The sequence below is a fragment of the Paenibacillus sp. FSL R5-0912 genome (genome assembly GCF_000758605.1).
GTDB lineage: Bacteria > Bacillota > Bacilli > Paenibacillales > Paenibacillaceae > Paenibacillus_AQ.
Window position 1 is genome coordinate 2,652,891 of record NZ_CP009282.1, and the last position, 57,671, is coordinate 2,710,561.

The window sequence follows — 57,671 nt, forward strand, 5'->3', positions numbered from 1 at the left end:
TCGCTTCTGTCCTTGCGGCCGGAGGGATACTGGAAATTGTAGCTGAGCGTAGCCAAACGGAGCATCTCCAGGGCCAGCTCATCAACCTTGTCCCACTTGTGCAGTGAATAATAGACATGCATCAGGTGTTTCAGCCCATCCAGCTGATCTGCTACCTCTAACCGCTCAATATTGCATTCAAAAAGTAGAGCCGCCTGCAAATTGAGGACTTGGCTGTCACCAATGGAAATGCGGAATAAGCGGTATTGGCATATAGCAAGCCTTTCGGAATGCTGATACTTCTCACTTGCACTTACATTCTTGTACAGCACCGCTGCTGCCTGCCATTGGCCCTCCTGAAACAAGCCCTCGGCCACTTCAAACAGCATGGGTGCATAGATTAAATTGTCGAGCAGATTCCTAACCACAAGTTCAATACAGTCAAGCCGCCCTAGCTCTGCTGAACTCAGAATGAACGGGCGCAGACGCCGCCAGGTTGGTGCTGAATGATAGAAGCATTCGTCCACATACAAACTATAGAAATGGTCCACCGGTACTCCCATTCCCCGGGTTATCAATTCCAAATGACTCATGGCAATCGGCTGCTGGCCGTTAAGTAAACGGCTGAGCGTTCCCGAATTAATGCCGGTCTGTATGGAGAATTGATTAATGGACATATGCTGTGCAGAGAGATAAGCCTCTAAATGACTGCGAATCGTGGCTGCAGGCTCCAAAGAAACACCACCAATCTAATACCATAATTTAGGTTCTTCATGTTATAAGTGTATAATATGCGCCATTATACCACCGGTCAAGAGCGTGATTGGTAGAAACAGTGAACAACAGGAAAAAGCATCCCCGATGTAACAGGAACGCTCTTCCGGATTTTTGCAGATTGTGATATGAGACGCTTAGCTTCTGAAACTGGACTAGGCAGTGAAAATACCCGCCCCTCCCTGGCTCTTCCTTCTCTCGATCACCTCTTCGTAATCCTTGATCAATCCATCGAAAATATGCTCCCAGGAACGTCCGAGCGCGAGGCGCCGCCCTTCCCGGCCCATAGACGCACGCAAGGCATGCTGGGCGGCTAGGGTACTAATTCCGCGTGCTAGCGCTGCCGGATTACGGGGTTCGAACGAATTCCCGGTGACACCGGGAACAATCAGATCCTTGGTGCCGCCAGCATCTGCCGCGATGACCGGCAGCCCCGAAGCCATGGCTTCAAGCACTACATTGCCGAAGGTTTCCGTGCAGGAAGGGAAGACAAACAGGTCGGCTGAAGCGTACAGCTCCGCCAGCTCTCCGCCATGCTTCGCACCGGTAAAGGTTACGTTGTCCGGTGCCTGTGATTTTAGCTCAGAGAGGAGAGGCCCGTCTCCGACAATCAGCAGCTGCACACCGGAGCGTACGGATTCCGGCAGAAGCTGCATGGCGAGCAGCAGGGTGGTGATATCCTTTTCCGGGGCAATCCGTCCAACATAGAGCATAACCAGCGGCGCGCGCATACCATATCGCTCCCGCAACTCTTCACTTCGTTTCTCAGGAGAATAGAGAGTGCAGTCGACGCCTCTGGACCACAGGCGCAGTCTCATGAAGCCCTCTGCGCGCAGCGAGGTTAATGTCTCCTGGGAAGGGGCCAGCACAGCATCGCAGGAACGGTGAAACCATTTCATATATTTCCAGTAGAGCGGGACAATTCTTCTCATTTTGTAATATTCCAGGTAACGGTCGAAGTGGGTATGGTAGGAGGCAACATGAGGGAGCTGCTGCTTGCGGGCATAGCGGAGGCCGGATAAGCCGATGTTGAACGGGGTGGCCAGATGGATCAGATCAGGGGCGAAGGCCGATAGCTCACTTTGAATAGAGGACATGCCCGGCAAGGCCAGTCTGCACTCGGGATACAGAAAAAAAGGGATGCTGGCGATGGGGCGGACGGGATCGGGGTAGCTGCTCTCCGGTGCGGACTTAGGGGTAAACAACAGATGCTTAATTCCCCTGCGGTGCAAATGACCGGTTAACCGGCTAAGCGTGCGGGCAACACCATTGGTCTGCGGAAGAAACGTGTCCGTGAATAGAGCCAGACGCATCGGAATCCCTCCCTGTATTCTTGTTGCCTTGATCTTAGCAGGTGAATATTTCATGGAGATCAACCGCAGGTTAAACATCTGGTACAGAGGAAGATCAGGGAGTTTCGAATCCGCTTTTTTTTCAAGAAGGGGTGGAGCGGGTATACATAGGTATCAGGAATGAAGGAGGTAAGAGGATATGAATAAAGATCTGCCGCCAGAGGTTCCACCGGAAGTTGTACCTGAAGTGAAGCCGGACATGATCCCTGAACCGGGACCGGTTGTGATTCCCCCGGAGGTTCCTCCGCAGGAGCAGCCGGAAATCATTCCCCAGACCCCGCCGGAGATTATTCCGAGGGAGCCTTTGTAATGGTTGATATAAGCCGGGTAAATGGAACGGCATGGAGATAATAGGAAAGACAATGGGATAATAGGAACGACATCTGGATGATAGGAACAATATTGGGATGATAAGAACATTACCAGTGATTATAGGCACAGTAAGTGACGATAGGAATACTATAGGATGGATTTCGAGGAGCGTCCGGGAAACCGGGCGCTTTTTGGCTGCTTGGGAGATATACAGGTGGAATATTGTGAGAACTCGGTTTGGCTGCGCGGGAAGCGGGCGGGATGATGTTGTTCCAAAATAAACATTGTAAACATTCTATATATTTGCTTCGCGCCAATAATATGAGTTCCCCTTTCGCTGAAGTGGACTGAGATTCCGCTATTTCAGCTAAAACCCTCCATATGAAGAGTATGCGGACTGAGAATCCGCTATCTTGTTCAAATGGGGATGAAATGAGGAGTAGTCGGACAAATAAGCGATTCTGAGTCCGGTTGGGCGGGAAATCGGCTTGTTTTGTTTAAATAGCGGATTTTCAGTCCGCTTCATCAGCTGGCGGGCATGAAGTGACTGCGAAGCGCCGCCGGAGCGGCGAAGTTACGCGAAGCGCCGCCGGGAAGCGGCCAAGTTACTGCAAGGTGCGGCCAGAAGCGCCCAAGCTTTGGCCAAGCGCCCACCCGTTCCCACCGCCTCCCCCCCCCGGCAGCTCCATTGCCCCGGTTGAAGCGGCGGCAGAGCCGGGTGAGACGCTGACTGCGATCAGCTGCCAGGCAGGCTGGACCAGATGGGCTCTGCATATTGGTTCTGCAGGTTCATGCTGCATTCCTTGCCCGTATCGTACGAACGGTCGCCCAGCACGGATCTGAAAAGCCCGAACTTATGCTCTGCAGCCGCAGCGTCCGTACATTCCAGCCAATCAGCGAGCGCGGTGAGCACAGTCCGGCCTTCCTCCAGCGCCTGCTCCCACAGCTCCCAGACGGATTCCGTCCGGACCTCGGAATACAGTGCGGAATGCCGCCACTCGGCGTGTTGGTCATTCAGATAATCCAGCTCCTCTTCGTGGGCAGTCAGCTTCCGGGAGAACAGACGCCGGGTGCGGCCCCAGGCGAGGGCCTTCTTCCAGCCCTTCGGGTCATAAAGACATCTGTGAGCCAGCACCATATCCCGGTAGGAGCTCTGCCAGATGTCGGAGGGCAGCTTGCCCATGGCTTCCGGATAGTGCCGGAGTGCAGTGGTGTGAAGAATATGATGAACCGGCTCAGGTAGCCGGGGACCTGCGTCAATTCTTGTCCAGGCAGCATTCTGCCAGGTATTGATGCCCCGCAGCCGCTTCATGAACAAGGTATCCAAATCGATCTCGAACCGCTGGTGATCGCGGAATTTGTAGCCTGCCTTCCAATTAATGAATGGGTGCAGGTTCCGGTCCAGCAGATGATGAGTCAGGAAGCCAAGGAAATAGAGCCGGGCCTGGTCCGCCTCCGGCCCTTCGAGAGTCCGCGCAGCTTCCCAGCAATCAATAAGCACAGGCCCGCAGTGCTGCGTATGCATCAGATCCCCGAGATGAAGGGCCCCCGCATCCTTGCTCCAGGGCAGAAAACTATGATACAGCAGGAAATCAGGGCCCTGACATCCGAGATTATACAACTGTTCCTGCTGCTGCAGATGATGTAAGAACGGGAACCGGCTGCGGAATTCCCCGGCCAGCTGTTGCCCGTATTCGAGATGCATCCAGATATTAGGCATGATTAATCCTCCTACAGGTTTTGTGAGCACAGCTTAATACAGATCTGTACCTATTGTAACGCCTGCATGTTAAAACAAAATGAGAAATGTGTTAACCGTCTTGAAGTATGGCATTTTTGTACGTTAAGGTAGACATTATTACAGGCATAAGAGTATTCTTATATGGCTTTAATACAACCACAGCTATGAATTTACAACTGGCAAAAGGAGATCTGTGCGTATGAAGTCTCGTCCCTCTGACCGAATTAAAATGCCTCCGGGATTCTGGGCAGGCATAAATCACATAGGAATTGCCTCCCGCGACGTGGCCCGCCATGCACAGCTGCCTGTATCGATAATAACGGAATCCTCAGTCACCACTGCCCAATATTTCGCAATCTGGCAGGCGTATTCCGAGCTCACCGGGGACACTGCAGAGGGGATCATCAAGCTTGCAGCCGCCTTTGAAACCACACAGTATCCCCCAGCCGTCTTAGCGTTGTATCACGCCCGCGACTACCGCGATGCTCTGAAACGTATGGCCAGATACAAACAGCTGTGTCCTCCCGAAAGTCTGCGGATCAAGGAGGAGAACGGGCATTGTACAGTTGAACTGGAGTGGCTGAATACCGAAGCATCCGGTCCGCCGGTGCTGGCAGGGATCACTTTGGCCTTTCTTTTGGAGCTTGGGAGGAAGGGGACAGGCCGTCACTTGAAGGCACAGTCCGTCGAATTTACGCAGTCCATGGGCGATGCACGGGTCCTCGAAGCCTACTTCGGCTGTGCAATCCAGGCAGGCGGGCAATGTAACCGGCTGACGCTGCATCGAAGTGATCTAGATCTTCCCTTTGTATCGTATAACGAAGAGCTGCTGGAGATCCTGACGCCCGCTCTGGACCGGTCACTCGATGAACTGCATGACAACCGCTCTATTACCGGAAGGGTCAAAATGGTCATTAAACATAGCCTTGCAGGAGGATGCCCCGGCATTCAGGCCGCTGCGAAGGAGCTTAAGATGAGCGGCCGGACCCTGCAACGCCGGCTGACTGACGACAATACGACCTTCAAGCAGCTGTTGACAGAAGTCCGGCATGAGCAGGCCCTGGAGTACCTGGCAGACCCTTCGCTTGATATTAAAGAAGTGGCTTACCTGCTTGGCTACGAGGACCAGAACTCATTCTACCGTGCTTTCCGTCTGTGGGAGGGGGACACCCCTTCGAAGTGGCGTGCTGAGCATCTTCCGGATGCCGGCATATCGTGAGCAGTATGTTTTGGCGTGTTAAACAAGAAGTTTGGCACATGGGGCTAGTTACTGAATAATCCCGGCGGGGTACAATATTCACTATCCGGAACACAGGAATGTTCGAATAAGGAGAAGTGGATTATGGATATGGGATTAAACAACACAACAGCATTCGTTACAGGATCTACGAAAGGCATAGGGAAAGCTATTGCTATAGAGCTTGCCAAGGAAGGCGTTAACGTACTGGTCAATGGAAGGAATTACGAAGAGGCAGAGCGGACCGTCAGTGAATTGAAGATGAATTTCCCGGCCACCTCTCCTCAGAATGCCGCTGCGGATATAGTGGACGCTTCACAAAGGCAAGCTTTATTCGCAAAATTCCCCAGCGTTGATATTCTGATCAACAATATGGGCATTTATGAATTGATGCAGTATGAGGATGTTGACGATGACATATGGGAGAAGTATTTCCGTACGAATGTGCTTGCTGCAAACGGATTAACGAAATTATATATACCTGGAATGTTGAAAAAAGACTTCGGCCGTATCCTTTTCATCGCCAGTGAAGAAGCCGTCATGCCTTCAGGACAAATGCCTCAATATGCAATGACCAAATCTATGCTGCTGTCCTTGTCCAAGAGTCTGTCCAAACTTACAGCAGGAACTGAGGTTACGGTTAATACAATCATGCCTGGACCTACATTGTCTGAAAATGTGCAGCAAATCATTGACGGGATGTATCCTGAGGAGAAGCTAACGTTTGCAGAAAAAGAGAAGAAATTCATGGCTGCAAGTCTGCCGCAATCTGAATTACAGCGTTTCATCAAGCCTATGGAGATCGGCAGACTGGCTGCTTTTGTATGCAGTCCCCATGCGGCAGCATTTAAAGGCTCTCCAATCCGTATGGATGGTGGAATGGTGCCGGTTATTTACTGATGGAGGAGGATGTATGGATACACGGTTAATATTCAATGAGGATGCGGCGAATTATGATAAATGGAGGCCGTCCTATTGTGAGGAATTGTTCCAGGACATTATAGCGTATTCCCGGACCGGACAGGGCGGCAAGGCTATTGAAATCGGGATCGGAACGGGCCAGGCCACCCGGCCTTTTCTGGAAACGGGCTGCGAATTAGCGGCCATTGAACTTGGGGCAGACCTTGCGGAATACTCACAACTAAAGTTCCGGGAACACAAGAATTTCAGAGTGCACAATACGACTTTTGAAGAATTCACAGGTCCGGACGAGAGTGTAGACCTCATTTACTCCGCTACTGCATTTCATTGGATTCCAGAGCACATAGGTTATCCGAAGGCATTCAAATTGTTAAAAGCCGGCGGCACACTGGCCATATTCTGGAACCGGCCTTTTGCAGCACGGGAGGATGACGAATTACATCAGCATATTCAGCGTATTTACCAGCAGTACAGGCCCTCAAATACCAAATTAATCGAACATGATACGGAAAGATATAATGCCATCTCACAGAATCTGCATACCTACGGGTTCAGGGATATCCAGCTTAAGCTGTATCACCTAACCAGAAGCTTCTCCTCAGCGGATTACATTGCCTTACTCAATACATATTCAGACCATAGAAGTATGCCTTCTGCCATTAAAGCGCCGTTTGAGGAAGAGATCAGAGCGGCCATCAATAAGTTCGGCGATGTGATGACTATATATGATACGATCGACCTGCATTTGGGCAGAAAATGAAGGATTGCCGACTTCCGATTTCTGCTAGCTCGGCGGAATAGGTCATCTGTAATGACAAACAAACAGCGGCAGCTCAGGGACATTTAGGTCCTTGGCTGCCGCTGTTTGTTTGTATCAGAGGGGAGTTCAGTCCATACTGATCAAGTCGCGGAATACACCGGGAAAAGAATCAGGGACCGCAATCGCGCCGACACTCTTCTCATAGAAAGGCACTGCGTCCACGACCCAGCCGATAATGGCGTAGCCGTAGCCGTTCCGGTGCATCGCGGACAGGCATTCCAGCAGCAGTGCCTTCCCGATGCCGAGGCCCCGGTAATCCTCCAGTACGCCGGTCGGGCCGAAGAAGTTCTTCACAACAACATCGTGACAGGCAAAGCCGATTACTTCGCCCTGCTTCACAGCAATATAGCAATGGACGGGCAGATGCGCGAAGGCCGTCTCGCATTCATTCCGCCAGCTATTCGTGAAATGGCGGCCGACGAAATCCACGATGGCCTGCTTATCCCCGGTCATCGCCCGTTTAATGGCAATTCCTTCTCCCCGCAGACGTTCCAGTAGTGCCTCATTGTCCGGCAGATCATATAGCTTAACAAGCATATCAGGCATCAGCTATCCCCCGCTTTCTGTTCAATCATCTCAAGATCTGTAATCATCCCGTGCAGGTCCGCTTCGAATAATTCCAGCCGGTAGAACCGGGAGCGGATGAACAGCTCCGCCATCTGCGGCGGAAGCAGCTCTGCAAGCACGCTCTGCATCCGCTGCCTGGCTCTGAGTAAATCACCATATCCGCTCCTGTATTTATCCCGGAGGAAGGTGATCACTTCCTCGCTGCCCGGCGACATCGCTCCCCGGAAAAGGAACGTATGCAGCGGGGAGCGGCGCTGCGCCGGGATCTCATACTGGATCATGGCGTCGATCAGTTCGGCAGTGAGGCGGTTCTTCTTCACAGCCGGAAGCAGCTGCGGAATCAGGGAATAATAGTCGGGTACTGCGTAATCCGCCCATTCCTCGCCCATAAGCTGAGCCGTATCCATACCGTGGAACTGGTACAGGAAACGGGTCAGGAAGGAGGGGACATCCGCCTTGGCATTCCAGCTCTGCTCTGCGGCAAAAAACGCCGGATAACGCGAGGTCTCGAACAGGCCGTAAGGACTGCCCAGCGAGAACGGGCATCCCCAGTTCGTATGAATGATTCCGTCCAGCTGCTCCGATTGCGCCAGCTGAATCCAGTCTAGCACATTCTTGATCCGGTTATGAATCACCGGATAATTCTGGTCGCCGTTATCATCCCAGCAGCGTACAGAGGAGGCGCCGATGGTCTCAATGCCGGCGTCGCGCAGCTTGTGGAGAATGAGCCGGGCATCCGCCTTCATCCGGTGCCCGCCGTAGATCCAGACCACCACTACGACACGCTTGTCGAGTGCGGCGATCTCGTCCAGGGTGGCGTGCATGATCATATCATGCCAGATCATCGGTGTTTTGCCGAGGCTGAGCGTCTTCTCAGCCAGCTGATTGACAAAGCGGATGAAGGAGGCTTCCGGAGTAAGCCCGGAATTCCGGCAGTCTTCACAGGTGCCGAGTGTCCAGACCTCATCACAGCCCAGATGAAGATAATCGCTGTGCGGATGAAGCGCAGCCACTTCCTCCAGAATGCCGGCCATCATCTCGAAGGAGCCTGCCCGGTGAGGGCATAATTCCGAGACAGTCTCCGGGACTTCACGCAGACCGATGTAGACCGGATGCTTCAGAATATATTCCAGATGCCCGAAGGACTGCTGCTTCGGAATCACTGTGACGAAATGGTCATGTGCAGTCTGCAGTAACAGCCGGTGCTCTTCCTCCGTGAAGGCCAGCCCGGGATGGCGCAGGAAGCTCAGCTTCCGGAACGGCAGCTTGTCCTCATATTCGATGATCAGCGTATTGATCTTGTAGCTGGCCAGCTCTGCGATATACTCCAGCATATGCTCATAGGTCGGATAGACGGTGCGCAGATCCAGATAATCACTGCGCAGCCGCAGATCCGCCCAGTCGGCAACCGTCAGCGCAGGCACGGTACTGCCGCCGCTGCTATGGAGCATCTGTTCCAGTGTCTTAATCCCGTAGAAAAGTCCGGAAGCGCTAAGTGCGTATAGTTCAACCCGGCCTGTATCTGTAATCAATACGTAACCGTCATGCTTGCCCTCTACCCGCCGGGCCATGCGGGGATTGAAGGGGGTTCCTTCAGAGACTAGGGCGTATACACTGCTGCCGCCAGACTCCAGGTTCACCGTAACCCCTGCAAATATCCCTTGCGCTGCCGCCAATAACCGGACATCATTCCCGGGACTCCATAGCTGCACCGTCCAGCCGCGGATGCCGCTGACCGGTTCCGGTCCCCGGCTCTGCACCACCTGAGGCTGCGGAATCAGTGGAATGTTCATAGCCAGCGGACCCGGCCCTTGAAGCGCTCAATGAAGCGGTTATTCCATTCATCCCCGCCGGGAGCGTTGCCGCTGCGCCAGACCGGCACCTCAATCCCTTTTTCCCCGAGACAGGCCGCCGTGGTCATCATCAGTGAATTCAGCAGGAAAGCGTTGGCGAACGTTGAGGTCGAGCCCATCTTCGGTTCAATGCCGTCAATATGCAGGGCAGCATCCCCCGGCTTGACCTTGCTGTCCAGCACATAGTCGCACAGCTCATACAGGTTCTGCCCCGAAGGATGGCGGGCAATATGATTCTTGGGGGTAGCTTCGGCATGGCCGACAGAGGTGACAGCAATCGTTGTAACCCCCCGGCGCCGCGCCTCCAGGGCAGCATCGATACAAGCGGTGTTAATGCCGTAGGCATTGGCAAGGATCAGGATGTCACCTTCGCCCAGCCGGTTATCTTCTATAACAAGTGTTCCGTAGCCGGGAGTACGTTCAACGGCCATCGAGCGCAGAGCGCCGTTCGAGATCATCGTGCCTTCATCTAATATAGCGCTGATATGCATCAGGCCGCCTGCGCGGAAGAATACCTCGGTCGCATTCATGTTGGAATGTCCGCCCGGACCGTACAGATAGACCAGCTTATCCTCTGCAATATGATCCGCAAGCAGCTCCGCCACCTGCACCAGCTTGTCCCTTGGCTCACTCCGTATCTCATTCAGCAGCTCCACAATGCTTTCCATATAAGCGGACATAATATCTGACTTTGCGTTCACCTGCATTCCTCCTAAAAGTTTTGTAAGCATAAGCTTCCTGAGTCTCTTCGCAAAACTGGCTTCGGAAGCATACGCTTTAAGTTTTGTAAGCATAAGCTGTGCTTGCCTAGAAGATAACAAAGCGGGCAGGCGTAGTAAATCAACTATTTTGCGCAAATCCGCACCGTTTTTGACTGATTTGGCCAGCAGCAGGCCATGAGGTGTGCAAATCGCTGATTGGGACAACGGCAGGTAAAAATTTTTCTGAACGGGTCAGGATCGTGACTTATGTAAAATTATTCGCTTTTCTATAATGAGAGATAACATCACGCAAGAGGGGGACAGAGCCTTGAAGACGTCAGTTGCCTTGCCACAGTCCCGGGAGAATCCGGTCAACCGCCGAAACAAACGGAAATGGAAAGAAATAGGGATGGGTTATCTGTTCACAGGGCCCATGCTGCTTGGAGTTATTGTATTTACGCTGATCCCTATGATGTTCTCCTTCGTACTCAGCTTCACCAAGTGGTCGTTCGTCACCGGGTTTGACAAGATCCGCTGGAACGGACTGGACAATTTCCGCCAGCTGTTTCAGGATGAAGTGTTTCTGAAGTCACTGGGCAATAATTTCATTATGCTGCTGGCGGTACCGGTGGGAATGGCTATAGCGTTGATCCTGGGGGTGATTATTACGGGTCATGTCTACGCCCCGGGTGCGTTCAAGGTCATCTATTTCATGCCCCAGATTTCCAGTGTCGTCGCTGTCGCAGTAGTGTGGCAGGTTCTGTTCCATCCCTCCTACGGTCCGGTTAACGGCTTCCTGATGGCACTCGGAGTGGACAACCCGCCCAAATGGCTGGCCGATCCATCGTATGCGCTTCCATCGGTTATGCTGCTGATGATCTGGATAGACCTTGGGGTCTCGCTGATTATCTACATTGCCGGGATCAAGAATATTCCTGCCGATCTGTATGAAGCGGCGACGATCGACGGTGCCTCGAAGTTCGCCCAGTTCCGCTCCATTACTTTTCCGCTGCTGACGCCGACGACCTTTTTCCTGCTGGTAACCGGAATTATCGGCAATTTCAAATCCTTCGCGCTGGTTAAGGTGCTGACGGAGGGTGGTCCGGCCAACTCTACTTCGGTTGTGGTCTACGACATGTATCAGACCGCATTTGTGGATCTTCAGACGGGCTATGCTTCCTCCATGGTCATGATTCTGTTCGTTATCGTACTCGCCATCACCGGCTTGCAGTGGCTGGGACAGCGTTATTGGGTCAATTACTAGAAAGGGAGGGACCCCTGTGAAATTAAGAAATCTGGACTGGGGAAAAGCGGTCATCACTCTACTCATGGCGCTGCTGGGCATCGTGTTTCTGCTCCCTTTTATATGGATGCTGTCCGCTTCGCTCAAGCCTGAGGCCGATGTGTTCAAATATCCGATCGAATGGATTCCGCAAACCTTACGGGCATCGTTCAACTACCACTCTGTGTGGTTTGGCAAAGCGAACTTTACCCTGTATTATTGGAACTCCATCAAAGTCACAGCACTCACGACACTCCTGTCCGTAGCCGTCTCCAGTATGGCCGCTTACGGCTTCACCAAAATCCGCTTCCCGGGCAGAAACGCATTATTTGTGGTGGTGCTTGCCACTTACATGATCCCTGCGGAAGCCACGCTGGTGCCGCTGTTCATCATGTTCCGCTCCATCGGCCTGTATGACACGCATCTGGGCCTGATTCTGCTGGGCGGGTTCAGCGTACTGGGAACCTTCCTGCTCCGCCAGTTTTTCGCCTCACTCTCGAATGAATACATCGAATCCGGGAAGATAGACGGAGCGGGCCATATCCGCATTTTCCTCTCCATTCTGTTTCCGCTGGTCCGGCCGGCGATTGCCACTTATGCCATTCTGCGGTTTATCTGGACCTGGAATGATTTTCAGACGCCGCTGGTCTTCCTGAACAGCAAGACGCTCTATACCCTTCAGCTTGGCATGAATGCCTTCGCCGACCGTAACGGCGCATTCTACTCCCTTATCATGGCGGCTTCCGTCTCGGCAATTGTGCCGTTGCTGGTAGTGTTCATCCTCGGCCAGAAGCAGGTCATCGAAGGTATTTCCTTGGGGGGGGTGAAGGGGTGAAGGCTGGCAAGTTCCCGGAAGTTGCATAACCGGATGTGGGTGGATCGGACGTGACGGTCAGTGAGTGTACGGGCTGAACAAAAGAAAGCAACAGAATGCGAAAGGATCGTAGGGGGAATTTGGAACTGAAGGAGCGCTAGCGACCGCCTGAAAGCTTTCCTATGGAAAGCTCACTTCGGAAGCATCAGCAGTCACCGGATTTCTACCGCGAAGAGCGGTTTAAATGAAGAAATCTGGGGGCGGGCAGCGGCCGGAAGTCCAAAATGTTCTCCGTAGTGACGCTTAGCATTAAGTGAACAGACTGGTTCAGCAAATACACATCGATAAGGAACAGCTGCCGGACAAGCTTCATAGGCAGGGAGAACTCACATTAGAAGGGGTGTTATTCATGAAAAAGAATGGTTTCGCGTTGATATGGATCACCGTACTCCTTGTAGCCCTGGCGGGCTGCGGCAATTCGAACAACACTAATAATGCATCTCCCACTAATAGCAGTACTGCTGCACCTGAGGCGGCTGAGAGTGCCGCACCATCCGCAGAGCCTGTAACCATTAAGGTTGCCAACTGGTCACCTGCGGCGGATATGGAGCCTGTGCTGCAGGCTTATGAGGATTCCCATCCGGGAATTACACTGGAATACGTGGAGCTGGCTGACAACGGCGATTCCGTGGCCGGGATGAAGAAGCTGGATCTCCTCGTTGCTTCCGGCGAGAACCTGGACGTTGTGTTCATGCCGGGTGCAACCGACTACTCACAGCGTGCGGGACTCGGACTGCTTGCACCGCTGAATGACCTGATCAGCAAAGAAGGCATCACGTTGGCGGATGAATATACGATTGATCCTTCCGTAGACGGACAGGTGTATGCACTTCCAGATACCCTGGAGAATTATTTCGTCCTGCTGAACAAGGACAAGCTGGATGCGGCTGGACTGGCTGTGCCTACGGAATGGAGCTGGGATGACTATCTTGACTATTCCGCTAAGCTGACCAGTGGCAGCGGGCCGTCCAAGACCTTCGGCACTTATTTCCATACCTGGGCTATGTACTGGGAGCTGGCCATTATCAACCAGGAGAAGGACAACAACCTGGTCAATAACGGCATCGTAAATATTGACAGTGCGGGTATACGCCAATCCCTGGAGCTGCGCAGCAAGGCAGAGGAATCCGGAGTTGCCGTGCCGTATGCGGATACCATTTCCCAGAAGCTGGCTTACCGCTCGGAGTTCTTCACCGGACATGCCGCGATGATTGTGACCGGTAACTGGATGATTGGAGAAGCGGGCGGATCGGAGGAGTTCCCGGCTACGTTCACCACTGCGTTTGCACCGATGCCGTCCAATAGCGCGGGTCAGCCTGCCGGAGTCAGCATTGCCAACGGCAACTATGTGGGCATTCTGGAGAAATCGGAGCATCAGCAGGAGGCTTATGATTTCATCCGCTGGTATTCCACTGAGGGCGAGCAGATGCAGAATGTATACTCCGCATGGAAGAAGCAGGATGTGGATCAATACATCGCCGGGGTGAAGTCCTCTGCCATGAGCCCGGATATGATTGACGAAACCTCGCTGGCCTACGTAATCAAGAATGCCAAGCCGGCTCCGCTGAGTGTGCCACCGACGTATCAGGGCGAGCTGGAAACTGCTTTTACTAAAGAAACCGAGCTGTACATCCTGAAACAGCAGGACTTGGAGACTACAATCAGCAAAGCGCAAGCTGAACTGCAAAAGATTGTGGATGCCAATAAGTAAATAAGGGCGAATCGTCATATTTTGTCGAGATATTACTGGGAAATGAATTACTGGAGGCGGAAAGCTGATATGATAGAGGCAAAGAAAACGATAGTCTGATTGTGAAGGGGGATTGCCATTGCTGCCAAAAGGATGGAAACTCGGTTTTCGCAACAAGCTGCTCGTCGCTTCCTTGCTCTGTCTGCTGCTTCCCGCCTCCATTACCCTGTATATTTCCAATTCCTATACCGAGCACATCCTCCGTTCCCAGGTGGTTCAGAATGAACGCCGTTCGCTGGAGCAGGAGAGCATGTATATCTCGAACCTTCTCAGCAATCTGGTGCTGGTGTCGAATTACATTCAGTTCGATCCCGGGATCACGCTTATTCTCAAAGAAAATTGGCAGCGCAGTAAGCTGCACCAGCCGGATACAGCCAAAAATGTTCTGGAATTTACAGAGGTTACCGAGAAGCTGATTAGCGTTACCTCCATGATGGAAAAAACGTTTGTCACCGTGCTCACCTCGGATGGCCAATATTATTCAAACGATTCTTACGCCAAGCTGGATGTCGGCGCCCTGATGCTTCAGCCCTGGATGGAAAAAGCCCGGCAGCAGCCTGCCTTCGAGCTGTACTGGGCGGGTGTGCTGGATAACTATATCCCGACTAGAGCGGTTACCAGCCCTCAGGTGCTAACGATTGCCCGCAATCTGAAGCTGTCCTCCAATTCAACCTATGCCACAGTCATCATCAGTATCGCCGAGAGCCGGATCAGCCAGATCTTTAATGACAACCGTGAGGGCCAGGAGACGCTGCTGATCGGGCCTGACGGAACGGTAATAGCTTCCCGGGACAAGGCGCGGCTGGGTCAGCCTTTTGCACTCGCGCATGAACTGACGGGTACAGCCGATTCGCGGTTTATGGATTACCGGAATGAACAATATCTGCTCAGCAGTCTGGATATTCCCTACGGGAACTACCGGATTGTAAGTCTGTCGCCTTATCGTGAGGCGGTCAGCCAAATCAGTGCAACCCACCGCTGGAGTACAGCCGTGCAGATTATGTCTGGAGCTTTTTTCCTGCTGATCCTGGTTCTGCTGGTCCGTCAATTCACGAAGCCGGTGATCAAGCTGGACAGTGTGGCTGCCAGAGTGGAGCAGGGCGAGCTTGGCATCCGTTCCGGAGTCCGCGGGTATGACGAGATCGGGCGGCTTGGCAAGTCTTTTGACCATATGCTGGACCGGGTAGAGAAGATGATCATTCAGATTAAGGTCGAGCAGGCGCAGAAGCGCAAGGCTGAGCTTGCGATGCTGCAGTCGCAGATCAATCCGCATTTCCTGTTCAATATTCTTAATTCCATCCGCCTGCGCATTATGATGCGGGGAGATGAAGAGAATGCGGAGCTGCTGTTCTCGCTGTCCCGGCTGCTGCGGATGACTATTCAACAGCGTGATGAGTACACTACTCTGCATGATGAGCTGCATATTGTCAGGAGTTATGTGGAGCTGCTGAATTTCCGTCAGGCCGATGAAGTTACGCTGGATACAGACTGCACCTCGGAGAGCCTTGGGCTGAAAATCCCGCGCTTCCTGCTGCAGCCGGTTATCGAGAATGCTTACATTCACGGCCTGCGCCAGGAGAGTGGACGCATTCTGATCCGCACCTGGACCCAGGACACACGGCTGCTCATCGCGATTGAAGATAACGGCCGGGGCATGGATGAGGTGACCCTGAACCGGCTTCGGGCAGAGGTTGGCTCCGAGCCGCCGGAGCTGGAAACCATGCCGTCCAGCAGACTGGCTCATATCGGAATGTCGAACGTATACGAGCGTCTGTATCTGACCTATGGTTCAGCCTTCCAGGTTACCATTGACAGTATCCCCGGACAAGGGACAACCTTCCTGTTTGTGCTTCCTGAAGAAATTCCGGATCAAGGTTAGGAAAGGGAGAGTGGGAACGATGTATAGCGTGATGCTGGTGGATGATGATTATCCGGTACTGGACTTTCTCTCGGCAATGATTCCCTGGAACGAGCTTGGACTGACCCTTCATTCGGCCTGCAAAAATGGTCTGGTTGCCCTGGAGAAAGCGCAGGCCGGTATGCCGGATATTGTGATAACGGATATTGGAATGCCCTATATGGACGGCATTGAGCTGATCCGCGAGCTGAAGCTGATGAACGAAGACTTACGCGTTGTGGTGCTGTCATGTATGGATGATTTCACGTATGCACAGCAGGCGGTGAAGCTGATGGTGAGCGATTACATTCTCAAGGAGATGATGAGCCGCGAGCTGATTACCGGGCTGCTGCAGGAGATTGGCGATGATCTGCGCCGCAGGGACGCGGAGAGAGCCCAGACATTGAAGTGGAAAAGCATGGCGGAGAACCAAAAGGTGCTGCTGAAGCAGAGTGTGCTGCGGCGGATTGCCGCCCGGGAGCTGCCGGACACCGAATGGCTTCCGGATGCCGCCGAGCTGGGGATTGTACCCGATTTGACAGCGAATGTAGCCGTCCTATGCCGGGTCAGCGGCAGTACCGGGGAGCCGGTCCGGGATGATCTTGCGCTCATGGCACTGGTGGAATCCGCCGCCGAAGCGGTGCTTCAGGATGGAACGGCCGCAGTATGTCTGCCTTACAGCGGACGGGACTGCGTGCTGGTCTTCACCGGAGGGATGGGCAATGGCGCAAGTGCCGGCCATATCTCCATGCTCGGCAAGCTGCGTTCCGCGGTTCAGAGCATGCCGGGGGTAGGGGCTTCTTTTCAATATCTGTGTATTCCGCCCGGCAGCGGGCATTTCCGTGAAGGGATTATAACGCTGTTAACGCAAGGGCGGGAGAATGCCTTTTATCTGAAGCCGGGCGAGCTTACCGGGCTGAAGGAGCTCCAGCCGTTCACCGGTGAGGATCTGTTCCTGCATTACACCGAAGCCTCCCGGGAGATCCGCGAAGCCTTCCTGGAGGAATCGGCCGGGCGGTTAGAGGAATTGCTGTCCAAATGGATGGACTATATCCGGTTGAAGCGCTTTGCTCCACGCCAGGTCAAGGAATGGATGCTCAAACTGCTCTACGATAACCAGATGCGGCTGATGGCCCGTCAACAGTTCCAGTCGACCTTCTCCCTGGAGATGCTGCATGACACTATCACTGCCATTGAGCATATCGACAGTCTGGAAGAGTGGTCCCTGCAATTCTTCTATGAACGTCTGCCGGTGATCCGTGAGATGTACCAGGAGACCCGGCGGGATGAGATCAAGAAGGTGAAGCAGTATGTGGACCGCCATCTGAACCGTAAAATTACGCTGGAGGAGGTCGCCGAATACACTCATTTGAATTCGAGCTATTTCAGCCGCCTGTTCAAGAAAGAAACCGGGATGAGCTTCATCCACTATGTTACCCACACCAAGATGGAGCATGCCAAAGAGCTGCTGGACCAGTCTCCGCAGAGTGTGGAGCAGGTCGCTGAGCAGCTGGGCTACGAGAACAAAAGCTATTTCACCAAGCTGTTCAAGCTGCATACAGGCCTTACCCCGGGTGAATTCCGGGGCGAAGAAGGGACAAGGAACGGACAACCACAAGGGACAGGGAGGCACTACTCATGCTGAAAGTGACACCAATCCATACCGAAATGGCAGGTTCCATGCTGGTGCGTGTATTTGAGAACCGGCGGATGCTCGGAGAGGCGGCCGGACGTGAAGCTGCGGCTGCAATCCGCGCCTTGCTGGCTTCCAAGACTACGGTCAGAATGATCTTCGCCGCCGCACCTTCCCAGAATGAATTCCTTGCCGAGCTTGCTGAAGCGCCGGATCTGGACTGGAGCCGGATTACGGCGTTCCATATGGACGAATATCTCGGTCTCCCGGAAGGCTCGCCGCAGAGCTTCGGCAGCTTCCTCCGGGAAGCGCTGTTCGACAAGGTGAAGCCGGGCAGGGTTCATTATATTAATCCTGCCGCTGACCTTGAAGCTGAATGTGAGCGATATGGCAGGCTGCTGGCGGAAGCTCCTATAGATATTGTCTGCCTCGGCATTGGGGAGAACGGCCATCTGGCCTTCAATGACCCGCCGGTGGCGGATTTCCATGATCCCCGGCTGGTCAAAGCGGTCACTCTCGATGCCGCCTGCCGCACCCAGCAGGTGAATGACGGATGCTTCGCCAGTCTGGAGGAGGTTCCGCAGCAGGCACTGACCCTGACGATCCCTGTATTGCTGTCCGCCAAGTGGCTGTTCTGTATGGTTCCGGGCCCGACGAAGCGTGGTGCAGTTACCCGTACACTGCATGAATCTGTCTCCACGGCCTGTCCGTCCACAATCCTGCGCAGCCACGGGGATTGCCGGCTGTTTGTGGACACGGATTCCTTCGGAGCGGTTGTGCGATGATTGTGGATGCGCTGCATTACCGTACAGGCGAGCCGGTCCGGATTCGTCTGGAGGGCAGCATCATTGCGGGAATTGAACCGCTGGACGGACCTCTTGCGCTGCCGCCGGACGAGCTGCTGGAGCTGCCGGTAGCCGCGCCCGGCCTGGTAGACCTGCAGATCAACGGCTTCGGCGGCCATGACTTTAATCATCCCGTGCTGACCGCGGAGGCTGTCAAGGAAGCAATCCGCGCCTTGTGGACCGAAGGCATAACCACCTGCTATCCGACCGTGATCACCGGTGCTCCATATACGATTCACGGCGCAATGCGGGCAATTGCCCGGGCCTGCGAAGAGGATGCCGCCGCCGCTGCCACGATTGGCGGCATCCATCTGGAGGGGCCGTTCCTCTCGCCCGAAGACGGACCTCGAGGAGCGCATAGTCTGGAGCATATCCGCCCACCGAGTACAGCCCTGTTCGACCAGTGGCAGGAAGCGGCAGGCGGGCGGATCTCCATCGTGACGATGTCCCCGGAGTGGGAGGGGAGTGCGGAATTCATCCGCCACTGCGTGCGGCAGGGCGTGACGGTCTCTATAGGGCACACCTCGGCAAGCACGTCACAGATCTCGGAGGCGGCCGCTGCCGGAGCGCGGCTGTCCACGCATCTCGGCAATGGGGCGCATGCCGTGCTGCCGCGCCATCCGAATTATCTGTGGGCCCAGCTCGCGGAAGAAGAGCTGTGGTGCACTTTAATCGCCGATGGCTTCCACCTCCCGGATGAGGTGCTGAAGGTGGCGATGAAGGTCAAGGGCAGCCGGGCGCTGCTGATCAGCGATGCCGTTGCCCTCGCCGGCCTGCCGCCCGGCAGCTACGACACGCCGGTCGGCGGCCGCGTCGTGCTGACCCCGGAGGGCCGGCTGCATCTCGCCGGCCAGCCCGGGCTGCTGGCCGGTTCGGCGCAGCTGCTGCTGCGCCACATCGCGCGCCTTAGCGCCGCGGGCCTGGCCGACCTGCCGGACGCCTGGGACATGGCGTCCGTGCACCCGGCAGGCTTCATGGCCCTGCCGGAGGCAGCGGGCCTGGCCGCCGGCGCGCCGGCGGATATTGCGCTGCTCCAGCGGGGCAGCGGGGGGCTGGCGCTGGCGGCGCTCTGCAAAGCCGGCGAATGGGTGTACCGCCGGGGATGATGTCCGGCGGTAGCTATTCGCCGGGAGTTGCTGCGGGGTGCTGCGCCCGCTCCCCGGCACGAGTACCTGTACCCGCGATTGCATCTGTCACCTACATCTGCATCCGCACTTGCACCCTCATCCACATTCTCAACTATGCCCCCGCAACTTTTTGCCTGAGACAGGTTCATGCTATAATAGTGCGGAACACACTCCTTAGATGCAGAGGTGATTAGAAAGTGGGATATAAGGCAGGCCAGCTATTTGTTAATTTGCCGGTGAGTCATCTGCAGGATTCGATCAACTTTTTTACCGCACTCGGATTTGAGTTCAACCCGCAGTACACGGATGAGAACGCAACATGCATGATTATTAATGACAACACGTTTGCCATGCTGCTGACCAAGGAATTCTTTAACACCTTCACTTCGAAATCGGTTGTGGATACTGCCGGACACACGGAGGTCATTCTCGCCTTCTCCGCAGCAAGCAGGGCAGAGGTGGACGAGCTTGTGCATAAGGCACTTGGGGCCGGCGGCAAACCGTTCAATGATCCTGTCGACCACGGCTTTATGTACAATTGGAGCTTTCAGGATATCGACGGACATCTGTGGGAAGTCATGTATATGGATGAGAACGCGCAATAGCATAGTGCTGCATGAGGACAGGCTTCCGGATGCGGGGGCTTGTTTTTGTTTGTTTATAGAGGAATCTTCTGAGGGTTGCAGTGATGCTATTATGGTATGCGGTATGCGGTATGCTTAAGTGCACTTTGTACAACTAAATCGTCTGATTTATAACCAATTATTCGTTTAGTTGTATTCCGTGCAATTAAATTGCCACATATAGATGGTTTTCTCCGCTTATGGCAGATATAGTTGTACAGAATACAGTTATAAGAGGCAAGCCTGCCTTTTCGCGGTTTTTAGTTGTACAGTGTACAACTATGCTGTAAGTTTCCAGTTGAAGCTGAATCCGAATACATAAATTGCTGCATGAAATGAACTCACTTCATTAGTTCTGTGATTGTACCAAGCCGGGCGTTGTAAAAAAGCTGAGGCGTAACTGAAAGACAGATTCCTGGTGGTGTTCTGGAGCGAATGGCCGTCAGTGTGGCAGGACCGTCAGCCCATCAGATGTCGATCAGTAGGGGAATGCGGACTGAGAAGACGCTATTTTGCCAAAAACACTGCTTTGTGCTCCCATACGGACTGAGATTCCGCTAACTTGTTCATTGAAGCCCGAAATGAGGTGTGGACGGACATATAAGCGATTCTGAGTCCGCTTGACCCGCAAAACCGCCTGTTTTGCTCAAATAGCGGATTCTCAGTCCTATTCACGATCGTATACGCTCGTGAAGCTATTCATCCCCCGTCAAGTCCCGGCCAGCACCCCCGAGTCCCGCCAAGTCCTGCTAAGTCCCGCCCAGCTCCCGCCGTGTCCCGCCCAGCCCCCCAAGCCCCGCCGAGTCCTGCTAAGTCCCGCCCAGCTCCCGCCGTGTCCCGCCCAGCCCCCCAAGCCCCGCCGAGTCCTGCCAAGTCCCGCCCAACTCCCGCCGAGTCCCTCCCAGCTCCCGCCCAGCCCCGCCGAGTCCCCGCCAATCCCCATCAACTCCTCCTAAAATACTCCCCCAACAACTTCTCCGAATACAATTAGTACATCAGGACTTCACTTAATACTCCAGCAGGCGCCCGTTATCATGCCATTGGCCGTACATTGTATTGGCTCTGGTGTTTACGATGAATTTATCCAGTCTGCGCTGAAACACTTCTGGCTGATGGATATAGCTTTGTATGGTATCGATCCGCACCCGCCGGTAGAGCGCCGGAAAGGTCATGAAGTTCTCATACACCTGCGGTTCCTCCTTCAGCTTCTCTTCGATAACCTTGTCTATTCTAAAAGAGCGGATATCCATATCAGGAAGGACCCGCCGTCCTTCCTCACGCATCAAGCCCAGCTTCTCAAGGCGGCGGACACGCTCTTTGTTAAGCTCAGTCCATGAACTCCGTCTGCTGCGGGGAGAGAGCCTCTGCACCAGCTTTGCTTCAGCGTTCACCTTCTTCACCCCATCGATCCAGCCGAAGCACAAAGCTTCTTCAACGGCGTCCAGGTACAGCAGCGTACCCGGGACTGGCTTCATAGTCGCTTCAACCCAACAAAAGGGTTCAGCCGTGCTGTTCACCAGCAGCCAGTTCCGCAACTCTTCCCTTGATGTAGCCGCAATCCAATTTTCTGTGCTCATAGTTACTGTACACTCCCTTCTGTCAAATATATAGCCCGAACAGGAGTCTGCACGGACGTTTTACGTGAATGGCACTTAGTAGGGCGGGAAGACTCCCGCTCAAGTACTGACTGTAGTTTCTCCTAGACCGGTTTGTACAATTATAACGAGCTGTCCCAGCAAAATATACAACCTTCCGCTAGGCGTAACCCGCTTGAGAATGGTAGAGCTCTTCATTGATTGCACTTTCTACAACAGATTCTGCGTTATCCTGCGCTAAAACCAGTTCTGATGTATTTCATACAATTGATTTCCAGCTACCTGCCCAAATTCACCTATTCCATAGAATTCTATTGTACAAAGTGCTACAGATTCTATTTTTCGGCGGATTTTTGAGCGATCTGTTGTACGAAGTGCAATATACAATAGATTTCAACCTACCCCTCACAAGAAGACCAGGCAGCTTGCTTAAAGGTGAATCAGTGGTGGAGAACCGGTCGTGGTTCGTTGAAGTAATCCTGAACGAAATACAACATTCCCCCCATCAAAACCGACCCTGATCGAAAATTGTTGCACAAAAGTCATCAATCTTCCTCCACCAAGTGGCTAAACGGGGAAATTGTTGTATCGCGTACAAGAATCCTTACGGTTACCCCAGTAACTATGAATTAATGTTGCAAAACGTACAACAACATCGGCTTTTTAACAGTTAGCTGTCAGAATTCCCCCACTTCTCTAAGTGGCGGGATGAATGTCAGCGGTCTTTCTCATAGACAAATACAACCTAAAATATTACAATAAAACCATTCAGTAGTATTATGAAATAGGTTGTGATATCCGTGGAATTAGACACAAATAATCATTCAGTATTCTCTCTTCATTATCATCTTGTGCTAGTCGTGAAGTACCGCAGAAAAGTAATAGACGATGACATTTCGAATCGGTTACAAGAGATATTTGAGTCTATTCAGCCTAATTACAATATCACCCTGCAGGAATGGAAGCATGACAAGGATCATGTTCACATTCTAATGAAAGCTCACCCCAATAGCGATATTTCTAAATTTCTGAACGCTTATAAGAGTGCATCCTCCCGTCTAATTAAGAAAGAATTTCCTGTAATTCGTCAACAGCTGTGGAAGGAATATTTCTGGTCCAGAAGTTATTGTCTACTGACGATTGGCGGTGCGCCGATTGAAGTCATCCGGAAGTACATCGAATCTCAAGGTCAGAAATGAGGTGGGCAGGTGTTAAAGGCTTATAAGTATCGAATCCATCCCACCTATGAGCAAGAGCAGTACTTCACTAAAGTATTCGGCGCTGTTCGCTTCATCTACAATCGAATGCTTGCAGATAAGCTTGAACATTACAAGCAAACGGAAACGATGCTCCAAACGACACCTGCGCCCTACAAAAAGGATTTTGCCTGGCTGAAAGAAGTGGATAGTCTAGCCTTAGCCAATGCCCAGCTTCACTTAGAGAAGGCTTATCAGAATTTCTTCCGTGAACCGAACGCGGGATTTCCAAAATTCAAGAGCAAGAAGAAGAATAGCCATAGCTTCACAACCAATAACCAGAAGGGAACCATTGCCATTACAGAGGGAAGGATCAAAATTCCCAAACTAAAAACGAAAATCAAAATCAAGCTGCACCGTCCATTCGAGGGACGTATTCAATCATGCACCATTTCCAAAACACCCACGGGAAAATATTACGCTTCCGTATTGGTGGAAACGGATATCATCCCATTGCCCCCACTCGAGACGAAGATCGGTGTGGATCTGGGGTTGAAAGACTTTGCGATTCCTTCACATGGCGAAATCATACCGAATCCGAAGTACTTGCGGAAGTCTGAACAACGATTAGCCAAGCTGCAAAAGGACTTGTCACGAAAGAAGAAAGGGAGCCGTAACCGGTATAAAGCAAGGCTGAAGGTCGCCAGACTGCATGAAAAAATAGCGAATCAACGGAAAGACTTTTTGCACAAAACGTCCACCCAAATGATAAACGAAAACCAAGTGATCGTGATGGAGGACTTGCGTGTAAAGAACATGATGCAGAATCATAAGTTAGCCAAAGCCATATCCGAAGTGTCTTGGAGCCTGTTCAGAGACATGCTGACCTACAAAGCGAAATGGTACGGCAGAGAATTAATCATTGCTCCCAAACACTTTGCAAGCAGTCAATTGTGTTCCTGCTGTGGCTACAAAAATGCAGAAGTCAAGAACCTAGCCGTACGGGAGTGGTCCTGCCCTGCCTGTCATACGGAACATGACAGAGACCGGAATGCGGCACTGAATCTTCTACAACTAGCCATGTAAATGGCCCTTAGCGGGTTAGGAACTAGCCTATAAGCTTGGGTAAACTTGGAGCAGTAGCTCTATTGACCAAGAAGCACCCACCTCTTAGGTGGTGTGTAGTTCACCTCATCGCTACAAGAATTATACTGACAATCAGCCCGGACAGGAAAAAGTAGCTCCCGCTAACCAGTCCGTAGACCAGCGGCCGGGGAATATTGGGGTTAATCCCGGTATTCACGGTTGTGGCCGCCAATAACCCTGCTCCGACAATTCCGCCAAAGAGGAGAGCATCGGCAAGGGTTTCAATATCGAACGCATAGAACAGTACCGCCATCGCCACTGTTGTTACCAGTCCGCATACCAAGGGACCCAAGATGAACCGGAGCGCCGGTTTTTCTTTGGAAGGAGAAGGATTCGTATGTTGCTTCGTATGTTGCTTCGTATGATTAACATTCCTTCCATTTCCCGCTGAAACGATACCGTCCTCCTTAAGGACGGCAACGCCGTTTTCACTTGGTGCATTCTCTTTTCCCAGAGCGTAGGCATAGGCATTGCCCCAGACCACAGTGAACCATAGGCCTCCCACCAAAGACAACGCCAGCGTCCCGAGCACAACAGCCAACCAATTGATTTCCTGAATTACATTAAACATAATATCCTCCTCGTGTGGTTAAGTCTGCTTACATCATAAAAAAAGAAGTTTGACAACAGCGTGTCATACTTCTTCATAAGGTTTGAGTGCGTTTTGCAGATGCTCTTTGATGATGGCGCGCAGGGGGATGGGTTCGAGTACCTCGGCACCGCTGCCGAAGCTGAGCAGAATGGCCCATAACCAGCGTGCGCTGAGCGGCTGATATACCGGAATGCGCATCGTCATACTTCCGTCTTCGTGAAACTGTTTGTCCATCTGCTGAAACTGATCCAGCGCGTCGGCCAACGCCTCTGGCCTTACCCGGATCACTACATCCTCCAGCTGATTCTGCCGTGCGTGTTCTGAGGGAGCTGCCTCTTCCGGCACCTCCGGGTGCGGTTCGAAAGCTTCCCCGGTCAGCATCAAATTCATCAGCCGGGACAGGCGAAACTCGCGGTAAGCCTGACGGGTGCGGCAATATCCGTAAATGTACCAGTTACGGTATTTGAAATGAAGCCGCAGCGGCTCGATGTCACGGGCCGTACGTTCATTCATGGTGTCGATATAATCGAAGCGGATCACTATGCGCCCGGTGATGGCAGTCCGTATATGACGCAGCGCATCGGGTTCCGTCCGCAGGGTGTCGAAGTCTACGGACAGGCTCTGCGTCAGATGCTCCGGTCCAATGGTTTGTAGCCGTTCAATAGTCCCCTGAGCACGCCCGTCTTCAAACACGGTAGAAAGGCTGCGGAGCACGGTAATCAGGGCATTGACGTCATAAGTGCCGAGCAGGCTTTTATCCATTTTGTAGCCGTCCATCATACCATATCCGCCTTTCATCCCCTGATACGATACGACCGGGAAGCCCGCTGCACAGATTACATCGATATCCCGGTAGATAGTCCGCTGCGATACCTGGAACTCTTCAGCCAGCATAGCCGCAGACAACACCTCGTGATTCAAAAGCTTATAGATTATAGAGATCAGCCGTTCCAGTTTCATAGGTATACACCCCCGTCCATTGGTCCTATTTCCTTAAATATTGACGTTTTGTTAACAGTTTCGCAACATATTCTTTACGCTCAGCATACACAACCTAAGAGAACAGTTAATATCCGGCTTCTACAATGAGGATATTAGCAGAATATACCTATTGTAAAGACAAGCTAGATATGAAGGGATGATACTTTTGAAGGGGAACCTGCTGCACTTTTCGATGAAATGGAAGCTAATCTTAAGTTTCTCGGCAATTACGCTCATTTTTCTGGGCGTGGCTCTGTACCAAGGACATAAAATTAACCAGGTAGAGCTATCTATGGAACAGCAGAAGAGCGAAATGGAGAAAAGAATTACAGTCTCAACCATCACCCAGCTGCTGCAGGAGCAGAACCGTGCAGAGACTTTCTTCGCTGAATCCAGTGATTTGGAGCTGGCAGAGCCGTTACAGGAGAAACAGCAGCAGATATCGGCTGAACTGGCCAAGCTTGATTTTGAGCCGGATACGCCTGCGTTTACAATGCTTGGGCTTCTGGGCACCCAGGCTGGGGAATATGGGGAGTTCATTACGGAGCTGGCCGGGGTAATGTCGGATGAGACGCTTGATCCGCTGACTGTACTGGAACAGATTGATGTTATACATACGAAGGCACTTGCGCTGAATCAATCCATGCTTGAGACGAACGGGAAGCTGTATAAGGCAGCCGCCGACAATGCAGAGCAGGCGCAGACGGTTTCTTTTAACCTGCTGGATGATACGGTCTCAATCGTGGCCTATGCTGCAGGTGGAGTATTCCTGTTCATGCTGGTGCTGGCCTGGCTGCTGATCCGCTCGTTCCTGTCGCCGGTCGGCAAGCTGCAGGCTGCGCTCAGGCAAATTGCTGACGGGGATCTGCGGCAGCAGATCAACTCCCCGTATAATGATGAGCTGGGCCGGCTCAGCCATCATTTCGATCATATGGTGGGCAGAGTTCAGGGCATGCTGCGGCAGACCTTGTCTGCTGCGGGTTCGCTGGCTGACTATTCGCATTCTTTTCAGCAGTCATCGGCGATTACCGCGCATACGAACCGGGATATTGTCCGGACGATCCAGGAGATTTCGCTGGGTGCCGACCAGCAGGCTGTTCAGTCTGAGCAGAGTACGCTGCTGCTGGAGGAGCTGGCCCGCGGGGTTCAGGATATTACCGAGTATACGGATGTCATGCTGACGACAAGTGAAGCGGCTAACCGGAATACGCAGCAGGGTTCAGATACCGTTACTGCCCTGCGCCAGATTTCACAGCGTTCCCGGGTGTCCATCAGCAAGGTGTACGGGGCACTGGAGCAGCTTGTGAACCAGTCAAAGGATATTTCACGCATCACGAATTCAATCACGGAGATTTCGAAGCAGACGAATATTCTCTCGCTCAATGCAGCGATTGAGGCAGCGCGGGCCGGGGCATCGGGAAAAGGCTTCGCCGTTATTGCCGATGAAGTCAGACATTTATCCGTGCAGACGAATGATTCTTCCGTGCATATCAGCCGGATTATCCAGGAGCTTCAGGCCGGCATGGCCGATTTCCAGGGACATATGATGGAGACCCGGGAAAGTCTGGAGCAGCAGGATCATCAGGTGGCGGAGACACTGGCATCCTTCGAGGCGATCGATGAATCCATTGCGGGCATCAGCACACAGATCGGGCAGATTCACCAGAAGGTGGAACAGACCCGTACGATCAACTCACGCCTTGCCGAATCTGTGCATTCGGTAGCATCCGTGGCGGAGCAGACAGCGGCGGGGGTACAGGAAGTGAATGCCTCCAGCACTCAACAGGATCAGGCGATCAGCGATATTGCACGGCAGGCGGAGGAGATTCATGAAATCTCGCAGCGGCTGTTCCGGGAGATCAATGTGTTCAAAATTGCCGACACTGCCGTAGCAGGACCGGAAGAAGGAACGCTAAATGGGATAGCGGACGGGCCTGAGGCGGCAGTGGCTGACAATACAGCAGCAAAGGCTGAAGCGAAGATAGAAGCGAAAATAGAAGCGAAGAAAGCCGAGAAGGCAGAAGAGAATAAATTGGACGAGGCGCCAGAGAAGACTAGGAAGCAGACAGCAGAGAAGCCGGAACAACAGTCAGAAGCCAGAACGTTTGCGGAGACTGAGAAAAAGACCGGAGCCGGAGTTCACCGGCCTCAGTCTGGAGGAATACGGGAGACGGGGGAATCCTCAGCCGCAAACGGGCGGATTGAATCGGAGGCTGATTTACTGGTGCTGGCGAAGTGAATGATTCAGCGAAGTGACCAGCTCAGGGAACCACTCGGATAAAGACAGGAAGCTGAAGCCCGCGGAGCGGGCTTTTGCCGTATCCATGACCCATGATTCTTCAATGCCAAAGGGAGAGCTGTCCGAGTCTACGGTTTCCTGCCGGACCACGGCAGGTTTACCTGTTGCCGCTTCAACAATGGAGATAACCCCGCCGATGGTCAGTGTACCGTCCGAGCAGGCATTCACCGGACCCGTCAACGTGGAACTGCCCAGCCAGTGCAGGAAATCAGCGGCTTCATCGGAACGGATGAATGAGATCTCCGCTTGCGGGTTCGGGATGCCGATCGGCTGCCCTGCTTGTACATGCTCTATATGAAAATGCAGTCTGCGCGTATAGTCATCCGTGCCCAGCACAATCGGAAACCGCACCGCGGCCACCGGGAAGTCCGCCGTCTGCAGCAGAACGGTCTCGGCCAGTCTTTTGCCTTCCTGGTAACTGAAATCGGCCTTCCCGCCTAGCTTCAGCGGATAATGTACAGGATCGAAATCCGCTTCAGTCAAGATATCCGGCTGCGGATTATAGACAGACAGGCTTGAAGTCAGAATATACCGCTTCGACCGGCCGGCAAATATCCGCACCGCAGCCGCAGCCTCATCCGGTGAGAAACAAATATTATCGTAGACGATATCCCAGTCTATATCCCCTACAGCATGCTCCAGCGCAGTTTCATCAGTCCGGTCCACGGCCAGCCGGGTTACGCGGTCACCGAAATCATCCTCTGTTACACCGCGGGTCAGAATGGTTACCTGGCTGTCCCCGTTCTGGAGCAGCAGTTCCACCAGTCTTTTACCAAAAAACCGCGTTCCTCCGAGTACAAGTACCTTCTTCATTTGGCTACACTCCTAAAGTTTTGTGTGCGGGCTAAGATTCTAATGAATAAAGTTAAGCTGCCATCCGCAGCCCGGCATAGGTGCTGCTTCCATTCAGATAGGAGAAGCTTCCGCTTCCGGAATACAGGGCATGCACTGTGGTGGTGCTTACAGCAACAGTTACTTCTGCGGCAGTCGCCTGGCGGAGCAGCTCCAGCATCACCGGAATTTGACCCTGCTCATAGGCATGGGCCAGCGCCCTGAGATAAGCCCGGTAATCAGCATCCGGCGGAAGAGCGGGCCCCTCATTCTCAGCCAGTTCTTCCCGGACCCTGGATAAGGCCAGGCGTGCCCGGTGCAGAGCCGCCTTGACTGCCCCTTCGGTAGTGCTTAAGGCTCCGGCTGTCTCGGCGGCTGAATATCCCAGAACATCACGGAGTACGAAGGCGGTCCGCTGCAATGGGGAGAGATGCTTGATCAAGGCCTGAAAGGCCAGTTCGATTTCGGTGCGATCTCCTTGCGCAGCCGGTGTAAGGGCTGAATCTGCCGGGGGTTCTGAACGTTCAAGCGCACGGATCAGGGAGCCTTTGCGCCGTGAGGCATCAATCCACGTATTCTTGGCAATCCGCAGCAACAGGGCTTCAGGATTGGGGCTCAAAGTGAACTTGCTGTATCCGAGTGCCTTGGTCCAGGTCTCCTGGGCTAGATCTTCAGCGTCGAAGGCGGAACGGGTCAGCGATAGGCAATACCGGTGCAGCGCAGTCCCCAGCTCCTGCAGACTCTGCTTTTCCATATCCGCCCTGTCCGGCATACGGTGATGTTCAAGAATTGTCATCTTGGCCCTCTCCTTTGTGCTTTTTGTTATGTTCTTGAATTCATTTTATATAGTTATTGCTTCTATTATATAAACGAACGGCACATTGTAAAAGATACGCTATCCTTGTATACCCGCCGAATTTCGCATACCCGTATCTTTAAGCTTCCCTGGTCCGTCTACAGGATATATACACTAAGACAGATCAGAGGAGGCACAAGCTAATGAGTATTATACCTTATGTCATTGAACAGACTTCCAGAGGCGAACGGTCCTACGATATTTATTCCCGGCTGCTGAAGGACCGGATTGTGTTCGTGGGTGCGGCAATCGATGACGGGCTGGCCAACAGCATTATTGCCCAGCTGCTGTTCCTGGCGGCAGATGAGCCGGACAAGGATATCCAGATGTTCATCAACAGCCCCGGGGGCTCGACTACCGCCGGCTTTGGTATTTATGATACGATGCAGGTAATCAAACCGCAGGTGAATACGATTTGCACCGGTTTTGCGGCTTCCTTCGCTTCGCTGCTGCTGCTGGCAGGAGCTACGGGCAAAAGATCCGCACTGCCGAACAGCGAGATCATGATCCATCAGCCGCATGGCGGTGCACAGGGCCAAGCCAGTGATATCGCCATCAGCGCAAGACGAATTCTGCAAATCCGGCACAAGATAGTCCAGATTACGGCGGAACGTACCGGCCAGCCGGCGGAGAAGGTGGAGAAGGACATGGACCGTGATTATTTCATGTCAGCTGAGGAAGCACTGGAATACGGGATCATCGACACGATTATTACCCATCTGTAGACGAAGGAGCGGATTAAGATGTTATCAGCGTTGAAAGGGCAGGAAGTAACGATTCATTTTTTGGATGGAACCAGTGTCAGAGGAGGGGTTCTGGAGGAGCTGGATGAGAGGTTCGTGAAGTACAGCACGGAGTTCCAGACCCTCTACATTCCAATCACCTCCATCCGCGCCGTAGACGTGCAGACCAAAGAACGGGAACGGCCGCGTGTCGGTTTCGGGCAGTAGACAGTACATCCTGGTAAAAGCAATCTAAACCCCCGGTTCTCCGCTATGAGGGAGATCCGGGGGTTTTGGGTTTGGAATAGTGCAGCTGTTGCTGCTGATATTCGGTCTTAATATCCGTTATATGCGGATACCATTACCGGAATCAGAAGTCCGTAAGGCTGAAGCTGGTGAAGTATTCATTCACCGCGGAAGCGGAGAGGGAAGCCGCTATCTCGGGGGCAGTGAGAAGGCAGGGGCCAGGCGGTGCACACCCTTGGGAGTATATCCAAGCGATGAGCTTACGCCGCACAGGTCAGCCAGCAGATAGAGGATACTCAGCCACATTTCGGTTCCCTGCAGACCCGTGTCCTGCTGCTGTGATAACTGGAAGGCGAAGCCGCGCTGCGGAACCCAGAATTTAAGCACTTCGCTGAGCATATTCTCCGCCCAGCTGCGGATCTCTGCACGGCGGTAATCGGTCTGCTTCAGGCAGATCCAGAGCGGATGGACCACATCCAGCACGTTGCAGGCGTTAAGCACCTCTGCACGGAAGAACCGGCGGTCCCTGCTGTGGGCCAGCACGGTATCGATGCTGCGCTCCGGATACGGCAGAGGAAGGCCGAACTGCGCATAGGTCGCGCGGGTGAGCCGGTAGAAACCGTTCACCGGCTGCAGCCAGCCCTCCTCTGCGGTAGGGAGGCCCCATAGGCCGGAGTCCTTGCGGCAATGGGTCGCCAGCCAGCCGAACAGATCATCCGGCCGTTTACGGGAGCCGAACGTCTTCAGGTTGTGGTACAGACCCGTGGCATAGCAGTCAATCCAGTCGCCGCCGCCCCAGGCATTGTGCTCCCACGGCAGATCATTCAGATATGGATACAACGCAGCGGTCTCCATATTCTCAGCAACGGTAACCGGATGGGGCAGGGCAGAACCGAGCACCTCCAGCGCGTACCCTACAGCGAGAAGATGATACCGGGAGAGGTGGTCGGTTAATAGCTCAGGGTGATCCTCCGGTCCGGGCGGAGACCAAGGGTCGGGCAGCAGTCCTGTCCCGGCATCCTGGAATCCCTGCAATACAGCGATAAGCTCTGCCCGCGTCCAGCCGGGAGGCAGGCTGCCGAACATCGCGGCAATCTCCACTGCATCGCAGTAAGCTCTAACCGTCCGCTTATATCCGGGCCGGTCGCGGAAGAATTTCTCTGCCTCCGTTGACTCTGAGTAGTACTCCAGCAGCGGGATCAGCTGGTCTCCTGCCAGCTTGCCGAAGTCAGCCAGCTGCTGTGAGAGCAGGCTATATGTCTCCAGCTCACCAGGAATCGGCTTCGCGCTTCTGCCGGTTTCCCAGCCAGTCAGCAGCGCTGCATCAGCCGCATCTGTACCCGTACCAGCTTTCACTGCTGCTCCTCCAGCTTGCGAATCCATTGTCATCCCTATATCCTCCTTTCGTTCACCTGCAGCGGCAATTGCTGTTGTATCCCCGGCCAGCCGGCTGCGGATTAGCCTGGCCGGATTGCCGCCCACAATACTGTAAGCGGGCACATCTTTGGTAACCACGGCACCGGCGGCGACAATGCTGTGCGAACCGATCTGCACACCGTCCAGAATAACGGTATTGGCTCCAATCCATACGTCGTCCCCGATGACAATCCCTTGGACAGTGCAAGGCTGGCGGAAGACCGGGATATCGGTGGAGGCGAATCCGTGATTGAACCCGTACATACTCGCATGTGAAGCAACTCTTACACCATTTCCCATGGTAATATCGCCTGACAGCACGCTGTAGCTGTTGAGTGAGCAATCGCTACCCATGATGAGCCGGGCACTGCGGACAATCGCTCCGCCGGCAATATAGCTCCGGTCGCCCATCTGAAGCTGATCCGGCAATACCACCGCCTGCGGCGAGACATAACAGGCTTCTCCAAAGGTATAGGAGTATTCAGCGCTTAGCTGCTGCTGGTATAAGATTTGCTCTTGCTGCTCCTGTGCGGAGGGGCCAATCCAGGGCATGTAATCGAGCGCCTTCCGTGAGGCGGAACGTTGTTCGGGCATCTCAGTCTCTCCTCTATAGCATAAGTCATTATTTCCTTAAGTGTAGCAGTAGAGGAAGGGAAGGGACATGGCATAAAGAGCACGACTAGCTTGTCAAAAACGCTTCAACATTTTATGCTGATCTCAGAGATGCTGCAGAAACGGGGGAGTCAGAGGATGGAGAAAATTGTGCAGAATCTGGCCATAGATATTCACTGGATTCACGATAAGATCACGTTCCCGGACTGGAGGGATATCCGCCAGAATATCAATGTGCACAGCTTCTACTGGATTCAGGAAGGTCAGGGGATCTTCCGTACGGACGAAGACTATCCGGTATCGCCGGGGATGCTGTTCTATCTGCCGCCTGGGCTGGCTTTGGACATGAGCTGCGGAAGGGAGGAGCCTCTGCGGATTACAATGATTCTGCTCTCGCTCTATACCTTGTCGCCTTCGGCGGATAATCAGGGCAGGATAGAGCCGCTGGATGTGCTGCCGCTGCAGTTCATGCTGAAGCCGGAGCGGGAACAGGGCAAGCAGCTTGGTCATTTGTTTCATAAAATTGCTGCGGATTGGGTCCCCGGAAGCACCGGGAGACAGCTGATGACCCAGTCCCTGCTCTATGAGCTCATGTACGAATTGCTGCAGGTTCAGGCGAATGCCCAGCTGGGCCGGGGGCAGGGCTTTGAGCTGTTTTTGCGGATCAAGAATGATATTGAACGCCGTTACAGTGAACCTTTGCTTATTCACGAGCTGGCGGTGCGTTACGGGATTTCCTCCTCGTATTTACGCAGTCTTTTTCAGCAATATCTGCATAGGAGCCCCAAAAGCTACTTAAGTGAAATCCGCTATGAGCATGCGGCGAAGCTGCTGCTGTACACCAGACTGACCTTGAAGGAGATTGCAGCAGCCTGCGGTTACAGCGACGAATTTCACTTCAGTAAAAGCTTCAAGCAACAGAACGGACAGCCGCCTTCTGCTATGCGGACTCTAGAGCACGGGAAGAGCGGATAATCCTTACCGGTTGGATTCCCTGCCAAGTGCCTTACTGTTTATAGTTCTCCGCTCCCGGGACAATTTCAATATTAGTGATTAGATCATTGGCAACAGTAAAGAAATAATAAAACAGCTGAGGACTACCCGGGAAGATACCACTGGTTAATGAACTTACAATGATTATCCCGTGTTTATACTCCACTTCAATAACGTTGGATTTCAATTCATATCCGATAGATTTTCCACGCCATTCTTTAATAGCTTCAATTCCATTGAAATGATTGTTTTCACCGCTATCGTGGATGTGTGCATCTTTTGCCATGCAGACATCTATGACCGTAGTATCATTGGTGTTTAACGAATCCATATATATTTCAACAGGTTGCGGTAGTTGTTTTGACATTGTGTTACCTCCTTTTTTTTATATCCTAACATGAGTAACTAGACTACTGTATGTCACATTACCTATTCACATTGCCAATGATTTTGCATTGAGCTGGGGATAACAAAGAGGCGTGCTGAGGTGAAGATTACGGCAAAGTTCTGCAAGCGGTACAATAGCTACAATGAGCCGAGACTTAACAATGAAACGCGCAATACTGTATAAATGGTTGACTGCACCCCTCAGAGCCCCATCTGCGGGGTTTATTTCTGCATACAGAGTATTGGATTACCAGCGTTACACATAATAACCTCATGGAGCTGCTGCCGGCAATTCCTGACGCAGCTTTGCCGGTCAAGCAGTTAGTGCTGCGCGAAAAAGGGGTAAGTTACTATAATGTGCGGTATTTGCAGCTTTATACAACCACTTGGAGGTGAGCAGATTTCATCGAAATAAAGAGGGCAAACTCAGCCGTTTCCACTTAATTTTAAAATAAATCGTATGAAGATTTCTTCTGCTGTGATACAATTATCCGGTTGGCCTTGTGCATGGTTAATCGTCCGGTGCTCCTGATGAGTCCGTGATTGAATGAAGCTAATAAGCGCAGGAAAACGAAGCTTTCCAGTGTATTACTGTGAATTACAGAGTATTAATGGAGAAATCGACAGATTTTACACGGAACATATCATTTTTTGTCGTTTTTTATTGATTTATTGAGAAGGTTTCTGTATAATCAGCCTTGTTGATTTTTCATAGGATGTAGCCTGTTCAGCTTGATGAAACGAAACGACTGACAACGAAACGGATCCAGAGCAGCAAGGCTAATAACTAATAACTTAAGCAAAATTAGGGGGTTATTAATTTGGGAAAAGCGTTAATTATTGGCGCTGGCGGTGTAGCGAGCGTTGTTGTTCATAAATGCTGCCAGAACCCGGATGTATTCGAAGAGATCTGCATTGCCAGCCGTACGGTGTCAAAATGCGATGCTCTGAAGGAGAAACTGGACGGGGGCCTGACGAAGATTTCTACGGCCAAGCTCGATGCTGACAACACGGAAGAAGTCATTGAACTGATCAAGAGCTTCCAGCCGGATGTCGTGATTAATGTCGCTCTCCCATACCAGGATCTGACGATCATGGATGCCTGCCTGGCTACCGGAGTGCATTATGTAGATACAGCTAACTACGAACCGCAGGATACCGCGAAATTCGAATATTCCTGGCAGTGGGCATACAAGGAAAGATTCGAGAAGGCCGGAATTACGGCGCTGCTCGGCAGCGGATTTGACCCAGGCGTAACCGGTGTATTCACGGCTTATGCACAGAAGCACTATTTTGACGAAATTCATACGATTGATATTGTGGATGCGAACGCGGGCGACCATGGTTATCCGTTTGCAACTAACTTCAATCCTGAAATCAATATCCGCGAAATTACAGCGAACGGACGTTACTTCGAGAATGGCGAGTGGATTGAAACGGCACCGCTGTCCGAGAAAAAAGTATACGATCTCCCGGAGATCGGTCCGAAAGATATCTATCTTTTGTACCATGAAGAGCTGGAATCCCTGGCTGTTAATATCCCTGGCGTGAAAAAAATCCGCTTCTGGATGACCTTCTCGCAGAACTATCTGACTCACCTCAAGGTGCTTGAGAATGTTGGCATGACCTCGATCGAACCGATCAATTATGAAGGTAAAGAGATCATTCCGTTGCAGTTCCTGAAGGCGATTCTGCCTGACCCGGCTTCCCTGGGACCAAGAACCAAAGGTAAAACGAACATCGGAAACATCATTCAGGGCGTGAAAGACGGCCAGCCTAAAACTTATTATGTCTACAATGTCTGCGATCACGAAGAGTGCTACAGAGAGGTTGGCTCCCAGGCCATTTCCTATACTACCGGCGTTCCTGCAATGATCGGGGCTATGATGATTATCAAAGGCATCTGGAACAAACCGGGCGTACACAACATCGAAGAATTCGATCCGGATCCATTCATGGATGCACTTAACAAACACGGGCTGCCTTGGCAAGAAGATTTCTCGCCGACGTTGCTGGATTAGGGCTTAAGTCATGAAGGATAAAGATATAGATATTGATATCAGCTCGCTGCCGTCCCCTGCCTATCTGGTAGATGAACGCCTGCTGACGAAGAACCTGGAAACTCTGAACTACGTGCAGGAGCGCAGCGGGGCGAAGATTCTTTTGGCACAAAAAGGCTTCTCCATGCATTCCATGTACCCACTGGTGGGTAAATACCTGCATGGCGTAACTTCCAGCTCCTTGTTCGAAGCCCGCCTGGGCTTCGAGGAAATGGGCAAAGAGGTCCATGTTTATGCACCGGCTTATGTAGACCGCGAGTTCGATGAGCTGCTCGGCTACACCGACCACATTGTGTTCAACTCGTTTGATCAATGGAGCCGGTTCAAGGAACGGGTGCAGAACGCACCGAAGAAGATCAGCTGCGGCATCCGCGTCAATCCGGAGTACTCCGAGATTGAAGTGCCGCTGTATGATCCTTGCTACAACTACTCCCGTATGGGCGTAACCCTGCCGAACTTCCGGCCGGAAGAGCTGGACGGAATCGACGGGCTGCATTTCCATACCATGTGTGAACAGAACTCGGATACCCTGGAGCGTACGCTTAAGGTTGTGGAAGAGAAGTTCGGCCAGTATCTGCACGGCATGAAATGGCTGAACTTCGGCGGCGGGCATCACATTACCCGTCCCGACTATGATCTGGAGACACTGATCAAGTGTATCCTGCATATGAAGGAAACGTATAATGTCGAGATCTATCTGGAGCCGGGCGAAGCAATTGCCCTTAACACCGGTTACCTGGTCGCGACTGTACTCGACACAATGCATAACGGTATGGATATCGCGATTCTCGATACCTCGGCCGAATGCCATATGCCGGATGTGCTGGCGATGCCGTACCGTCCGGGCATCATCGGTGCCGGAATGCCGGGCGAATTCGCCCACACGTACAGACTCGGCGGCATGACTTGCCTGGCAGGGGATGTTATCGGGGATTATTCCTTCCCGGAGCCGCTGAAATACGGTGACAAGCTCATCTTCCTCGACATGGCGCATTATTCCATGGTGAAGAACCATATGTTCAACGGCGTGAACCTGCCGGCCATCGCTTCCTACAATGAGGAAGAAGGCATCAAGGTCATCCGCGAGTTCGAATATAGTGATTTTAGTGGCCGTTTATCTTAAGTAAGTATAGAAGCGCTCCTTCAGCTGCGGCTGATGGGGCGCTTTTTTGCGCGATTTAGGAAACTTCCGGGCTCTTTTGTTCGCTGCTGCTACTTGTAAGGAATAGTTAAATACATTTGTTACATTGTCCTTAGTCTGGATCAGGCGTAGCATTATACGTATAATGGCTTGAACGTGAAGGGAGTGAGCGGCATGAAACGCCGGGTTATACGATTGATTTACTGCTGCAGAGATAGTGAGAGGGATGACAGAGGAAGAAATAAATGACGAACATATAAGGGAGCTGCCGCTAAGCGTGCTTAAATTAGAATATCTACACAATAATGAGGAACTGGCATCGATGCTGCTGGGAAATTGGGAATTCGATCCGGAGTCGCTGCATTTGTTCCAGTATTACAGGATCTCCTCCAACGCGGTGTATCCGTTCGAGAATGCCGGGGAGAACCAACTGCTGCGATTTGCACCAGCGGCTGAGAAGCGGAAGGATAATGTGCGGGCAGAGCTTGAGTTCATTGCTTACTTGCGGGAGTGCGGGTATGGCGTGCTGGAAGCTGTAGCCTCGAACACAGGTGAGAAGCTTGTGGAAGCTGATACCCCATGGGGGGCATACTATGCTTCCGTATTCAAGCGGGTAGGAGGGGTACAGCTGGGCAGCACAGAGTTGAGCGATCATATCCTATACAAATATGGCGAAGCGCTGGGCCAGCTTCATCAACTGTCTAGCGAATATACGCCGGTTGAGGCGGCGAGATGGTCCCATAAGGATGTACTGGAGTGGATGTTGAGCGTGCTGGCTGAGTTTCCCTGGGAAGAGGCAGCCGTGGCCGAGGCAAGGCTGTTAATTGAATATTTTTCCGGGCAGCCGGTCACGACTAAGAATTACGGGCTAACCCATTATGACTTTGAACTCGACAATGTGTTCTATGATGAGGGCACGGATACCATCAGCGCTATCGATTTCGATGACGCGATGTACCACTGGTATGCAGCCGATATCGAGCAGGCGCTGGACAGTCTGCGGATCTTGAGATCCGCTGCCGAACAAAGCGAGCATGAACCGGAGTGGCTTATCACGCTGCGGAGCCGGCTGGCAGGTGCCTGTGCGGCCAAGGCTTCGCGGTTTAGCGGACCGATCAGGTGAATAATATACCGGATTAGACGTGTTTTATTTCTAAGGTAGAAGAAATTCTGTCCGTATCATTCTTCTAATCAAATTTTAACTGAAGCGAATCACAAATTGGCCTATAGCCTATCTTTTGGTAGATGTTATTAGATATGGGATTTGCTAAGTCCGTATATAAAACGCACTTCGTAAATCCTGTATCCAATGCAAGCTGGCTGATTTGAGCCACAATTGAAGTAGCGTAACCCTTTCCACGCTCATATGGAGGGGTATATACAAATGCCACGCCAATAGCCGTCTGCATTACCCTTGTATATCCTGCCATAGAAACGGGTATCCCGTTGTCCTCTAAAATATAGATTTTTTTCGATGCTATCCGGTAGAGGTAAGGGTCTGCATCTTGCGGGATGGACATTTCTGTTTTGCCATAGCTCCCCGCTGCATAAAATGCTTCAGCCCAGTATGGGAAAAAGTGAATATCCTTTTCATCCAGCAATCGAACGATACCAACTTTTTGAATGTCTGGGTTTACTGCCGTAAGTTCATATATACGCTGGCTCATGGTTGTTTTAAAGGTTATTCCCTTGCGCAAGGTATATTCTTTGGCAAAATACTCTGCCAAGGTTTTTTCGGTTGTCACCCCTGGAATTTCCCGGTCTTTCAACCCATCTATCAGACAGTTTATAGCTTCCGGGTTAATTATGTTGTCTGATGCATAAAGCGTAATATTGTGTGGCGGTGTCATTATGGCGGTAAGTTGTATGCCCTTAGCATCCGAAATCGTTGCCATAAGCCAATTTACAGGGTCACGCCAGTCTGTTTTGTCTTTTCCTTCATGCCCAATTATGATATTGCCAAGAGGAATCAAATTTTGTGCTTCATGACGCATCAGTACATCATAGGTATCATTGTAAAACTCATGCACATCCGTATACAACTTGAATTGCATTGCAATACCACCCTTTCATCTGCTCAATATTTTTCCGGATTTTTCGAACTAACTTAAAACCTTAATTAGAGCGTCTCAACCAATTTCTGAATTTTTGAGCGGGAAATTAAATATACAGGACCCATTATTTCTATATTGCCGTCCTTTACACGTATAGCGCTCTCCTGTTCTGCCGCATAAACATCAATCTCCTCAGACAAGGGGAACAGGTAGCCTTGAACAAAAGTGGCGTAGTTGCGCTGGGAATGAGATTCGTAGGCAAAATGATCAAAGCCAATACCATCATAAATAGTACTTGTTTCAACTTCATCAGTGTTATTCATGCTTAACCATTGTGCAGCCATGTTTAACGCACCGGCGCTGGCACCCATTATAACGGCATTGCTGTTCTTAATAACATCCGATAATTCATATTCCGCCAAAAAATCGTTCTGCAAAACAGGATAACCACCGCATAAAAAAATGACAGAAGCGTTCTGAATGAATCGCCGGGCATCTTCCTTCTGCATGCGGTAATCAATGAAATGATATTCATTAAAAATAAGGTTAGCCTGATAGAGCCATGTCCATTCAGAAATATCATCAAAGTTAATTTGCTCACCTGTATAACCAGACGGATCAGCGCTAATCATAACAAGCGATTGTCTGTCTCCTATATCCTCATGCAAACAATGGACCAGCTTCTCTGGGAAAAAATTATTAAACCAACTGAAATAGTAGTGAGTACTCAAACTTAATTACCTCCATATGTATTATTTACATAAATCCAACTCTAGACTACCATAACATGGAATTGAAGTATTAGGAAAAATTCTGGTATATCCAAGAATAAGCGACTGCATTCAATCACCTATTCCGACCGTTGTTATGAATTATGAGAACACATTTACCCAGCCAGATCCCATTGACTATAGTCTAATCAGACTATACAATACAATTAGTCTAATTAGACTATAATAGTCATGTAATGGAGTGAAGCCTAAATGATAAAGTCATTTTTAATGCTGGGTCAGTCGAATATGGCGGGCCGTGGTTTTTTGCATGAAGTTGATCCTATCTATAATGAAAAAATAAAAATGCTGCGCAATGGACAGTGGCAGATGATGACAGAGCCGATTAATTACGACCGGCCGGTTTCCGGTGTTAGCCTGGCGGCGTCTTTTGCCGATGCCTGGTCGAAAGTAAGTCCCGATGAAGAAATGGGTTTGATTCCTTGTGCGGAAGGCGGCAGTTCCTTGAATGACTGGCATCCGGAAGGCATCCTATTTCAGCATGCGTTATCCGAAGCCCGCTTCGCCCTGCGGTCCAGTCAAATCTGCGGAATCCTGTGGCACCAGGGTGAGAGCGACAGTTACCGTTCGCTGCATGAAACTTATTACGAGAAGTTAACCCTTATCATCGAGACCTTAAGACACGAATTGAATCTTGATGGGGCGCCGTTGATCATAGGCGGACTTGGTGATTTCCTGGGGAAGACCGGTTTTGGACAGCACGCGAAAGAGTACCCGCAGGTTAATGAACAATTGCAGCACTTCGCTAACGGACAGCCCAATTGTTATTTTGTAACAGCGGCAAATTTGACCGCGAATCCTGATGGCATTCATATGAACGCGGTTTCGCAACGCATTTTCGGCTACCGCTATTTCGAGGCTTTTTCGAAAAAATGTCATGTTATGGAACCCCTCCCGGGGGAGGAGCAGTCACTGAAAGTAGAGCGCGACTATTCAAAAACTGAGCAGATGTACCTTCATAGTCTGGATTTGGCTTCTGGTAAAATCACATACGCGGAATTCGAGGCGAAGATGGTGAAGGTGATGCAGCCTTGATCCCCTTGCTGATCCTTGGCTTGCTCATCCAAAACCCCGGCGCTCACGGGTACGAACTACTGGCTTTAATGGAAAGACGCCATTACAAATACATTGTAAACTTCACGAAGGGTTCGTTTTATTACAATCTGCAGCAGCTTGAAGAGAAAGGCTGGATTGAACAGATTCTGCAGAATCCTTCAACCAGCGGGCGCGAAAGCCGGAACTTTAACATCACCGGAGCGGGAAGGGCTGAATTCGATAAATTAATGGTCACATACGGCACCAAATCGGAATATGTGAACCTGCAATTTTATGGGGCGCTGCTCTTTGCCGATGAATACGACAAAACCAAATTGCTGGAACTGATTCAATCGCAGATCGATCTGACGATAACCCGAATCTCCCGCCTTGAGGAATACTTGTCTGGCACACAAGAACTTCCCGGCACCATCGATTACTACCGCCGTATGAACGAAAATTCCCGTTCCCATCACTTGGTTAACTTAGCGTGGTTTGAACAATTGAAAGCAGAAATAGGGGGATCTGTTGCAGACAAAAAAGAAAGCTAATCACCTTATGATACATCAAAGAAAACGGGCTATCCTCCAGAAGAACTGAGAGATAGCCCGTTTGCTCTTTTTATCAGGTAAATACCTGTCTATTTCAGACTAATCGCAATTCTGCCCTCCTGCGGCAGCCACTCCACAGTCGCTCCAAGCTGTTCGCTGATGAAGCGCAGCGGCAGATAGACGGCACCATTGACTACAAAAGGCGGAGTAAGCAGTGTAATGCTTTTACCATTTACTGTTGTGGCTCCGCTCACGGTATTAATCATAATGGTCAATGGCAATTTGTCTTTCGCGGTGCCGGTAATGGTCGCTATCTTATCCGCAGAATAGCCGACGGTGGCTCCCATCTTGCTGAACAGCGAGCGCAGCGGAATGAAATTCTGCCCGTTCCGGGTAATTACCCCGTTCGTGAAGGCGACAGATTCACCGTTCAGAGTGACGGAGACCGGTTTTTGCATCGGGACAGGGTTTTTATAGCTGAACTCATAGGTGCCGTACCCGAGCTGGGCATTCTTGTTCACACCCCAGCCCCAGAGGGTGCCGTCTTTCTTTTGCATAATAATATGTCTTCCGCCGCCCTTCATGGACTGAACATCGGAAGTGAGCAGAGTGAACGGAGCGTCCGGGGACATCCGGGTCGTCTCAGTAGAAGCCGCATATACCTTGCCGTCTGAGGTCAGCGCAACAATAGAGTGTTCGACAATGTAAGCATCCGTCACTTTGCTGATTCCTGAGAAAAGGACGGGAACGGGTTGATCCGCATAAGTAGTTCCATCGGAGTATCCTGTGACCGTTGAGCCCCAGAACCATAAACGGGATTGCCCGTCAATGGCGAGCCGGGTACGTCCGTTGTTGCGCAGAATACTTACGCTGGATAAGGCGGGCATGCGGGTAGCTGTAAGCTTAGAAGCATCGCCTAGAGTCTCCGGTTGATAAGAATTCTGGATAGGCCAGGTCCAGACGCTGCCGTCCTTGCGGAGCGCGTAATTCTGTTCAAGCTGGGTGATGTCCGTCAGACTAGCTACAGGCGTGAGGGTGGCAAATTCGTCAAAGGTGGTCCATACTGTACCGTCCGTCTTCAAGAACAGGAAACGCCGCCAATAGCTTTGCCCGTTACTCTCGCTGTATCCGGAGACAGCAGCAACTTGATCTATACCGGGGACTGGTGAAAAAGGAGTCGTCTCCGCACCGTCAGGTGTCGTCACAGCAATAAACACCTTGCCTTCTCCGGTGATTGCTACTCGGCGGCTCTCCAGGCTTAAGAAGTCCGTCATATTCGTTAATTCAGCGATCGGAGTCACTTCTATTTCCAACGTCCGGGCGTTGGTCTCCCAGTTCCAGACAGAGCCGTCCCTGGCCGTAACCAGTGCGCTGTTCCACAGGGGAAAAGAAGCTTGTACATCACTTAACCCCTGAACCTGTGTAGGGACAGATTTGGTGTCGCCCCAGACCCAGAGGGAACCATCATCCTTAATCAGATCATTGGCTCCATAGGAGGCGATCCCGGAAGCACTTGCGGCTGAGCCCGTCTCAGGATTACCAATGCTCAGAACCGCGGTCAGACCCATGATCAAGCTCACAAGCAGATTTATTTTTTTCATAAAAGCACCCTCTACCCTCAATGTTATTTTTACTGATATAGGTAAATAAAAGGATATATTTCCTTCCATATAGACGCTGTATGAGGGCGGAAAGTTTCTTTGAAAATTAACGGTTTACAGCAGGTGCTACTGTGTTACAATGATTTAGTCTGTTTTTTGTGGAATTTGATTTGTGCACTGAAATTTAATAAGCTGTACCCGGCATTGTCCGTATTTGAGGAGGAAATCAGCGTTAATGAAACATGCACCTTTTATAGCCGTGGAGGGTCCAATTGGAGCCGGTAAAACCACCCTCGCCACGATGCTCGCCAGCGAAATGCACCTTCCGGTCATTAAAGAAATCGTGGATGAAAATCCGTTTCTGGACAAGTTCTATCAGAATATGGACGACTGGAGCTTCCAACTGGAGATGTTTTTCCTGTGCAACCGGTTTAAGCAGCTTGAAGACACTACGACCCAGTACATAGATAAAGGTAAGCCGGTCATTTCGGATTATCATATTTATAAGAATCTGATCTTCGGGGAACGGACATTGAAGGGATCGAAACGGGACAAATACCGGGAGATCTATCATATCCTGACTGATGATTTCAGGAAGCCGGATATCATCTTCTACATTCGTGCCGATCTGGACACGCTGCTGGCCCGGATTGCCAAACGCGCCCGTACGTTCGAAGAGATCATTGCGCCTGCTTATCTGCAGCAGTTGATCGAGGATTATGACGATGCGATGGCTTCACTGGCCCGCCGCGAACCCTCTACGGTCATTATTACCATCGATGGCAACAAGGTCGACTTTGTAGAGAACCCGGAAGACTTCGCCGCAATCGCAGAACAATTAAAGGAGCTTATGAAATGAACTCATACAACATCCCGGACAATGCAATTATCACGGTAGCCGGCACGGTGGGCGTCGGCAAATCGACACTGACCGCAGCACTGGCGGAACGCCTGCAGTTCCAGACGTCACTTGAGCAAGTAGATCATAATCCGTATCTGGAGAAGTTCTACCATGACTTTGAGCGGTGGAGCTTCCACCTGCAGATTTATTTCCTCGCGGAACGCTTCAAGGAGCAGAAGAAGATGTTCGAGCTGGGCGGAGGGTTCGTGCAGGACCGTTCGATTTACGAGGACACCGGGATTTTTGCCAAAATGCATGCCGATCAGGGCACGATGTCAAAAACCGACTATGAAACTTACACCAGCCTGTACGAGGCTATGGTGATGACTCCGTATTTCCCGCATCCTGACGTGCTGATCTACATTGAAGGCAGCCTGCCTTCGATTCTGACCCGGATCAATGAGCGCGGGCGCGAGATGGAGATTCAGACCGATGTCTCCTACTGGGAGCATATGCATGGCCGGTATTCCCAGTGGATTAACGAATTCAGCGCCTGCCCGGTGCTGCGACTGAACATTGACGAATATGATGTGAAGGATGCTGCCTCCATGGCGAATATCCTGCATAAGGTAGGCGCGGCAATTGGCCGGGCTCCGGTGGGGAAGTAAGGATTTTATTTTAGCGGAATGGTTTGTGAGATCGATAAGAATAGGGATGTTAAGAAGCGGCACCAGTTCATCTGGGTGCTGCTTTTTTTGTGTTTTTAGACATTTTTTTTGAAGTGAATGCGACTTTTTTCATATTTTCGGGACATTTACCCTATTCAGGACCATTTGAAACGACTTTTGTCGAGAATTGTTAAGAGTTTGTTTAGAGCGGCCTGATAGAATGGATCGCAGATATGATAATTGCAGTAATTAGAATTTAATTGTTTTTGGTCCGCGGGAAGGCAAGCGAAAGGAGAATGCGGGAGCTAAGGGAGCTAATAGAAGCTGCAGCGAATCTTGCTACACGCCGGACAGGAAATGATGAACGAATAAGGGGGAGCATCACATTGTTAATAAGCAGGAGATTGAAGAAATATACCTCGCTAAGTTTGATTCTCAGCATGTTGTTGTCGTTAATACCCGGTTCCTTTAGCGGCTTGGCAGAAGCTGCGGGTGATGATTTTGAGGTAACGTTTAAGAACGGAGCGCATGTGGGGAATCTGAGCTACCCTGCAGAGAACGCCTTTGGTAACTTTTACAACAATATGGAAGCAGGTTTCGCCCAGACTGAGACGGACAAAGATGCCAGAATGGATTGGGCAACCGGTGATATCTATGCCGGTCTCGATGATAATGAAGCAACGGTCACGTTCGAGGTTGACGTAGCCAATAATCCGTTATTGAAGGCCATGGCGGAGAGCGGACAAGCAGAGATGATTACAGGTTTTGCGGTTCTGCGGCGTCACTCCGGGTTCCTGTGGACACGTCATTCGGCAATTACGGTAACCATCGACGGAAGGGATATTATCAAAGAAAGAACCGGCAGTAGTCAGAAATATAACAAAACGGCTACAGCCCGTATTACACCTACCTCCAAAATTAGAGTATGGGTGTATGGTGAAGGCGATGACGACGGTGAAGCAGCGGGTGTACGCGGATTCTACCTCAAGTTCCAGGACCTCAAGCGTCCGGTGATCGACAACTATACCTTCACCGGCAACGGTGCTGAACGGCTGAACGAGAATATTAACCAGCAAGAGCTGTATGTCAAAAGAGATGAGAACATCACGCTCAGCTACAATTTCAGCGAGCCGGTCAGACCGACTTCGGTGGTGAAGGCAAACTCGGATTATTTCCTGCGGCACAAGCTGTTCATAAATGATCCGGACACCGGACTTCCGGCAGCCGGACAACAGCAGTATCTGCAGAATACAAGCTTTAATGAGAACAACCTGGATTCATACCAGAAGAAAATATCCTATAGATATACGGGAGTTCCTTTTCATAACAGCAGCAATCTTCCCCTGAGACCGCTAATTACCGGGGGAACCACCGGCGGAGCACCGATGGATCTGTCGCTGGATAATAAATTGAAAGAAGCCGTGCTCAGTGATGCGGCAGGGAATAAAGCAGTTGTCAATCTCAACACTGTACCGAGCAGCGGCAGCAATGCCTGGCTGAATAATAAAAGCGGGAACCCGTTTGATTTCGATCGGGGCGGCTTCCGCGTCATCGTGGATGCGGTGCGTCCGAAGTATTCCAAGACTGCTAACGGCATTCAACCGGAGATTCTGACCGGTGTGACGCTGAATAAGGGAGATGTTATTGACTTCACCCTGCAGATGACGGAAGAGGCAATTGCCAAAACCGGCTGGGATGAGAAGAAAACCTTTATTCTTTTCAATAACGGAATGAAAGCCTATTATGTTGCAGGCAAGAATACAAGAAATTGGACCTTCCGCATGACAGTACCAGGCGGACTAACCGTGGAAACACCGTTGCTCAAGGCCGTTGCCGTATCTAATGATGCCAAGGGCGGCAGCTTGCCTATTAATATGGATACGGATGTTATCCAGGATTACGCAGGCAACCTGATGATTCAGCCCGCTAACTTTGATGGGATACATGAAGAGAAAATTGATCCTTACGGCAGCGACTTCTCGCTCGCCAACTCTAAGATTGACTGGGCGAACCTGTTCATCGACAATACGAAGCCGGTTATCGGGTACCGGTTCGAGGCAGGCGGTGCGAGTGATACGGCCTATTCAAAAAAAGGTAAGGTAACGATCGATGCCAATGATCCTTCGATTAAAGTACCCCACTTTGATCCGACTGAAGCAGACCGTGGTGCAGAGCGGCCGAGCCGCGGAATCTACCGGCCTTCCAATATGAGTGCGGAAGCATCGCCTTCCGTTGGACTTGTCTACTACTGGTGGAGTCAGGATAAAGCGGATCCGTTTGCTTCTGTATCCGGAGACAATAACGCGGCACTCAAACGTTACGCGCTCTCCGCCAAACAACCGTCGGAAGAGCTGTATCCTGGAGAATTCCAGAATGTACAGCTGTCTGTAGTGAATAACAAGACCAACCTGCTCTCTCCTCCGCCTGAAGCGTTCGAGGAAGGAAACAGCGGGGAATGGTACCTGCATACCTGGACAGCGGATATGACCTGGGATTCGGCCAGAGAACTGATGCAATACGAGAAGAAAAAAGCTTATGTGGCGAGCCATCAGGCGCAGTATGATGCTTGGATTGCAGAAGCACCGGGTTCGAAGGCAGATAAAATCTTCTATGCTGACAACCAGGCACTGGCCGCTGTTGGACAATACGGCGACCTGAGCGTCTGGAAGGTTGACGATTTCAAACAGGATGATTCCAACTGGACGCATGAAGTAGGGATCCTGAAGCTGGACAACCAGGGACCTGCCATTACAATGGCCGCCGAGGACACCACCACTGTACAAGCTCTTGTGAAGGACCCGCATAGCGGCGTCAAGAGCGTGCAGTATCAATGGGTGAAGGACGGGGATTCACCGCAGGACATCAAATGGGCAGCTACTCCCTACTCCGGTACAACGGTAACCCGGTCTACCTATGAGGATATTGATGAGGATGGCGCTTACTGGCTCTATTTGAAGGCACTCGATAATGCGGGCAACGAAACGGTCAAGACACCGCAGGAAAAGGCGGTTGTTGTGAGTTCAGAGGCTACGATTCCGACGCAGTTCACACCGGAAGCGAATCCTGAGTATGTTCAAAGTCATGATGTCATGTTCCAGATCAGCGGAGTGACACCGGATTATGTGGGCTATGCCATCAGCAGCAGCTCCATTCATCCTGACTCCGACAATGAATATACAGGCCTTGAAGCAACTAAGGATCTGATACAACCTCTGTCCGTGGACAATTCCTTTGACAGCAGGGAAGAGACTACCCAGCCTGAGGCTCCAGTAGAGCCGAATGCTCAGGCAGAACCGGAAGTTACGGCAAACATCGGACCGGTGGCAATCCTTAAGCTCTTGTCCGCAGGACCGGTTCAGTCTGAACTGACCCCACTGGCGGCTGAAGAGACTCCGGCACCAGGTGCTGAGCCGGAAGCTACACCTGCTGCTTCAGCAGGTGCCATTGAACCGGCAGGAGAAGCCGCAGCGGAGCCGGCAGAAGATAACACGGATTCCAAGCTGGCAGCGATGGGACTTCATGCTTCTGTAAGTGAAGCCACCTATAGCTATGTCATTCCTGCTAAATCTGAATTGAACGGAACGCAATACATTCATCTTATGGTGAAGCACAGCGACAGAACGTATTACTATTCGAAAGCTTATTATTTTGACAATGAAGCACCGGTGGTTACCTTAAGCCCTAACGCTATTGCTTATCCGCTTCCGGAACAGAAGACGCGGGTAAACGTGTCAGAATTCTATAGCAAAACAGGACTTGTCAGCAAATATCAATGGGTAAAACAAGATGCAGATGCAATAGTGCCTACAGAGTCCTCTGCAGACTGGCTGAACGTCCCAGCAGGCGGATCGGTATCTATTGACGACAAAACGTTGAAGGCAGGAGAACTTGCTGATTACAAAATCTATGTACTCGCGGTTGACGGGGCAGGCAACAGCTCTGTGACGGCAAGCACGGGGACCTTCAAAGTTTCAGCCTCTTCAAAATCGGATACGCCGCCGGCTGAAGCAGACTCTTCTCTCATCTATCTGTCCGGTGATGCGAAGGATGGCTACACAGCGATTGTGAAGCTGAGCCTCGAGACAGAGGACAAAGCGGGTTATGAATATTCGGTATCACCTGATAACGGTGCAAGCTGGATCAACTGGAAGCCTTATACCAACTTCGTAGCCGTGAAGGTTCCGACTGGTGATCCGACAGAGCTGCAGGTATGGGTCAAGTACAGAACACCGGGCGGGTTGATCAGTGAAGCGGCCAAGCTTGATATCGAAGGCGCTTCTACAACCGAACAGCCAGTCTATGCGCTTGCAACGCTCAGCGTGAACAGTCCGGTAAATGCCACGGTTGGTGCAGATATTGAGATCACGCTTCCGCCGGGTATCCGTGTGATGCCTTCGAAGATTAATCCATCGGCGCCTGTGCGGACCGGGAATGCATTCAAGATCTATGAGAATGGCTACTACAGCTTCGATCTGACCGATCTCGGTGATCCGGACCGTACAGATACATTGTATCTGGTCGTGAAGAATATTGATGGAACCAAACCGGAAGGAACGGTTGAATACTCGAACATGGTAAGTACGAATGGCAATGTGGTCGCCTATCTTCAGAGCACCTCTGAGCCGGTAACGATTACGAACAATGGCGGCAAAAATGCCTACACCTTCAAGGAAAATGGCACCTTCGTCTTTGAGATTAAGGACGCGGCCGGGAATACAAATACCGTCGAAGCCACGGTAAAGAACATTAACAAAGAAGCTCCGAAGGTGAAAGTGGTCCGTTCCTACCAATATGGCCTGAACGGCAGCAGCACCTTCAATACCGTGAAGGATAATAACGGCAATGTACTATTCTCCACCGGCACTACAGTAACGGTTGAGAAGGCAGATGCCTCGGCTAAAGCTATTAACATTATCAGTCAGGCCAAGAGCATTACACTGACTGAGAATGGAACAGCCTCCTTCACAGTTGTAGATGAGTACGGCAATACGACAGTCATTAAAGAGAAGGTTACGAATATTCTCTCCGCACCGCCTGAAGCTGAGAAGATTGCCTACACCTTTGTAGATGCGGAAGGCAAAGCTGTTCCAGCCGATCAGATTGTTACGATCGGCGGACAGAAATATGCCAAGGGTAAAGTGAAGGTTACGATTAGCGGCAGCGTCACAGCACCGAATAAAATGTTCTTCGGAGTAAGACCTATTGAGGGCGGAGCAGCTTATTCGAATCAGATCAGTAAAGCTGATGGAACGTTCAGCTACTCACGTACCTTCGAGAGCAGCGGGTCAGCGGTAGTCGCCATCTCGGATCTTCTGGGCAATGTGAACAAGGTTCCGGTTACGATAGCGGGTCTTGATAACACACCGCCTGAGCTGACACTGAATAACGAAACAGCAGGTATTGTCCAGAACAAGAAAGACTTTAACTTCCGCGCAGATCTCGGCGGCTTCACAGTTTCCGATAATGTATCGGAAGCAGCAGGCGTGAAGGTGTCAATCAGTGGGCTGGATCTCAGCAAGCTTGGACGCCAGCGTGTAGCATATACGGCGGTTGACCAGGTAGGGAATGAGACGGTTGTGTATCAGGATGTGGTGGTCGTGAAGGATGGCGGACTGCTGATCTTCGGTAACGATACCTTAATCTCGGCATCCTCCGGAGAGTCTGCACTGTTCAATACCAATACACTTACCTTTAAGGTATCAGGCTACAACCTTATGAAGGTAGCCGGAGTAGACAAGGTCAATCAGGCAGGAACATTTGATATTCTGTATTACCCTGGTTTGTACCGCGAAGGACAGCTGAAGCTGGTGAAGCAGAAGCTGACTTATGATGAACTCGTGAGCAGTCAATTTAAAGTCACCTTCCCGAAAACAGGCTGGTACACGATTGTCGTGAGAACACAGGAGCGGGACCGCGAGTTTGCCACCTTCTTTATTGGCAACATGAAATAAATGAAAGATAAACAGGGGGAATACATGGTGAAGCTGCTCAAACGCGCTACCGCGCTCATGCTCACAATAATCATGGTATTTCTGTCCACCTCCGAGAGCTTTCATGCGCTTGTGGAGGCGGCCAGCAGTACAAAGACAACTGTTGTAGAGAATAACTTTATTAAGGTTACTGTGGATAATGAAACCGGACGCTACGGGATTCGGACCCTGGATGGCCAGCCCATCCGCAAGAATGACAACAACGTAAACTTGCTGTTCCAGGGAGATGATCCGGAAACGTCGTTCACGACGTTCCGGATTGACGGAACTGATTATATTTACGGGAATAAGTACAAGTTTGACAACAGTCATTATTCAGAGACTACTACACCCAAGGTGGTAGAGAATTCGAATGGCACGAAGCAGCTGGAGATGATCTGGAGGATTAAAGGCGTAGAGATTAAGCAGATTCTGATGCTCTACACCGACAGCAAGGATGCTGTAAACTCCGGAAATGTCAACATCCGCTATGAAGTGAATAACCGGAGCAATGCGCAGGTTCAGATCGGAAGCCGGATCCTGCTGGATACGATGGTCGGCGGAAACGACGGGCCGCAGTTCCAGATTGGAACAGCCTACAAGTCACCGCTGCAGGTAGAGCGGAAGCTGGTGCATAATCCGGAGGATAATGCCGGAATCCCTGAAGAGGACAGAGCATACTTCAAGATTCCTTCTTACTGGGTAATGCGCGACAAGCTGGATTTGACTAATCCTCAGGCAACCAATGTCGTTGCCTATGGCTTCAATAACTTTGCCGAACAGAACATTAATATTGTGGATGAAATGATTGTCGGGCACTGGAACGGCCTGGCGAATACGAAATGGGATTATGAAGTGCATCCCAACCTGGACTTCACCAGAGACACCAATGATTACGGCACGGCGGACTCCGCCGTTGCCTTCTATTGGACACCGGAGAAGCTGGCAGCCGGAGGCTTCCAGAGCTTCGAGACTGTCTATGGGCTTGGAGAAATTTCCGCTCCGGATAAAGTGTTCTCGATCCGCTATGTGGATCAGGTTCAACAGCTGGCTACGGCTGATCTGGGAGAAGGAGAGACGGTTCCTTCGAAGTACAAGGACAACGGAGTCTTCACGATCACAGCCGAGGTTGAGAATCTGCAGGCCTACAATATGGAGCACTCCAAGATCGAAGTGGAGATGACGCTGGAGAGCGGCCTCAGCTTTGTCAGGCAGGATGAGAGCGGCAAAGACGTCATGGACGCAAGTGGCAATCCTGTCTTGGAGAATGGCCGCAGCAAAATGCTGGAATTCAAAAAGTCAGCCTCTCCAGAGGAAGCTGCACTGGGAATTGAGCCGAAGTACAAGCCGGGTGATGCTATCACTGCGACTTTCCGTGTTCAGGCTAAAGGCAGACCTTGGCCGGTAACGCGGGATTACATGATTTCCGCGAGAAGCCCGGAAACGCAGGGCAAGATTGAGGGCATCGAGGATGAAGGCATCAAAGCCCAGTATGAGTCGAACCGTACAAACTTCATTCTGCTGCCGCCGGTAGGCGAAGCAACGGCTACGTATTCATACGCTCTGTCACCGGCAGAGCTGTATAGCTCAGATGTGAAATATCTGACTGTGAATCTGTCGAACATTGAAGCCTATAATACGGGCAATGCAACCACAGCACCGAACTTTGACCTGTACCTCAAGGATCTGGTCTCCGGAAGCCGGTACAAGGTGAATGTGCAGGATGCAGTGGTTATGCAGCCTACAGACGATGGTTTCTCCGGTGCCATGCGGATTACTTACCGCGGCGGGGAACGGGTTGATGAAGGCGGCAATGTGCTGGAATCCGGACTGGGACCTGAGCTGCCGCTTGGTGAATACGCAGTTGAGATCGACTATAAAGGCGATGCCGGAGGCGACGAGGAAGTAGCAGCTCTTTACGATATTACTACCCCGCAATCCTTCCTGGTTACAGATAATGATGAGACGCGGATCCGTGAAGCGGGCATTATGGTCGTTTACAGGGAATCTGTGGATATCAGCGGCCTGGCAAACGGGTCATCTGTAGAGGGTGAATTACTGGATCAGCTGAATTCGCTGTTCCCGGGTGAGCCGTTTGAAGATGGGGCTTTCCTGTATTCCGCTGTTACCGATTATAAAAAAACCAAAGCATTGTTCGGAGCAGCGAGCAAGGCGGTAGATCCTGAATTTGATATCAGTGAATTCATGGATGATGATGCGCTTGCCGAGACTCCGATGTATGCTTATAAATTGTTTGCAACGGAAGAAGACTTTGAAGCCTTCAAGGAAGAAGTGGAGGCGGAAGAACCGGAATTCGATCGTGAGATTCTAGTTACGATCCGAGGCATGATTAAGCAGGTAGGTTCGAATAAGGACGAACAGGTCATTGTCGATACCAAAACTGAACCGGCAATTATCAATGATGCCGTAGCATATACAGGCAAGGACCTGGCTTTTGTACGCGGCAAGCTGGATATCTTCGGGAACTCCCTGCCGGATGATGTCCCATTCCTGGATACCTTGTTCATTAAAGGTGATGGAACACTAAGCGTAGCTAGCAGCGGCTTTGTCTTCCATAAGGGAGAATGGACGCTTGATTTCTTCAACGGCTTCTCCAAATCCCTTGGAGATGAGAATTACAATCCGTCCAAGGTGGAAACACCGGAGGATGATGAAGAAGAGGAAGAAGAGGAAGAGGGCAATGAAGGCAACCCGGAAGATGACAGCCTTAACGGCAGTCTGAAATGGGCCATTGGCGGCGTGGGCGACAGACTGAACCCGCTTCGCCAGGTCATGATCGGGGATGTGTACTTCAATAAACAGTCACTGTTTGGAGCACCAAGCTTCGCTATTGATGGCTTTGGCTTCTCCTTCAATGATTTCATCCTCAGAGAGAGCGGGATTTCCTTCGGCGGCTCATTGTCCCTGAAGATAATAAACGCAGAAATTAAGAATGTAATATTCAACAGCGCCGGCTTCTATGGCGTAGATGCTTCACTCGGCTTCGATCTAAACGAGGAGATGGGCTTGTTCGGACCGGAAAAAGAGAAGAACGCGGATGAAGAAGAAGGACCAGATGCACCTAGTGGTGAGGTTACAATTAAACATGCCGTGCAGGATGGTGGTGTAGGCGATGAGTATGGATTGCAATTCGCCGCACAGCTGAAGAATATGCTGGGTGTGGAGATTGAATTCTCACTCAAAAAGGTAAAAGACGGCCGGATCCTTCCGGATGTCATCGCCTTCGGAGCAGAATTACCTTCACCAGGTATCATTGTTACGGGTGCGACTTATCTGACTGCAGTACGTGGAGCTGTAAGAGAGTTGGCCGATACCATCGCTGGTGGAACAGATCAGGATCCGTTTCCGCTGACCATTGAAGCAGGCGTAGGCCTCCGGTTCGGAATAGCCCCGGCGTACTTCTTCGGGGATGTGGATCTGACGGTGAAGCGCACTGGCCTCAAGATCGAAGGCAAGCTGGATTTCTCCGCAGATGCGGAAGCGGAGGAAGACGATCGGCTCCCGATGCTCACCAAAGCACTGCTTGAAGCGCAATGGGTGACTCCATGGTTCGTGCGCGTAGAAGCGGCAATGGATATTGGCGGCTGGGATATCATCATCGGTAAGGCGGGGATCTTCGTCGGACAGAATCTGGAGAAGAACCGCACTGACTTTGAAGGCTATATCGGCTCCAAAGTACAGATCCCGAATAGTGTACCGGTTGTCGGTGGAATGCCGCTGTCCAGTATGTTCCTCGGGGTCAACAATGATAAGGTATGGGGCAGTATCGGCATTCTCTTCATCTCGCTGGGTATTACCTACTACTGGAGCGGGGGCATAGAGTTCGGTACATCAAGCGATCAGCTGCCGGATGGTATGATTCAGCTCGTAGTGGATGATCCCGATAATGGACCGCGCCTGATGGTTATTGGTGAAGGTGTAGAGACTCTTGCCACTTCGGCCGCCCCTGCTGCTGAGGAAGAGAATCAGGAGATTATCTACCGTGAAGTAGCAGAAGGTGTGAAAATTGTTGAGAATGGATCGGTTAATGTCGGCGTAGGCGGCATTACGGTCAAGAACGGCGGCAGAATCCATGAGATTCCTATGGGGGCTGCAACCGGTAATGCCATTATCGAAATGGAATACAGCAGTAAGGATATGCCGGAATTTAAGCTGCAGGACGCAGCGGGCAAGGATTATCCGGTGATATTCGAAACCTTTGCGAATCCGGACAAGCCTAATCCTAAAGCTAATGCTTTTACACAATATATTCCTGCAAGTGATGTATCACCGGATCCATCCAAGCTTAATGCTGAAGTGGACATCCGCAGAGCTTACCTTATTATCCCTGAGAATGAAGCTAAGAAAGGCGGAACCTGGACGCTTACTGCAGTCTCGGCAGTAGAAACCAAGCTGATGAATGTTCCAACCCTGCCTCAGCTCAGCGAAGTAAATCTCGCGAAGGATAGCTCGAATGTCAATAAATTTACGGCATCCTGGAAAGTAGCCAACGCAGCAGAAGGAGATACAGTGAATCTGTACCTGGCTGAAGATGCGGTAACCACTGAAAAGACTATCGTGGAAGGGCAAGAGGTGCTGTCACCGGGAGATCCAGGGATGCTGATTGCCAAAGATGTGCCGGTTGGTGCAGGCGGCTCTGTCAGTGGTGGCATAACCAGCGGCAGTACAGTAATTGATGTAACGAATGTAACGCTGATGGGCAATCCCGAGGATATCCGCGGGCTGCTCAGACAAGGCAACTACTATCTGCGGGCCGAGCTGAAATCCAGTGCAACCTTCGGCACCAAGACTTCACCGCAGCGATTCGAGCTCATTGATCCGCTTGCACCGCAGGTTGTTAGCAGCGTCTCTGTTGTACCTGCCGGTAACGGACTGTTCTCACTCTCCTTCAAGCCGGGAGCCAAAAAAGCGGGACATAACGCTTACGAGCATAGCTTCGTCATTGATGCACAGGCCCAAGTGAACGGCAAGCTGGAGTCTTATTCTCCATTTGGCGAAATTTTGTACACCGAAGAAGAACTTCAGCCTTACTGGAATGCAGCAACTGGTAAATATGAAGGTATTCTGATCGGAGGCTGGAAGGCCCTGTCCACTTCGGATGAAGTGAATACGACCAGCCTTGAAGGAACGGTTACGGATGTGACCAAGGTGAAGTATACCGGTCTGGAGGTTGGAACGGAGTATGTTATTGGTGTCACTGCCGCAACGGTTCCAACTGAAGATGCGGACAAGAATCAGAACTATCACTATGCCGAGCACCAGAACAGCAGCAAGAAGCTGCTGCCGGTTCCAAGCCTGCCGAAGCTTACTATGGCAAGCGGATCTGGTACCGTGCAGGATACGGGAAATTACATTAACCTGCTGACCAGTGAAACGAAGCAGAAGCTGACGCTCACTTCAGACCAGTCCAATGTGACGGTGGAGGTCTTTAATGCTGAGAAGTCCATCGGGTCGGTAGCTTTAACGAACAAGGCTGGGGGCGGAAGCCAAGGCGTCCTGAATCTCGACCAGTTCCAGACAGACGGACCGTTTGCTCTTGAACTGAGAGCCAGAAACATGACGACCAAGGATATCTCGGTCACTATGCTGTATATGACTGTAGATACGATCGCTCCGGTCCTGTATCTTGATCAGCCGGTAACGGGTGAACGTACCGCAAACGGCGCTGTTCATGTAGCAGGAACTACAACCACAGGAACTGTGCTGACAGCGAAATATACAGTGAACCAATTGCAGCCGGATGGCAAATACAAGGAAGTGGAGATTCCTACTACCCTTAAGGTGGACCCGCTGACGGGGGACTTTAATGGAACTGTGGAGATCAAATCCGATGAGCCTTCCGTGGCACTTAACATTGTTGCCTCCGATGAGGCAAAGAATCTGAACACAGCGGTTGTGGATATTACTAACGCTGGTTACAAGGTTCCTGTAGCACTGGTTTTGAAGGGAATGGAAAAGGACCTGGAGCCAGGGCAAACAGGCAAAGTTCAGGCGTATCTCAAGGTCTCGGATGGACAGGACGAGAATACCGGCAAGCCGAAATTCAAGGATGAGCCAATTGCAGATAAGGATCTGCAGAATCTGACTTATACAGTTACTGTAGGCGATGCGGTGTCCTTGTCGGCAGATGGCAGTGTTACGGCGCTTGCCACAGGCTCCAGCTTAATTGAAGCAGCGTATAAGGTGTCCGAGGGTGTAACGCTCAAAGGCATGGTTGCGGCAACAGTAGCCGTACCGAAACCAGAGAAGCTTGGTGCAATTCAAGCCAGCACTTCTTATGTTTATGCAGACAGCAGCCGCACCAAGATCACCATTACTTCCTCCGGGGATATGACCGGACAGCAGATTGCGTACAAGGTTTATCGTTCCGGCGCTGTGCTTCCGGCCTTCGATGATAATGTCAGCTCTTGGCCGCTCCTTCCGCTGGACGGCATAATCAGCGCTTCTTATGGTGATGTAATCGTGCTCGCTAAGCGGACATCTACCGATAAGCTGGTTAAGGCAGCGGGTCAAGTTACAGCAACTGTATGGTCCAGCAGCGGTGCTGGAACAGGCGGTGGCGGTGGCGGCGGTGGTGGCGGAGCTGCCACACCAGGCGTAGTGGAAGAGCAAGCACCAGATACAGCCGCACAAGTAACTGTCAACGGACAGCCGGTTGTCACTGAATGGAATGGGCTTACAGCTGTAATCCGGATTACGGATAAAGAGGCCGCAGCGGGCAGCGATCTCACGGTTAGTTCCGCAGATCCGGCTGCTCGTGCATTCAGTATCCATGTGGA

Annotated in this window: 43 protein-coding genes and 1 pseudogene (2 of these 44 cut by a window edge); 27 read left to right on the plus strand and 17 right to left on the minus strand. The window is 51.5% G+C overall.

All coding sequences use genetic code 11. The features are described 5' to 3' along the window. Both R50912_RS11080 and R50912_RS11085 read right to left on the minus strand, forming a co-directional pair. Positions 1–713, minus strand: partial view of a helix-turn-helix domain-containing protein gene (locus R50912_RS11080; protein ID WP_231637824.1) — the 5' portion only. 682 nt of this gene lie to the left of the window's left edge; 713 of the gene's 1,395 nt are visible here — the first part of the coding sequence; its start codon is at positions 711–713; the stop codon falls past the left edge of the window. Between the two features lie 195 nt (positions 714–908). Beyond that, entirely contained in the window at positions 909–2,066 is a 1,158-nt protein-coding gene (locus R50912_RS11085; protein WP_042234807.1) for a glycosyltransferase family 4 protein, read from the minus strand. A 178-nt stretch (positions 2,067–2,244) separates the two neighbouring features. Between R50912_RS11085 and R50912_RS34895 the strand changes: the two genes are divergently transcribed. Next, positions 2,245–2,415, plus strand: a complete 171-nt coding sequence (locus tag R50912_RS34895) for a hypothetical protein (RefSeq protein ID WP_156123072.1) — start codon at positions 2,245–2,247, stop codon at positions 2,413–2,415. 527 nt (positions 2,416–2,942) lie between these two features. On the opposite strand, the gene R50912_RS36195 is transcribed toward R50912_RS34895, so the two are convergent. Both R50912_RS36195 and R50912_RS11090 read right to left on the minus strand, forming a co-directional pair. Further along, positions 2,943–3,071, minus strand: a complete 129-nt coding sequence (locus tag R50912_RS36195; protein WP_269322098.1) for a hypothetical protein — start codon at positions 3,069–3,071, stop codon at positions 2,943–2,945. Between the two features lie 82 nt (positions 3,072–3,153). Further along, positions 3,154–4,137 (minus strand): zinc dependent phospholipase C family protein, encoded by a 984-nt coding sequence (locus R50912_RS11090; RefSeq protein ID WP_042234808.1) that lies wholly within the window; start codon positions 4,135–4,137, stop codon positions 3,154–3,156. Between the two features lie 220 nt (positions 4,138–4,357). Here R50912_RS11090 and R50912_RS11095 point away from each other — a divergent pair, with 220 nt between their 5' ends. The 3 genes from R50912_RS11095 (at position 4,358) to R50912_RS11105 (ending at position 7,076) form a co-directional block, all read left to right on the plus strand. Further along, positions 4,358–5,377 (plus strand): AraC family transcriptional regulator, encoded by a 1,020-nt coding sequence (locus R50912_RS11095; protein WP_042234809.1) that lies wholly within the window; start codon positions 4,358–4,360, stop codon positions 5,375–5,377. A 123-nt stretch (positions 5,378–5,500) separates the two neighbouring features. Continuing rightward, positions 5,501–6,295 (plus strand): SDR family NAD(P)-dependent oxidoreductase, encoded by a 795-nt coding sequence (locus tag R50912_RS11100; protein WP_042234810.1) that lies wholly within the window; start codon positions 5,501–5,503, stop codon positions 6,293–6,295. A gap of 13 nt (positions 6,296–6,308) precedes the next feature. Then, on the plus strand, positions 6,309–7,076 hold the full coding sequence (locus R50912_RS11105) for a class I SAM-dependent methyltransferase (protein WP_042234811.1): 768 nt from the start codon (positions 6,309–6,311) through the stop codon (positions 7,074–7,076). A gap of 126 nt (positions 7,077–7,202) precedes the next feature. On the opposite strand, the gene R50912_RS11110 is transcribed toward R50912_RS11105, so the two are convergent. From R50912_RS11110 to R50912_RS11120, 3 genes are read right to left on the minus strand one after another with little or no spacing between them, the layout of a single operon-like run. Next, on the minus strand, positions 7,203–7,682 hold the full coding sequence (locus R50912_RS11110) for a GNAT family N-acetyltransferase (protein ID WP_042234812.1): 480 nt from the start codon (positions 7,680–7,682) through the stop codon (positions 7,203–7,205). Next, on the minus strand, positions 7,682–9,496 hold the full coding sequence (locus tag R50912_RS11115; RefSeq protein WP_052416219.1) for a glycoside hydrolase family 20 zincin-like fold domain-containing protein: 1,815 nt from the start codon (positions 9,494–9,496) through the stop codon (positions 7,682–7,684). Before R50912_RS11115 ends, R50912_RS11110 begins: the two co-directional genes overlap by 1 nt. Then, on the minus strand, positions 9,493–10,257 hold the full coding sequence (locus R50912_RS11120; protein WP_231637825.1) for a sugar isomerase domain-containing protein: 765 nt from the start codon (positions 10,255–10,257) through the stop codon (positions 9,493–9,495). The genes R50912_RS11115 and R50912_RS11120 overlap by 4 nt, the downstream gene beginning before the upstream one ends. 328 nt (positions 10,258–10,585) lie before the next feature. Between R50912_RS11120 and R50912_RS11125 the strand changes: the two genes are divergently transcribed. The 8 genes from R50912_RS11125 to R50912_RS11160 all read left to right on the plus strand — a co-directional run bounded on the left by R50912_RS11125 (position 10,586) and on the right by R50912_RS11160 (position 20,270). Beyond that, positions 10,586–11,521, plus strand: coding sequence for a carbohydrate ABC transporter permease (locus R50912_RS11125; protein ID WP_331281911.1), 936 nt, complete (start codon positions 10,586–10,588; stop codon positions 11,519–11,521). A 64-nt stretch (positions 11,522–11,585) separates the two neighbouring features. Continuing rightward, positions 11,586–12,374, plus strand: a complete 789-nt coding sequence (locus tag R50912_RS11130; protein ID WP_042242128.1) for a carbohydrate ABC transporter permease — start codon at positions 11,586–11,588, stop codon at positions 12,372–12,374. Positions 12,375–12,762: 388 nt separating this feature from the next. Continuing rightward, positions 12,763–14,124: an ABC transporter substrate-binding protein gene (locus R50912_RS11135; protein ID WP_042234815.1), complete on the plus strand. Its 1,362-nt coding sequence runs from the start codon at positions 12,763–12,765 to the stop codon at positions 14,122–14,124. Between the two features lie 118 nt (positions 14,125–14,242). Next, positions 14,243–16,042 carry a sensor histidine kinase gene (locus R50912_RS11140; RefSeq protein ID WP_042234817.1) on the plus strand — a complete coding sequence of 600 codons (1,800 nt, stop codon included), beginning with the start codon at positions 14,243–14,245 and terminating at the stop codon, positions 16,040–16,042. Positions 16,043–16,061: 19 nt separating this feature from the next. Further along, positions 16,062–17,705 (plus strand): response regulator transcription factor, encoded by a 1,644-nt coding sequence (locus tag R50912_RS11145; RefSeq protein ID WP_042234818.1) that lies wholly within the window; start codon positions 16,062–16,064, stop codon positions 17,703–17,705. Beyond that, entirely contained in the window at positions 17,699–18,478 is a 780-nt protein-coding gene (locus R50912_RS11150; protein WP_042234820.1) for a glucosamine-6-phosphate deaminase, read from the plus strand. The genes R50912_RS11145 and R50912_RS11150 overlap by 7 nt, the downstream gene beginning before the upstream one ends. Then, complete coding sequence (locus tag R50912_RS11155; protein ID WP_052416222.1) at positions 18,475–19,644, plus strand: N-acetylglucosamine-6-phosphate deacetylase; 1,170 nt, start codon at positions 18,475–18,477, stop codon at positions 19,642–19,644. Before R50912_RS11150 ends, R50912_RS11155 begins: the two co-directional genes overlap by 4 nt. A gap of 218 nt (positions 19,645–19,862) precedes the next feature. Beyond that, positions 19,863–20,270, plus strand: coding sequence for a VOC family protein (locus R50912_RS11160; protein ID WP_042234823.1), 408 nt, complete (start codon positions 19,863–19,865; stop codon positions 20,268–20,270). 1,025 nt (positions 20,271–21,295) lie between these two features. On the opposite strand, the gene R50912_RS11170 is transcribed toward R50912_RS11160, so the two are convergent. Continuing rightward, entirely contained in the window at positions 21,296–21,865 is a 570-nt protein-coding gene (locus R50912_RS11170) for a YdeI/OmpD-associated family protein (protein ID WP_042234828.1), read from the minus strand. Positions 21,866–22,683: 818 nt separating this feature from the next. Between R50912_RS11170 and tnpA the strand changes: the two genes are divergently transcribed. Both tnpA and tnpB read left to right on the plus strand, forming a co-directional pair. Next, positions 22,684–23,082 carry an IS200/IS605 family transposase gene (tnpA, locus tag R50912_RS11175; protein ID WP_152679875.1) on the plus strand — a complete coding sequence of 133 codons (399 nt, stop codon included), beginning with the start codon at positions 22,684–22,686 and terminating at the stop codon, positions 23,080–23,082. Between the two features lie 9 nt (positions 23,083–23,091). Then, positions 23,092–24,165 (plus strand): IS200/IS605 family element RNA-guided endonuclease TnpB, encoded by a 1,074-nt coding sequence (tnpB, locus tag R50912_RS11180; RefSeq protein WP_042234831.1) that lies wholly within the window; start codon positions 23,092–23,094, stop codon positions 24,163–24,165. 100 nt (positions 24,166–24,265) lie between these two features. Here the strand turns inward: tnpB and R50912_RS33855 are convergent, their stop codons facing one another. Together R50912_RS33855 and R50912_RS11190 are read right to left on the minus strand one after the other, a co-directional pair. Next, complete coding sequence (locus tag R50912_RS33855; protein ID WP_042234833.1) at positions 24,266–24,796, minus strand: DUF1761 domain-containing protein; 531 nt, start codon at positions 24,794–24,796, stop codon at positions 24,266–24,268. A gap of 63 nt (positions 24,797–24,859) precedes the next feature. Then, the gene (locus tag R50912_RS11190; RefSeq protein ID WP_042234835.1) at positions 24,860–25,777 is read right to left on the minus strand and encodes a helix-turn-helix transcriptional regulator; all 918 of its coding nucleotides are present in this window, start codon (positions 25,775–25,777) and stop codon (positions 24,860–24,862) included. Between the two features lie 187 nt (positions 25,778–25,964). Here R50912_RS11190 and R50912_RS11195 point away from each other — a divergent pair, with 187 nt between their 5' ends. Next, entirely contained in the window at positions 25,965–28,037 is a 2,073-nt protein-coding gene (locus tag R50912_RS11195) for a methyl-accepting chemotaxis protein (RefSeq protein WP_042234837.1), read from the plus strand. Here R50912_RS11195 and R50912_RS11200 read toward each other — a convergent pair. Both R50912_RS11200 and R50912_RS11205 read right to left on the minus strand, forming a co-directional pair. Next, the gene (locus R50912_RS11200) at positions 28,017–28,910 is read right to left on the minus strand and encodes an NAD-dependent epimerase/dehydratase family protein (protein ID WP_042234839.1); all 894 of its coding nucleotides are present in this window, start codon (positions 28,908–28,910) and stop codon (positions 28,017–28,019) included. The two genes, R50912_RS11195 and R50912_RS11200, sit on opposite strands and share 21 nt — an antisense overlap. Before the next feature lie 52 nt (positions 28,911–28,962). Next, on the minus strand, positions 28,963–29,724 hold the full coding sequence (locus R50912_RS11205; RefSeq protein ID WP_052416224.1) for an RNA polymerase sigma factor: 762 nt from the start codon (positions 29,722–29,724) through the stop codon (positions 28,963–28,965). Between the two features lie 167 nt (positions 29,725–29,891). Here R50912_RS11205 and clpP point away from each other — a divergent pair, with 167 nt between their 5' ends. Further along, the gene (gene clpP / locus R50912_RS11210; protein ID WP_269322108.1) at positions 29,892–30,509 is read left to right on the plus strand and encodes an ATP-dependent Clp endopeptidase proteolytic subunit ClpP; all 618 of its coding nucleotides are present in this window, start codon (positions 29,892–29,894) and stop codon (positions 30,507–30,509) included. An 18-nt stretch (positions 30,510–30,527) separates the two neighbouring features. Further along, positions 30,528–30,734, plus strand: coding sequence for a hypothetical protein (locus tag R50912_RS11215; protein ID WP_039303983.1), 207 nt, complete (start codon positions 30,528–30,530; stop codon positions 30,732–30,734). A gap of 1,464 nt (positions 30,735–32,198) precedes the next feature. Here the strand turns inward: R50912_RS11215 and R50912_RS36435 are convergent. Beyond that, positions 32,199–32,357: pseudogene (locus R50912_RS36435) on the minus strand (DapH/DapD/GlmU-related protein); the annotation flags it as partial. Between the two features lie 561 nt (positions 32,358–32,918). Here R50912_RS36435 and R50912_RS11225 point away from each other — a divergent pair. After that, entirely contained in the window at positions 32,919–33,755 is an 837-nt protein-coding gene (locus R50912_RS11225; RefSeq protein WP_197073069.1) for a helix-turn-helix transcriptional regulator, read from the plus strand. A 31-nt stretch (positions 33,756–33,786) separates the two neighbouring features. Here R50912_RS11225 and R50912_RS11230 read toward each other — a convergent pair whose 3' ends face one another. Next, positions 33,787–34,140: a hypothetical protein gene (locus R50912_RS11230; protein ID WP_042234846.1), complete on the minus strand. Its 354-nt coding sequence runs from the start codon at positions 34,138–34,140 to the stop codon at positions 33,787–33,789. A gap of 841 nt (positions 34,141–34,981) precedes the next feature. On the opposite strand from R50912_RS11230, the gene R50912_RS11235 reads away from it, so the two are divergent. From R50912_RS11235 to R50912_RS11245, 3 genes are all read left to right on the plus strand, one after another. Beyond that, positions 34,982–36,181 (plus strand): saccharopine dehydrogenase family protein, encoded by a 1,200-nt coding sequence (locus R50912_RS11235; RefSeq protein ID WP_042234847.1) that lies wholly within the window; start codon positions 34,982–34,984, stop codon positions 36,179–36,181. A gap of 25 nt (positions 36,182–36,206) precedes the next feature. After that, positions 36,207–37,343 (plus strand): carboxynorspermidine decarboxylase, encoded by a 1,137-nt coding sequence (gene nspC / locus R50912_RS11240; protein ID WP_156123465.1) that lies wholly within the window; start codon positions 36,207–36,209, stop codon positions 37,341–37,343. Positions 37,344–37,638: 295 nt separating this feature from the next. Then, positions 37,639–38,484 (plus strand): phosphotransferase enzyme family protein, encoded by an 846-nt coding sequence (locus R50912_RS11245; RefSeq protein WP_042242136.1) that lies wholly within the window; start codon positions 37,639–37,641, stop codon positions 38,482–38,484. A 64-nt stretch (positions 38,485–38,548) separates the two neighbouring features. Here the strand turns inward: R50912_RS11245 and R50912_RS11250 are convergent, their stop codons facing one another. After that, complete coding sequence (locus tag R50912_RS11250; RefSeq protein WP_042234852.1) at positions 38,549–39,415, minus strand: GNAT family N-acetyltransferase; 867 nt, start codon at positions 39,413–39,415, stop codon at positions 38,549–38,551. Between the two features lie 65 nt (positions 39,416–39,480). Next, on the minus strand, positions 39,481–40,146 hold the full coding sequence (locus R50912_RS11255; RefSeq protein WP_042234855.1) for a Type 1 glutamine amidotransferase-like domain-containing protein: 666 nt from the start codon (positions 40,144–40,146) through the stop codon (positions 39,481–39,483). 252 nt (positions 40,147–40,398) lie between these two features. On the opposite strand from R50912_RS11255, the gene R50912_RS11260 reads away from it, so the two are divergent. Beyond that, positions 40,399–41,241 carry a sialate O-acetylesterase gene (locus R50912_RS11260; RefSeq protein WP_042234857.1) on the plus strand — a complete coding sequence of 281 codons (843 nt, stop codon included), beginning with the start codon at positions 40,399–40,401 and terminating at the stop codon, positions 41,239–41,241. Next, on the plus strand, positions 41,238–41,792 hold the full coding sequence (locus R50912_RS11265) for a PadR family transcriptional regulator (protein ID WP_042234859.1): 555 nt from the start codon (positions 41,238–41,240) through the stop codon (positions 41,790–41,792). Before R50912_RS11260 ends, R50912_RS11265 begins: the two co-directional genes overlap by 4 nt. A gap of 89 nt (positions 41,793–41,881) precedes the next feature. Here the strand turns inward: R50912_RS11265 and R50912_RS11270 are convergent, their stop codons facing one another. Next, positions 41,882–43,393 (minus strand): stalk domain-containing protein, encoded by a 1,512-nt coding sequence (locus tag R50912_RS11270; RefSeq protein ID WP_042234862.1) that lies wholly within the window; start codon positions 43,391–43,393, stop codon positions 41,882–41,884. 235 nt (positions 43,394–43,628) lie between these two features. Here R50912_RS11270 and R50912_RS11275 point away from each other — a divergent pair, with 235 nt between their 5' ends. From R50912_RS11275 to R50912_RS11290, 4 genes are all read left to right on the plus strand, one after another. Then, positions 43,629–44,252 (plus strand): deoxynucleoside kinase, encoded by a 624-nt coding sequence (locus R50912_RS11275; protein WP_042234864.1) that lies wholly within the window; start codon positions 43,629–43,631, stop codon positions 44,250–44,252. After that, entirely contained in the window at positions 44,249–44,902 is a 654-nt protein-coding gene (locus R50912_RS11280) for a deoxynucleoside kinase (RefSeq protein ID WP_039303943.1), read from the plus strand. Before R50912_RS11275 ends, R50912_RS11280 begins: the two co-directional genes overlap by 4 nt. A gap of 386 nt (positions 44,903–45,288) precedes the next feature. Beyond that, positions 45,289–50,853 carry a hypothetical protein gene (locus R50912_RS11285; protein ID WP_197073070.1) on the plus strand — a complete coding sequence of 1,855 codons (5,565 nt, stop codon included), beginning with the start codon at positions 45,289–45,291 and terminating at the stop codon, positions 50,851–50,853. Positions 50,854–50,877: 24 nt separating this feature from the next. Beyond that, positions 50,878–57,671, plus strand: the 5' portion of a protein-coding gene (locus R50912_RS11290) for an S-layer homology domain-containing protein (RefSeq protein WP_042234866.1). Its footprint extends 997 nt past the window's final position; only the first 6,794 of its 7,791 coding nucleotides appear in the window; the start codon lies at positions 50,878–50,880; its stop codon lies beyond the right edge, outside the window.

Coding starts and splice junctions, on each gene's coding strand:
- R50912_RS11250 (WP_042234852.1), bottom strand. CDS start 39,415: ATGCAATTCAAGTTGTATACGGATGTGCATGAGTTTTACAATGATACC.
- R50912_RS34895 (WP_156123072.1), top strand. CDS start 2,245: ATGAATAAAGATCTGCCGCCAGAGGTTCCACCGGAAGTTGTACCTGAA.
- R50912_RS11230 (WP_042234846.1), bottom strand. CDS start 34,140: ATGTCAAAACAACTACCGCAACCTGTTGAAATATATATGGATTCGTTA.
- R50912_RS11145 (WP_042234818.1), top strand. CDS start 16,062: ATGTATAGCGTGATGCTGGTGGATGATGATTATCCGGTACTGGACTTT.
- R50912_RS11270 (WP_042234862.1), bottom strand. CDS start 43,393: ATGAAAAAAATAAATCTGCTTGTGAGCTTGATCATGGGTCTGACCGCG.
- R50912_RS11155 (WP_052416222.1), top strand. CDS start 18,475: ATGATTGTGGATGCGCTGCATTACCGTACAGGCGAGCCGGTCCGGATT.
- R50912_RS11090 (WP_042234808.1), bottom strand. CDS start 4,137: ATGCCTAATATCTGGATGCATCTCGAATACGGGCAACAGCTGGCCGGG.
- R50912_RS11260 (WP_042234857.1), top strand. CDS start 40,399: ATGATAAAGTCATTTTTAATGCTGGGTCAGTCGAATATGGCGGGCCGT.
- R50912_RS11105 (WP_042234811.1), top strand. CDS start 6,309: ATGGATACACGGTTAATATTCAATGAGGATGCGGCGAATTATGATAAA.
- R50912_RS11280 (WP_039303943.1), top strand. CDS start 44,249: ATGAACTCATACAACATCCCGGACAATGCAATTATCACGGTAGCCGGC.
- R50912_RS11215 (WP_039303983.1), top strand. CDS start 30,528: ATGTTATCAGCGTTGAAAGGGCAGGAAGTAACGATTCATTTTTTGGAT.
- R50912_RS11110 (WP_042234812.1), bottom strand. CDS start 7,682: ATGCCTGATATGCTTGTTAAGCTATATGATCTGCCGGACAATGAGGCA.
- R50912_RS11085 (WP_042234807.1), bottom strand. CDS start 2,066: ATGCGTCTGGCTCTATTCACGGACACGTTTCTTCCGCAGACCAATGGT.
- R50912_RS33855 (WP_042234833.1), bottom strand. CDS start 24,796: ATGTTTAATGTAATTCAGGAAATCAATTGGTTGGCTGTTGTGCTCGGG.
- R50912_RS11225 (WP_197073069.1), top strand. CDS start 32,919: ATGGAGAAAATTGTGCAGAATCTGGCCATAGATATTCACTGGATTCAC.
- R50912_RS11115 (WP_052416219.1), bottom strand. CDS start 9,496: ATGAACATTCCACTGATTCCGCAGCCTCAGGTGGTGCAGAGCCGGGGA.
- R50912_RS11095 (WP_042234809.1), top strand. CDS start 4,358: ATGAAGTCTCGTCCCTCTGACCGAATTAAAATGCCTCCGGGATTCTGG.
- R50912_RS11205 (WP_052416224.1), bottom strand. CDS start 29,724: ATGACAATTCTTGAACATCACCGTATGCCGGACAGGGCGGATATGGAA.
- R50912_RS11200 (WP_042234839.1), bottom strand. CDS start 28,910: ATGAAGAAGGTACTTGTACTCGGAGGAACGCGGTTTTTTGGTAAAAGA.
- R50912_RS11275 (WP_042234864.1), top strand. CDS start 43,629: ATGAAACATGCACCTTTTATAGCCGTGGAGGGTCCAATTGGAGCCGGT.
- R50912_RS11170 (WP_042234828.1), bottom strand. CDS start 21,865: ATGAGCACAGAAAATTGGATTGCGGCTACATCAAGGGAAGAGTTGCGG.
- R50912_RS11100 (WP_042234810.1), top strand. CDS start 5,501: ATGGATATGGGATTAAACAACACAACAGCATTCGTTACAGGATCTACG.
- R50912_RS11130 (WP_042242128.1), top strand. CDS start 11,586: ATGGCGCTGCTGGGCATCGTGTTTCTGCTCCCTTTTATATGGATGCTG.
- R50912_RS11135 (WP_042234815.1), top strand. CDS start 12,763: ATGAAAAAGAATGGTTTCGCGTTGATATGGATCACCGTACTCCTTGTA.
- R50912_RS11150 (WP_042234820.1), top strand. CDS start 17,699: ATGCTGAAAGTGACACCAATCCATACCGAAATGGCAGGTTCCATGCTG.
- R50912_RS11190 (WP_042234835.1), bottom strand. CDS start 25,777: ATGAAACTGGAACGGCTGATCTCTATAATCTATAAGCTTTTGAATCAC.